Source organism: Bacillus sp. FDAARGOS_235 (genome assembly GCF_002073415.2).
GTDB lineage: Bacteria > Bacillota > Bacilli > Bacillales > Bacillaceae_G > Bacillus_A > Bacillus_A toyonensis.
This window is the reverse complement of the sequence record NZ_CP020437.2, coordinates 3951371-4009041: the sequence shown is the minus strand read 5'-3', so window position 1 is coordinate 4009041 and position 57671 is coordinate 3951371. Positions and strand designations below refer to the sequence as shown.

General features: G+C 35.9%; 66 protein-coding genes and 2 other annotated features (2 of these 68 running past the window's edge). Of the genes, 15 read left to right on the top strand and 51 right to left on the bottom strand.

Annotated features, from left to right (window positions below; all coding sequences use genetic code 11):
- The 3 genes from lepA to gpr all read right to left on the bottom strand — a co-directional run.
- Positions 1–867, bottom strand: the beginning of a protein-coding gene (gene lepA, locus A6J74_RS22880; protein ID WP_001030959.1) for an elongation factor 4. The gene continues 957 nt to the left of window position 1, outside the view; 867 of the gene's 1824 nt are visible here — the first part of the coding sequence; its start codon is at positions 865–867; the stop codon falls past the left edge of the window.
- Positions 868–1077: 210 nt separating this feature from the next.
- Entirely contained in the window at positions 1078–1443 is a 366-nt protein-coding gene (locus A6J74_RS22875; protein WP_001214892.1) for a YqxA family protein, read from the bottom strand.
- On the bottom strand, positions 1440–2543 hold the full coding sequence (gene gpr, locus A6J74_RS22870; RefSeq protein ID WP_000662628.1) for a GPR endopeptidase: 1104 nt from the start codon (positions 2541–2543) through the stop codon (positions 1440–1442). Before gpr ends, A6J74_RS22875 begins: the two co-directional genes overlap by 4 nt.
- Before the next feature lie 181 nt (positions 2544–2724).
- On the opposite strand from gpr, the gene rpsT reads away from it, so the two are divergent.
- Positions 2725–2982, top strand: coding sequence for a 30S ribosomal protein S20 (gene rpsT, locus A6J74_RS22865; protein ID WP_001274011.1), 258 nt, complete (start codon positions 2725–2727; stop codon positions 2980–2982).
- A gap of 83 nt (positions 2983–3065) precedes the next feature.
- Here the strand turns inward: rpsT and holA are convergent, their stop codons facing one another.
- The gene (gene holA / locus A6J74_RS22860; protein ID WP_001279936.1) at positions 3066–4076 is read right to left on the bottom strand and encodes a DNA polymerase III subunit delta; all 1011 of its coding nucleotides are present in this window, start codon (positions 4074–4076) and stop codon (positions 3066–3068) included.
- A 348-nt stretch (positions 4077–4424) separates the two neighbouring features.
- Between holA and A6J74_RS22855 the strand changes: the two genes are divergently transcribed.
- Positions 4425–4559: a YqzM family protein gene (locus tag A6J74_RS22855; protein ID WP_000997609.1), complete on the top strand. Its 135-nt coding sequence runs from the start codon at positions 4425–4427 to the stop codon at positions 4557–4559.
- A gap of 31 nt (positions 4560–4590) precedes the next feature.
- Here the strand turns inward: A6J74_RS22855 and A6J74_RS22850 are convergent, their stop codons facing one another.
- From A6J74_RS22850 to A6J74_RS22840, 3 genes are all read right to left on the bottom strand, one after another.
- Positions 4591–6912, bottom strand: coding sequence for a DNA internalization-related competence protein ComEC/Rec2 (locus A6J74_RS22850; protein ID WP_105299445.1), 2322 nt, complete (start codon positions 6910–6912; stop codon positions 4591–4593).
- Positions 6913–6926: 14 nt separating this feature from the next.
- Positions 6927–7484, bottom strand: a complete 558-nt coding sequence (locus tag A6J74_RS22845; protein ID WP_000439776.1) for a ComE operon protein 2 — start codon at positions 7482–7484, stop codon at positions 6927–6929.
- A gap of 63 nt (positions 7485–7547) precedes the next feature.
- Complete coding sequence (locus A6J74_RS22840; protein ID WP_000989947.1) at positions 7548–8144, bottom strand: helix-hairpin-helix domain-containing protein; 597 nt, start codon at positions 8142–8144, stop codon at positions 7548–7550.
- A 77-nt stretch (positions 8145–8221) separates the two neighbouring features.
- Here A6J74_RS22840 and comER point away from each other — a divergent pair, with 77 nt between their 5' ends.
- Complete coding sequence (comER, locus tag A6J74_RS22835; RefSeq protein WP_001020544.1) at positions 8222–9049, top strand: late competence protein ComER; 828 nt, start codon at positions 8222–8224, stop codon at positions 9047–9049.
- Positions 9050–9221: 172 nt separating this feature from the next.
- On the opposite strand, the gene A6J74_RS22830 is transcribed toward comER, so the two are convergent.
- The 8 genes from A6J74_RS22830 to A6J74_RS22795 form a co-directional block, all read right to left on the bottom strand.
- A complete protein-coding gene (locus tag A6J74_RS22830; protein WP_000873061.1) occupies positions 9222–9971 on the bottom strand; it encodes a class I SAM-dependent methyltransferase in 750 nt (249 codons plus the stop codon).
- Complete coding sequence (gene rsfS / locus A6J74_RS22825) at positions 9968–10324, bottom strand: ribosome silencing factor (RefSeq protein ID WP_000653199.1); 357 nt, start codon at positions 10322–10324, stop codon at positions 9968–9970. Before rsfS ends, A6J74_RS22830 begins: the two co-directional genes overlap by 4 nt.
- Positions 10321–10890 carry a bis(5'-nucleosyl)-tetraphosphatase (symmetrical) YqeK gene (gene yqeK / locus A6J74_RS22820; RefSeq protein WP_001078253.1) on the bottom strand — a complete coding sequence of 190 codons (570 nt, stop codon included), beginning with the start codon at positions 10888–10890 and terminating at the stop codon, positions 10321–10323. The genes rsfS and yqeK overlap by 4 nt, the downstream gene beginning before the upstream one ends.
- Entirely contained in the window at positions 10880–11449 is a 570-nt protein-coding gene (locus A6J74_RS22815; RefSeq protein ID WP_001226034.1) for a nicotinate-nucleotide adenylyltransferase, read from the bottom strand. Before A6J74_RS22815 ends, yqeK begins: the two co-directional genes overlap by 11 nt.
- Positions 11450–11587: 138 nt before the next feature.
- On the bottom strand, positions 11588–11881 hold the full coding sequence (gene yhbY / locus A6J74_RS22810; protein WP_000955228.1) for a ribosome assembly RNA-binding protein YhbY: 294 nt from the start codon (positions 11879–11881) through the stop codon (positions 11588–11590).
- 4 nt (positions 11882–11885) lie between these two features.
- On the bottom strand, positions 11886–12716 hold the full coding sequence (aroE, locus tag A6J74_RS22805) for a shikimate dehydrogenase (RefSeq protein WP_000812082.1): 831 nt from the start codon (positions 12714–12716) through the stop codon (positions 11886–11888).
- Between the two features lie 15 nt (positions 12717–12731).
- Complete coding sequence (gene yqeH / locus A6J74_RS22800) at positions 12732–13838, bottom strand: ribosome biogenesis GTPase YqeH (protein WP_000140803.1); 1107 nt, start codon at positions 13836–13838, stop codon at positions 12732–12734.
- A 3-nt stretch (positions 13839–13841) separates the two neighbouring features.
- On the bottom strand, positions 13842–14354 hold the full coding sequence (locus tag A6J74_RS22795) for a YqeG family HAD IIIA-type phosphatase (protein WP_000765312.1): 513 nt from the start codon (positions 14352–14354) through the stop codon (positions 13842–13844).
- A gap of 246 nt (positions 14355–14600) precedes the next feature.
- Here A6J74_RS22795 and sda point away from each other — a divergent pair, with 246 nt between their 5' ends.
- A complete protein-coding gene (gene sda, locus A6J74_RS22790; RefSeq protein WP_000850093.1) occupies positions 14601–14756 on the top strand; it encodes a sporulation histidine kinase inhibitor Sda in 156 nt (51 codons plus the stop codon).
- 138 nt (positions 14757–14894) lie between these two features.
- Here the strand turns inward: sda and A6J74_RS22785 are convergent, their stop codons facing one another.
- Positions 14895–15683 carry a phosphatidylserine decarboxylase gene (locus A6J74_RS22785; protein ID WP_001254986.1) on the bottom strand — a complete coding sequence of 263 codons (789 nt, stop codon included), beginning with the start codon at positions 15681–15683 and terminating at the stop codon, positions 14895–14897.
- A 294-nt stretch (positions 15684–15977) separates the two neighbouring features.
- Positions 15978–16691: an RNA polymerase sporulation sigma factor SigK gene (sigK, locus tag A6J74_RS22780; protein WP_000051382.1), complete on the bottom strand. Its 714-nt coding sequence runs from the start codon at positions 16689–16691 to the stop codon at positions 15978–15980.
- A 260-nt stretch (positions 16692–16951) separates the two neighbouring features.
- Here sigK and A6J74_RS22775 point away from each other — a divergent pair, with 260 nt between their 5' ends.
- Entirely contained in the window at positions 16952–17182 is a 231-nt protein-coding gene (locus tag A6J74_RS22775; RefSeq protein WP_000667452.1) for a hypothetical protein, read from the top strand.
- Between the two features lie 43 nt (positions 17183–17225).
- Here A6J74_RS22775 and A6J74_RS22770 read toward each other — a convergent pair whose 3' ends face one another.
- The 3 genes from A6J74_RS22770 to A6J74_RS22760 all read right to left on the bottom strand — a co-directional run bounded on the left by A6J74_RS22770 (position 17226) and on the right by A6J74_RS22760 (position 19731).
- Complete coding sequence (locus A6J74_RS22770) at positions 17226–18719, bottom strand: YcdB/YcdC domain-containing protein (protein WP_001072079.1); 1494 nt, start codon at positions 18717–18719, stop codon at positions 17226–17228.
- Positions 18720–18810: 91 nt separating this feature from the next.
- Positions 18811–18960 (bottom strand): 50S ribosomal protein L33, encoded by a 150-nt coding sequence (rpmG, locus tag A6J74_RS22765; protein ID WP_001265617.1) that lies wholly within the window; start codon positions 18958–18960, stop codon positions 18811–18813.
- A gap of 144 nt (positions 18961–19104) precedes the next feature.
- Positions 19105–19731, bottom strand: a complete 627-nt coding sequence (locus tag A6J74_RS22760; protein WP_000931468.1) for a nitroreductase family protein — start codon at positions 19729–19731, stop codon at positions 19105–19107.
- Positions 19732–20081: 350 nt separating this feature from the next.
- On the opposite strand from A6J74_RS22760, the gene A6J74_RS22755 reads away from it, so the two are divergent.
- On the top strand, positions 20082–20732 hold the full coding sequence (locus A6J74_RS22755) for a GTP pyrophosphokinase (RefSeq protein ID WP_000456209.1): 651 nt from the start codon (positions 20082–20084) through the stop codon (positions 20730–20732).
- 28 nt (positions 20733–20760) lie between these two features.
- Here the strand turns inward: A6J74_RS22755 and A6J74_RS22750 are convergent, their stop codons facing one another.
- Positions 20761–21228 carry a hypothetical protein gene (locus tag A6J74_RS22750; protein WP_001210413.1) on the bottom strand — a complete coding sequence of 156 codons (468 nt, stop codon included), beginning with the start codon at positions 21226–21228 and terminating at the stop codon, positions 20761–20763.
- 54 nt (positions 21229–21282) lie between these two features.
- Positions 21283–22668 (bottom strand): alkaline phosphatase, encoded by a 1386-nt coding sequence (locus A6J74_RS22745; protein ID WP_000714919.1) that lies wholly within the window; start codon positions 22666–22668, stop codon positions 21283–21285.
- Between the two features lie 261 nt (positions 22669–22929).
- On the opposite strand from A6J74_RS22745, the gene A6J74_RS22740 reads away from it, so the two are divergent.
- On the top strand, positions 22930–23763 hold the full coding sequence (locus A6J74_RS22740) for a GNAT family N-acetyltransferase (protein ID WP_000706708.1): 834 nt from the start codon (positions 22930–22932) through the stop codon (positions 23761–23763).
- Between the two features lie 15 nt (positions 23764–23778).
- On the top strand, positions 23779–24663 hold the full coding sequence (locus tag A6J74_RS22735) for an alpha/beta fold hydrolase (RefSeq protein WP_000808868.1): 885 nt from the start codon (positions 23779–23781) through the stop codon (positions 24661–24663).
- Between the two features lie 41 nt (positions 24664–24704).
- On the opposite strand, the gene A6J74_RS22730 is transcribed toward A6J74_RS22735, so the two are convergent.
- The 3 genes from A6J74_RS22730 to A6J74_RS22720 all read right to left on the bottom strand — a co-directional run bounded on the left by A6J74_RS22730 (position 24705) and on the right by A6J74_RS22720 (position 26627).
- Positions 24705–25205: a DoxX family protein gene (locus A6J74_RS22730; RefSeq protein ID WP_000236610.1), complete on the bottom strand. Its 501-nt coding sequence runs from the start codon at positions 25203–25205 to the stop codon at positions 24705–24707.
- A gap of 264 nt (positions 25206–25469) precedes the next feature.
- Positions 25470–26006, bottom strand: coding sequence for a hypothetical protein (locus A6J74_RS22725; protein ID WP_000935638.1), 537 nt, complete (start codon positions 26004–26006; stop codon positions 25470–25472).
- Positions 26007–26024: 18 nt separating this feature from the next.
- A complete protein-coding gene (locus A6J74_RS22720; protein WP_000779723.1) occupies positions 26025–26627 on the bottom strand; it encodes a histidine phosphatase family protein in 603 nt (200 codons plus the stop codon).
- 169 nt (positions 26628–26796) lie between these two features.
- Here A6J74_RS22720 and A6J74_RS22715 point away from each other — a divergent pair, with 169 nt between their 5' ends.
- Together A6J74_RS22715 and A6J74_RS22710 are read left to right on the top strand one after the other, a co-directional pair.
- Positions 26797–27135 carry a hypothetical protein gene (locus A6J74_RS22715; RefSeq protein ID WP_000871278.1) on the top strand — a complete coding sequence of 113 codons (339 nt, stop codon included), beginning with the start codon at positions 26797–26799 and terminating at the stop codon, positions 27133–27135.
- A gap of 70 nt (positions 27136–27205) precedes the next feature.
- On the top strand, positions 27206–27328 hold the full coding sequence (locus A6J74_RS22710) for a DUF4023 domain-containing protein (RefSeq protein ID WP_000071861.1): 123 nt from the start codon (positions 27206–27208) through the stop codon (positions 27326–27328).
- A 41-nt stretch (positions 27329–27369) separates the two neighbouring features.
- Here the strand turns inward: A6J74_RS22710 and A6J74_RS22705 are convergent, their stop codons facing one another.
- Complete coding sequence (locus A6J74_RS22705) at positions 27370–28608, bottom strand: TolB family protein (protein WP_000819444.1); 1239 nt, start codon at positions 28606–28608, stop codon at positions 27370–27372.
- A gap of 229 nt (positions 28609–28837) precedes the next feature.
- On the opposite strand from A6J74_RS22705, the gene A6J74_RS22700 reads away from it, so the two are divergent.
- The 3 genes from A6J74_RS22700 to A6J74_RS22685 all read left to right on the top strand — a co-directional run bounded on the left by A6J74_RS22700 (position 28838) and on the right by A6J74_RS22685 (position 34375).
- Positions 28838–31585 (top strand): S8 family serine peptidase, encoded by a 2748-nt coding sequence (locus tag A6J74_RS22700; protein ID WP_080609597.1) that lies wholly within the window; start codon positions 28838–28840, stop codon positions 31583–31585.
- Between the two features lie 70 nt (positions 31586–31655).
- Positions 31656–31885, top strand: a binding site (T-box leader).
- Between the two features lie 51 nt (positions 31886–31936).
- Positions 31937–32164 (top strand) — a binding site (T-box leader).
- Positions 32165–32325: 161 nt separating this feature from the next.
- Complete coding sequence (locus A6J74_RS22690) at positions 32326–34080, top strand: aromatic amino acid hydroxylase (protein ID WP_000162268.1); 1755 nt, start codon at positions 32326–32328, stop codon at positions 34078–34080.
- A complete protein-coding gene (locus tag A6J74_RS22685; protein WP_000979552.1) occupies positions 34061–34375 on the top strand; it encodes a 4a-hydroxytetrahydrobiopterin dehydratase in 315 nt (104 codons plus the stop codon). Before A6J74_RS22690 ends, A6J74_RS22685 begins: the two co-directional genes overlap by 20 nt.
- 16 nt (positions 34376–34391) lie before the next feature.
- Here the strand turns inward: A6J74_RS22685 and A6J74_RS22680 are convergent, their stop codons facing one another.
- The gene (locus tag A6J74_RS22680) at positions 34392–35249 is read right to left on the bottom strand and encodes a VOC family protein (RefSeq protein WP_000009835.1); all 858 of its coding nucleotides are present in this window, start codon (positions 35247–35249) and stop codon (positions 34392–34394) included.
- Positions 35250–35271: 22 nt separating this feature from the next.
- Positions 35272–35676: a DoxX family protein gene (locus tag A6J74_RS22675; protein WP_001071553.1), complete on the bottom strand. Its 405-nt coding sequence runs from the start codon at positions 35674–35676 to the stop codon at positions 35272–35274.
- 156 nt (positions 35677–35832) lie between these two features.
- Here A6J74_RS22675 and A6J74_RS22670 point away from each other — a divergent pair, with 156 nt between their 5' ends.
- The gene (locus A6J74_RS22670) at positions 35833–36378 is read left to right on the top strand and encodes a helix-turn-helix domain-containing protein (RefSeq protein ID WP_001020691.1); all 546 of its coding nucleotides are present in this window, start codon (positions 35833–35835) and stop codon (positions 36376–36378) included.
- A 38-nt stretch (positions 36379–36416) separates the two neighbouring features.
- Here the strand turns inward: A6J74_RS22670 and A6J74_RS22665 are convergent, their stop codons facing one another.
- From A6J74_RS22665 to A6J74_RS22600, 13 genes are all read right to left on the bottom strand, one after another.
- Positions 36417–36794: a hotdog family protein gene (locus A6J74_RS22665; protein WP_000025016.1), complete on the bottom strand. Its 378-nt coding sequence runs from the start codon at positions 36792–36794 to the stop codon at positions 36417–36419.
- A gap of 124 nt (positions 36795–36918) precedes the next feature.
- Positions 36919–37377 carry a GNAT family N-acetyltransferase gene (locus A6J74_RS22660; protein ID WP_000276121.1) on the bottom strand — a complete coding sequence of 153 codons (459 nt, stop codon included), beginning with the start codon at positions 37375–37377 and terminating at the stop codon, positions 36919–36921.
- 56 nt (positions 37378–37433) lie between these two features.
- Positions 37434–37940 (bottom strand): GNAT family N-acetyltransferase, encoded by a 507-nt coding sequence (locus A6J74_RS22655; protein WP_000469138.1) that lies wholly within the window; start codon positions 37938–37940, stop codon positions 37434–37436.
- 302 nt (positions 37941–38242) lie between these two features.
- Positions 38243–38638: an ankyrin repeat domain-containing protein gene (locus tag A6J74_RS22650; RefSeq protein WP_000556701.1), complete on the bottom strand. Its 396-nt coding sequence runs from the start codon at positions 38636–38638 to the stop codon at positions 38243–38245.
- Entirely contained in the window at positions 38605–39423 is an 819-nt protein-coding gene (locus A6J74_RS22645; RefSeq protein ID WP_000626361.1) for an ABC transporter ATP-binding protein, read from the bottom strand. Before A6J74_RS22645 ends, A6J74_RS22650 begins: the two co-directional genes overlap by 34 nt.
- A complete protein-coding gene (locus A6J74_RS22640; RefSeq protein WP_000445395.1) occupies positions 39410–40438 on the bottom strand; it encodes a FecCD family ABC transporter permease in 1029 nt (342 codons plus the stop codon). Before A6J74_RS22640 ends, A6J74_RS22645 begins: the two co-directional genes overlap by 14 nt.
- 5 nt (positions 40439–40443) lie before the next feature.
- Positions 40444–41391 (bottom strand): ABC transporter substrate-binding protein, encoded by a 948-nt coding sequence (locus A6J74_RS22635; protein ID WP_000748485.1) that lies wholly within the window; start codon positions 41389–41391, stop codon positions 40444–40446.
- A gap of 163 nt (positions 41392–41554) precedes the next feature.
- Positions 41555–41782 (bottom strand): YrhC family protein, encoded by a 228-nt coding sequence (locus tag A6J74_RS22625; protein ID WP_033657341.1) that lies wholly within the window; start codon positions 41780–41782, stop codon positions 41555–41557.
- 123 nt (positions 41783–41905) lie between these two features.
- Positions 41906–44512: a bifunctional acetaldehyde-CoA/alcohol dehydrogenase gene (adhE, locus tag A6J74_RS22620; protein ID WP_080609595.1), complete on the bottom strand. Its 2607-nt coding sequence runs from the start codon at positions 44510–44512 to the stop codon at positions 41906–41908.
- Positions 44513–44772: 260 nt separating this feature from the next.
- The gene (locus A6J74_RS22615; protein WP_001201921.1) at positions 44773–45906 is read right to left on the bottom strand and encodes a bifunctional cystathionine gamma-lyase/homocysteine desulfhydrase; all 1134 of its coding nucleotides are present in this window, start codon (positions 45904–45906) and stop codon (positions 44773–44775) included.
- A gap of 3 nt (positions 45907–45909) precedes the next feature.
- Positions 45910–46833, bottom strand: a complete 924-nt coding sequence (locus A6J74_RS22610) for an O-acetylserine dependent cystathionine beta-synthase (RefSeq protein ID WP_001103866.1) — start codon at positions 46831–46833, stop codon at positions 45910–45912.
- Positions 46834–46915: 82 nt separating this feature from the next.
- The gene (mtnN, locus tag A6J74_RS22605; protein ID WP_001217044.1) at positions 46916–47611 is read right to left on the bottom strand and encodes a 5'-methylthioadenosine/S-adenosylhomocysteine nucleosidase; all 696 of its coding nucleotides are present in this window, start codon (positions 47609–47611) and stop codon (positions 46916–46918) included.
- Positions 47612–47625: 14 nt separating this feature from the next.
- Positions 47626–48264 (bottom strand): class I SAM-dependent DNA methyltransferase, encoded by a 639-nt coding sequence (locus A6J74_RS22600; protein WP_000536326.1) that lies wholly within the window; start codon positions 48262–48264, stop codon positions 47626–47628.
- A 136-nt stretch (positions 48265–48400) separates the two neighbouring features.
- On the opposite strand from A6J74_RS22600, the gene A6J74_RS22595 reads away from it, so the two are divergent.
- A complete protein-coding gene (locus A6J74_RS22595) occupies positions 48401–48616 on the top strand; it encodes a YrzA family protein (RefSeq protein WP_000010978.1) in 216 nt (71 codons plus the stop codon).
- A 34-nt stretch (positions 48617–48650) separates the two neighbouring features.
- Here the strand turns inward: A6J74_RS22595 and A6J74_RS22590 are convergent, their stop codons facing one another.
- The 10 genes from A6J74_RS22590 to ruvX form a co-directional block, all read right to left on the bottom strand.
- Entirely contained in the window at positions 48651–49301 is a 651-nt protein-coding gene (locus A6J74_RS22590; protein WP_000897106.1) for a YrrS family protein, read from the bottom strand.
- 116 nt (positions 49302–49417) lie between these two features.
- Positions 49418–51172 (bottom strand): peptidoglycan D,D-transpeptidase FtsI family protein, encoded by a 1755-nt coding sequence (locus tag A6J74_RS22585; protein WP_000702462.1) that lies wholly within the window; start codon positions 51170–51172, stop codon positions 49418–49420.
- Between the two features lie 91 nt (positions 51173–51263).
- Entirely contained in the window at positions 51264–51740 is a 477-nt protein-coding gene (gene greA / locus A6J74_RS22580) for a transcription elongation factor GreA (RefSeq protein ID WP_000102593.1), read from the bottom strand.
- A gap of 274 nt (positions 51741–52014) precedes the next feature.
- On the bottom strand, positions 52015–52653 hold the full coding sequence (udk, locus tag A6J74_RS22575; protein WP_000537080.1) for a uridine kinase: 639 nt from the start codon (positions 52651–52653) through the stop codon (positions 52015–52017).
- 17 nt (positions 52654–52670) lie between these two features.
- Entirely contained in the window at positions 52671–53951 is a 1281-nt protein-coding gene (locus tag A6J74_RS22570; RefSeq protein ID WP_000217963.1) for a peptidase U32 family protein, read from the bottom strand.
- Between the two features lie 18 nt (positions 53952–53969).
- The gene (locus tag A6J74_RS22565; RefSeq protein WP_000742797.1) at positions 53970–54899 is read right to left on the bottom strand and encodes a peptidase U32 family protein; all 930 of its coding nucleotides are present in this window, start codon (positions 54897–54899) and stop codon (positions 53970–53972) included.
- Positions 54900–54906: 7 nt separating this feature from the next.
- Positions 54907–55548: an O-methyltransferase gene (locus tag A6J74_RS22560; protein WP_000389100.1), complete on the bottom strand. Its 642-nt coding sequence runs from the start codon at positions 55546–55548 to the stop codon at positions 54907–54909.
- A 203-nt stretch (positions 55549–55751) separates the two neighbouring features.
- Positions 55752–56822 carry an endolytic transglycosylase MltG gene (mltG, locus tag A6J74_RS22555; RefSeq protein WP_000572128.1) on the bottom strand — a complete coding sequence of 357 codons (1071 nt, stop codon included), beginning with the start codon at positions 56820–56822 and terminating at the stop codon, positions 55752–55754.
- Between the two features lie 218 nt (positions 56823–57040).
- Complete coding sequence (locus tag A6J74_RS22550; protein ID WP_000392249.1) at positions 57041–57319, bottom strand: DUF1292 domain-containing protein; 279 nt, start codon at positions 57317–57319, stop codon at positions 57041–57043.
- 12 nt (positions 57320–57331) lie between these two features.
- A protein-coding gene (gene ruvX, locus A6J74_RS22545; protein WP_001221202.1) for a Holliday junction resolvase RuvX crosses the window boundary here: on the bottom strand, positions 57332–57671 show its 3' portion. Its footprint extends 74 nt past the window's final position; 340 of the gene's 414 nt are visible here — the last part of the coding sequence; the start codon falls outside the window, past its right edge; its stop codon occupies positions 57332–57334.

Sequence of the window (57671 nt, the reverse complement as noted above, 5' to 3'; positions counted from 1 at the left end):
CAGACGTTTCGCATGTGTAATCGTATCACCAACACGTGTATCACCTACGTTTTTAATAGATGCTGCTAAGAAACCTACATCACCTACAGTTAACTCATCACGCTGCGTTGTTTTCGGTGTAAATACACCTACTTCTGTTACTTCAAACTCTTTACCAGTTGCCATCATACGTACTTTATCGCCAACTTTTACCGTTCCGTTTACAACACGGATATATGCAATTACACCACGATATGGATCATATAAGGAATCGAAAATCATACATTGTAACGGCTCTTCTGAATCACCCGTCGGAGCTGGTACTTTTTCAACGATTTGTTCTAAAATGTCCTCAATACCAATGCCTGCTTTTGCCGAAGCAAGTACAGCTTCCGATGCATCTAAACCAATTACATCTTCTACCTCTTGACGTACGCGTTCTGGATCCGCACTTGGTAAATCGATTTTATTAATAACTGGTAAGATTTCTAAATTATTATCAAGCGCTAAATATACGTTTGCTAATGTTTGCGCCTCAATCCCTTGCGCTGCATCAACAACAAGAATTGCACCTTCACAAGCCGCTAAACTACGAGATACTTCGTACGTAAAATCGACGTGTCCTGGCGTATCGATCAAGTGAAGAATATACTCTTCACCGTCTTTCGCTTTATACGTTAATTGTACTGCATTTAATTTAATTGTAATACCGCGCTCACGCTCTAAATCCATAGAGTCAAGCAACTGAGCTTTCATTTCGCGCTGTGTTAACGCGTTTGTTTTCTCCAAAATACGGTCTGCCAACGTTGATTTCCCGTGGTCAATGTGAGCAATGATGGAGAAGTTACGAATTTTGGACTGTCTTTTTGCTCTTTCTTCTTTATTCATCTATGTTCTCAACTCCTAATAGTCTCGCCAATATACACTAGCACTGATTATATCAATAGAGCAGCAAAGATTCAATGAAAACTCGTGCTGCTTACAAGACAAATCATTCTATCTATATCTTATGCGAACAAACCATAAGAGACAAACCTTTTTCAAATTAAAAAACGGCTGTCGTACAAAACGATAAGACAACCGTTCTTCCTGCTACTCTTAGCTAAAAATCTCTTTCACTTTCCCAACAACTATATCCGTTCCAAACTTTGTTATTTCATAAGCAACACTTGCTATCGCCATACCAATTCCTTCTACGACATTAAAACTTCTTAAACTTTCTAATTGTTTTTGTTTCTCAATAGTTGAAAACGAACTTCCCAAAATTTCTGATTCAGCACTCGCACCCTCTGTCCCTGTCATATGAGCTATTTGTTCATACGACAGCTGCTGATAACCTTTCATACTTTTCAAACCATGATTAGCAAGCGCAACTCCTGCTATCATCATAAGTAAACATAAAACTGCACTACATATACACAGAAGTGCAAAACGACTTAAACTATCATCGTCTCTCCCCCTCAATGTGTATATGCTCCTGTATTATCTTGGTCAATTTGATGATGCAGCGCTGCATTTAACCCACTCGCTATTACATTTGCCATATCCTCTATAAAAGCATCTACTTCTTTTGGGGTCACCATTAAATTATGACCGAGAGGAGACAGTACTTCATAGATCAATTTTCTTTTTTCTTCTTCTTCCAACGTACCAATAGCACCTAAAAACATATTCCTACTTTTTTCATCCGGCATATCTTCTTCTGTTAATTTTTTCTTTTCTCCGAATGAAAATCCCGCTGGTAATAAAGACCGTGACGGCTTATGTCCCTCTTTCATCTCTCTTCCAAAGTGCTTCAAAATAAAATCGATCGTATCACTCGTAATAGAAACTGCGTCTACTACAGTTGGAACACCAATCGCAATAACAGGGATTCCTAATGTTTCTTTACTTAGCTCCTTACGTTTATTCCCAACACCAGATCCAGGATGAATCCCTGTATCCGAAATTTGTATCGTACTATTTACACGTTCAATAGAGCGTGCAGCTAACGCATCAATTGCAATTACAAAGTCTGGCTTCGTCTTCTCAATGATTCCATAAATAACATCGCTCGTTTCAATTCCTGTAATTCCCATTACTCCCGGACGAATTGCACTAACAGGCCTAAAACCTTCTTCTATACTTTCAGGCTGCAATTGAAACAAATGTCTCGTTACCAATACGTTTTCTACAACTATCGGTCCAAGTGCATCCGGTGTTACATTCCAATTCCCAAGACCAACAATTAAACAGCTCGCTTCTTTTGTAACGCCAACCTCTTCTAAGAAATAAGAAAATTCTTTCGCAAAAATACGCTCTACCTTTTGTTGCAGTTCCGTATCTTGTTGACGTATACCTTGCACTTCAAGCGTTAAATAATTTCCAGGTTTTTTACCCATCGATTCAGATGCAACTTCATCAATTGTGACTTTTGTAATTGTAATACCCTCTTCTTCCCTCTCTTTTACAATAACTCCTTGTACCCCTTCTTGTTCTTCTTGGCGTTCTTGCAACATTTGATGCGCTTCTACAGCAAGGTCAGTTCTAACACTATATTTACTTAAATCTAATGGTTCTTTCATCGTATCTCCTCCGTAATTCATAGTAAATATCGTTAGATTTCCCAAAGTTATATAAGGTCATTCTTTCCTTTACGTGAAATTTCATTGATATACTATTGCAATTCTCTTCACCGTTTGATAGAATATCACTTGTTCTATGTTAAGAATCGAGTCATTCGATTGCACCAGGGAGGTGAAAAGTATGGCAAACATCAAATCTGCTATCAAACGCGCTAAACTTAGCGAAGAGCGTCGTGCACATAACGCTTCTATCAAGTCTGACATGCGTTCTGCTGTTAAAACTGTAGAAGCTTTAGTTACTAATAACGATCTTGAAAATGCTAAAGAAGCTTTCAAAACTGCTTCTAAAAAACTTGACAAAGCAGCTCGTAAAGGTCTTATCCACCAAAACGCTGCAGCTCGTCAAAAATCTCGCTTAGCGAAACAAGTAAACGCGTAAGGCGTTTAAAAAACGATCCATTTGGATCGTTTTTTTATATACAAAAAAGTTCACGTAACAAGTACATGAACTTTTTTGTATCACTACATATGATTTAGCCGCAGCAGGAAAAACTCAAGCACAAGTTTCTTATCCATTTTCCCCGTCTTCATACTATAATCAGCTTCCGCTAATTCTATAATAACTTTTTTTAATTCTTCAAAAGAGAAAAACTTCGTTTGATTCATCGCCAACTTTACACGATACGGATGTACACCAATATGAGACGCGATTTGATTTTGTCCGTAACCACGTTGTTGCAACTCTTTCACTTGATGCAGCAAGCGGAATTGACTCACTAATAACGCAAGCAATTTAATCGGTTCTTCCTGCTGCGTAAATAATCCATCTAAAATTTGCATTGCACCCGCAATATCCTTTTTCACTACTTTTTCTGTCAAAGCAAATACATTTTGCTCCACAGACTTCGGCACAAGCTCTGTAACAAGTTTTGGTGTAATCTCTCCGCCCATACCAACGTATAACGTTAACTTGTCCATTTCCTTCGCCAACATCGTTACATTACTTCCCACAAGCTCTAATAACAAACTAACAGCTGCATTATCAATATGCACATGTACTTCATCAGCACGAGCACCAATCCATTTCTGAACATCTTGCACTTGCATCGCATTCGCTTCTACTACATCCGCTGTTTTCTTTAATAGTTTTGTAATTTTTTTTCGTTCATCGAGTTTTTCGTAAGGCGCAACAAAAACAAGAATAGAAAATGGAGAAGGTTCACCAATATATTCTTCTAAAATTTTTATATTTTGTTCTAACTTTTCTTTTTGTGAAGTTAAAAAAAGTGGTGATTTCATTAATAGTACTTTCCGTTCCCCAAAAAAAGGAAGTGTACGCGCATCCTCAACCACATCTTCTAAATAGGATTCTTCCAAATCGTATGTCACAACATTAAATTCTCGATCTTCCTCTTCAAGTGCTTCTGTTGTAATAAGCTTTATCGTTTCATTTATAAAAAACGCTTCCGTTCCATACAGTAAATATAACGGAGCAAACTGCTTCTTATTAATTTTTTTATGTATATCACTCATACTTTTTTCCTACTCCCTAACTTGGCAATATATATTTATACTAATGCCCTAGCTTTTGTTTTACAAGTACAAAGGAACAGGCTTTACAACCCGCCCCTTTATTTATATTAAACGCCACGCAATAAGTCCCGGGTTTCTTATTGGTGTGCGGTAATCACCTTCCCTTTATTATTCACAATAAAAATCCGAGTATAAGTGCCAACTCTTAACATGCTTGGAAACGAAAAACTCATGTCACTTAACGAACTAGAAAGTAGTAAAAATACTCGGTTCCTCTTCATATGGAAATTGTAGATTTTTTTCTGACAATATTTTATACTAAAGTGGAATGTTGGGGAGGGATTCTAAATGAATGATTTTGAACAAAATGTTCAAAGTAAACGCAATGACGCTATTGATTCAGGGGTAGGATTTATCGTCTCATTTGGTTTTTTCGCAACACTTTTCATTATTGCAACTGTTATTAAATTCATCGGTTCTTAAAGGCTGCCATTTCATGGCAGTCTTCTCTTTTTCATCTATTATGTATTTCATCATATGTGATTTTACTTTTAAAGGTTCCGGTTTCCCCTTTAAAAACATAGGAAATAGCACCTTGTTTATCCGTTCGCCATACTTCAGTACCCATCTTCTCAAAACGCTCTATCACCTCCTTATCCGGATGTCCATACCTATTCCGTTCTCCCACAGAAACAATCGCTATACTAGGCTGTATAAGCCTCAAAAAAGGTGCTGTAGATGACGTTTTACTCCCATGATGCGCAACTTTTAAAACATCCGCCCGTAAATATGGATATGTCGATGCTAAAAGTTCCTCTCCCTCTTCTTCTAAATCACCTGTAAACAGCCATGTTAATCCTCCTAATTTGGCCCACATTACAATTGAAGAGTTATTTTCACTTTTTTCTTTCCCTTTCGGAGCTAGTATAAAAAATTCCGCTCCATTTATACTCCAACACTCCCCTTCTTCCACTATACTTATTTTCACTTCTTTTTCTAATGCCTTTTTCTTTAACACCTTTTCTAATACTGTCTCTTGTTTCTTTTGACCAAATACAACTTCTTTTACAGTTATATACGATAATAAATCTGATGCGGCACCTATATGATCCGCATCTCCATGCGTTATGATTAATTTATCAATTGTTTTCACACCTTCCTTTTGCAAAAAAGGAACAAGAATATCGTGACCAACAGAAAATTCATGCTTTTTCCGTTGCCATTCTTCTTTATTTATCCGAAGTGTTCCACCTGTATCAATAAGATAAACCCCTTTATCATATGGAAGTCGAATTAATATTGCATCACCTTGTCCAACATCAATAAATGTCACACTCCCACTCTCGCGAAAATACGGGTATACATAATGACACGTGCTAATAAAAAGAAATCCACTCATGACTATGAATACAATTTTTTTCGGCAGCCCTCTTTCCAAGACGATCAATATACTAACAATCATCACACAATATACAACTATAAGAAGTATAGATGTTTGCCCGAAAACAAGGCGGGGAAACGGTAAGCTTTCACAATAACTTAGTAAATTATTAGAAATAATTAAACCTACTGACAGTATATTTGCAAGTCCTTTTGCGAGAAATGGGATAATTGGTATAAATACCAGAATAATAATACTACATGGTAATACAAGTATAGATAAAAATGGAACGTATATGAGGTTGAGGAAAATACTATATGGAGAAAAATAACCAAAATGATATAACAAAATCGGGGTACTAACGAGCTGCGAGATAATAGAAATATAAATAGCATTTCGAATTATTCCATTACTATGCCTTAGTAGTATCGGAGCAGATAAAATTAAAGCGAAACTACCTACAAATGAAAATTGAAATCCTATATTAAAAACAAGATATGGGTCGTATATAAGCATACATATAGCCGTTATACTTAAGGCATCTAAACTAGATAAGCGAACAGAACAAATGAAAGCAACCAACAATAAAACACCTGTTATAGAAGCTCTTATAACAGACGGTGATGCGCCTGCTATAATCATGTACACTGGAATACAAACAATTAGAAATACTGTCGCCATCTCCTTCGTCACACCACTTCTCAGTAAAACAAAGTAAACTATCACCATTAACAGAACAATATGCGACCCTGAAATCGCCAATAAATGCACAAGACCAAATTGCTGATACTGTTCTTCAACTTCAAACGTCATTTGTTGTCGGTCACCAAATAATAATGCATTCATAAAAGCACCTGATTGCTCTGGAAACATTTCTGTAACTTTAAAGATTATGTGCTGCCTATAAAAAAGAATCCATTGCACAAATGATAATGATGTTTTTTGGCACTCAGAAATATATGTAGCATGGAATATAAAATGAATATTTTGTTTATATAAATAATCTCGGTAATCAAAACCATGAAAATCCCGAGCAGTTTGCGGTTCTTTCCTCTCACCTTTGAATACACAGGATACTCCCGCATATAATTGTTGTAATTGTTTCTTTTCCAAGGCTGATTTCATTTTGTAACTTAACTGCACTGTATTTTTATTCTGATCTTCAAATTGAAAAGATAGGCGATCCCCATTAATAAGAGGTGTATTTTGTATCACCCCTCTTGTAGCTTCATAGGGCTCCCCTAGAGGCTTATTTTGTCCTTGAACATACGAAGTGTACATAGCACCACTAAAACACGCTATCATACAAAAAATGAAGGTTTTACGCGAAGTACGATATAAACAGAAGAAAACATATAAAACGAAACAACAAGCAATCCATAAAAATGACAAGGAAAAGGCGATTGCAATCCCCATTATAAAAGAGATTGCAATATAGCCCCATTGTTCATGCAACTTATACTCACTCCTTATAGCATCATTTTTGCTTTCGTGAATACATGCTGTAATTCTTCCATTGATAAATTATCTTTTTCGAAAGACCCAAATAATTCTTTTAACTCCGTATAACGTTTTTGCTCCTCTAATGCAGCAATATCATATTCTAGTGGAACGTGCTTCACTGTTACATTCGCTTGTTCAAATAACTCTATGGCGTATGGATGATTTTTATAATCCTGCGCATAATAAACCGCTGTAATACCACTTTGAATAATTGCCTTACAACATTGTAAACAAGGGAAATGCGTAACGTAAATTTCTGCTTCCTCTGTTTTCGCACCAAACTTGGCACATTGTAATAAAGCATTCATTTCTGCATGAATTGTACGAACACAATGATTATCAATGACATAGCATCCATCATCGATACAATGCACCCCACCTTTAATTGAACCATTATAGCCGCCAGCAATAATCCGCTTGTCACGAACGATTGTTGCCCCTACTGCAAGTCTTGTACATGTACTACGTAAAGATAACAAATGACTTTGCGTCATAAAATATTGATCCCACGAAATTCGTTCCATATTTTTCACCTTCTTTTTTGTCTACTTGTAGTGTAGCGAATGAAGAAAAACTTCGTCAATCTTTTACGGAATAATAATTTGATCTTTTATTTTTTCCAAAGACTTCACACCAATCCCATCAATCTTTAATAAATCTTCTATTTTCTGAAACGGACCATGTTCCTCTCGATATTTCAAAATACTTTCCGCTTTTCGAGAGCCAATGCCTGTGATTTTTTCAAGTTGCTCTTTAGAAGCTGCATTTATTTGAACTTTCCCTTCCCCCTTTGAAGAGGTAGCCAAATCTTGCACTTGCTCATTTTTATTGGGTACATAAAGAATCATTTGGTCTTGTACAATTTGTGCTAAATTCACCTTCTTTATATCTGCCTCAGGCAAAAAACCACCCGCCTTTTCAACGGCATCCTTGAACCGGTCCCCTTCCTTCATTTCATACACCCCCTCTTTAACAACGGCCCCTTTCATATCAATTAGTATTTTTTTCTGTTCCTTTGCATCTAATATTTTCGGTTTACTTTTTTTCTCTACATCTTTCGCCTGAACATCCGTTGCAATGACCGATCGCTCTGTATGCTGGTTTGTTTTCCAGAAAAAAAGAAAAAGTACAGTTACAATAATAACTACTAACCCCAACCATTTTTTCGGAAAATCCCACATCATTTTACACCTCTAATCATAAATTTATAACATCATTCATATTGTTTAGGAGAAAGCTGTTACGAAGGAGGGATGAAACATTGAACATAGGAATTATAGGGACAGGAAACATGGGGAACATACTAATCGATGCATTTTTAGAGACCCGTGCTGTCAAACCTTCGTGCCTTACAATCATTAATCGGACACCTGCCAAAGCATATCATATAAAAGAAAAATACCCTTCTATTCATATAGCCAAAACAATCCCAGAAGTACTCGAACAATCACAACTTATTTTTATTTGCGTTAAACCAAAAGATATATACCCTATCCTACAAAAATATGCTGAACATTTTTCTGATGAAAAGTGCTTAGTTTCTATCACAAGTCCAATATCTCCATCACAATTAGAGACACTTGTACCTTGCCACGTCGCACGTATCATTCCGAGCATTACAAACCGCGCCCTATCTGGCGCATCATTATTTACATTTGGAAGTAAATGCTCTGAAGAGTGGCAACAAAAACTACTTCGGCTATTCAAAAAAATTTCTACTCCACTTGTAATAGAAGAAGATATAACGCGCGTTTCATCTGATATAGCAAGCTGCGGCCCTGCATTCTTTAGTTATTTATTACAATGTTTCATTAACGCTGCTGTAGATAAAACAAATATTACACATGAAGAAGCTACTACTTTAGTAAGTGAAATGGTCGTTGGAATGGGGAAATTACTTGAAAAAGAGATTTTCACATTACCTACCTTACAAGAAAAGGTATGTGTCAAAGGCGGCGTTACAGGAGAAGGTATTCTAGTTTTAGAAGAACATGTTGGAGATATGTTTCATAAATTAATCGAACGGACACACGAGAAGTTTGATGAAGATTTAAAATGCGTTGATCAGCAATTCAATAAACACACATAATAAATACGCCATCGCCATTCCAAATCCTTTTTATTAATACGTATCTTTTTTATGCTACATTTTCACTAAAACTAGCATTTTTGTACTTTACATGTATCATCTTTTTAATATTCTAGAAATGAAATCAAATCTTTTCTAAAAAACAAAAGCAACCTTATCGGTTGCTTTTGTTTTATCCATTCTTCTTCGCCATAAAAAAGATGCGCTCTGTTTGTTCTGTCACTTCAATTCGTTCAAAGTCTCCTGTGACGCGAAGCACTGTAAATCCAGCCTCTTCAAGCCATTTCGTTAATTCTTCAACCGAATATGCTCGTTGCACGTGACATTCATCAAAACGATGATATACATCTTCTTCTGGATCTTGTACAAAGAATGTCAAATCATGTTCCACACTATTGGATTCTTCTCCAGGGAAACAGTTCCAAATAAGTGATATTTCCTCGCCATTCACTGTATATGTTTCATTTTGAAATACGTGATGTATTTTATATAAAGAGTGTACGTCGAATAAAAACAAGCCATCTTGACGTAAATGATGGAAGACTCTTCTAAACGTTTCTTGCACTCCATCTTCTTGCAATACATAGTTTAACGAATCACAAAAGATTGTTACACAATCAAATTCACCAGGAACATCAAGTTCTCTCATATCTTGTTGGTAAAAAGGAAGAAAATAACCTTCTCCTCCTAATTTCTGCTGTGCGACAGTTAACATTTCTTCTGAAAGATCTACACCAGTTAAATCATAACCTTTTCGCATAAGCGGTAGTGTTACGTTACCAGTTCCACATGCTACATCAAGAATTTTTGCCTCTTTCATGCCCGCATGCTGCAAACTTTCCTCTGTGAACTCTACCCATTTATCATACGGGACATCATTCATCAGTTCGTCATACAGTAATGCAAATTGTTCGTATTTCATTGATCTAACTCTTCAGTAATATCTTCACGTGGTACATCGCCCCATAGACGCTCTAAATTGTAGTGATCACGCTCATCTTTATGGAATACATGAGCAACCACATCACCAAGGTCTACTAATACCCAACGAGCCTCATCAAAACCTTCCATACGTTGTACATTAATTTCGAATTCATGCGCCTTCGCTTTAATTTCACGCGCAATTGCTTGCACCTGTTTATCAGAGTTTCCGTGACAAATAATGAAATAGTCTGCAATTGGTGAAATCCCTTGCATATTTAGTACAACCATATCTTCTGCTCTCTTATCATCAGCTGCTTTTGCTGCTAATACTAATAAATCTTTATCTTTCATTTAATAATTTCCTCCTTGATAACTGCATTGTATGTTTGGAATGTTAATGGATAAATCGTTTGATTTTTTTCCATTAAAAATTGAATTGTTCGCTTTAAAGCAAACAGTAACGCTTGATTTATATCTTTATATGCGAGTTTTCTCGCTTCTTCTACACCAGGAAACTTACGCCCCGGCTCAATGTAATCTGCTACATAAATCACTTTATCTAACATCGTCATTTTCTCATGACCACTTGTATGGTATGTAATAGCTTGCAAAATTTCAGGATCCGTAATGCCTACTTCTTTTTCTACTAAGTATGCCCCAACAGGTGCATGCCATAACTCTTTGTTATAGTGAAGTAGATCCTTCGGCAAACCTTCCCTCTTAATAATCTCTTCCATTTCTGAAATCGCTCTACATTTTGCATAATCATGAAAGATAGCAGCTGTTTCTGCCTTTTTCTCATCTACATCATATAAACGAGCCAGTTCAATCGCTGTTTCCATTACACCTATTGTGTGTACATAACGCTTTTCATGCATTTGTTGTTTCACAATATGAAGTGCTTCCTCACGATTCATACAACCCATTCCTCTCGATATATACCTGTACTTTTTCCGGAAGTAAATATTTGCACGTTTTCTTCTCCATATACCTCTCACGTAACAAAGAAGAAGAAACTGCAAACTCTGGAATTTCCACTTTTACAATATTATAAGGCGTATGCAATGTATAACCTGGTCTCGTAACTCCAACGAAAGTTACAAGTGTAAGTAACTTTTCAATGTTATACCACTTTGGCAAATACTCAACCATATCTCCACCAATAATAAAGTGGAACTGCACATCCGGATACTTTTCCGTTAATTGTAACATAGTGTCATACGTATAAGATGGGCCTTCTCTGTTTAGCTCTTCTAAACAAATTGAAAAGTATGCTTCTTCCTCAGTCGCAAGCTCTAACATCTTTAAACGACTTTCTACACTTGTAATATTCCGCCCTTGTTTATGTGGCGGAATTTGATTTGGCAGGAACCATACTTCTTCCAAGTCCAAAGCGTGATATACTTCATTTGCAATTAGCAAATGCCCATAATGAGGCGGATCAAATGTACCGCCAATGATGCCAATTTTTCTCAAAAGAAACGCCCCTTCCTTTTACATACAGCAACTCTCTTCCTATCAATTCGAAGAGAGTTCACTGTTAATAAAAGTTCAATTGGTTTCGCTCTCTACATCATTAAGCACTAGCAATAAAAGTACCGCATGCTAATCTTTTTATCGAGGAAGCTTAATTTGTTTATTTTCTCTTGATTCTTTATATAAAACAATTGTGCTTCCAATTACTTGAACGATTTCAGCACGTGCACCTTGTGCAAGTTCTTCTGCAACTTCACGACGATCGAATTCACAATTTTGTAGCACGCTCACTTTAAATAATTCACGAACCTCTAATGCTTCTCCAATTTGTTTCACCATATTTTCATTTACGCCGCCTTTTCCAACCTGAAAAATTGGTGTTAAATGATGTGCCTGTGCACGTAAAAATCTTTTTTGTTTTCCTGTTAACATATAATTAGCCTCCAAGCTTTCTCATTACTAATTGTTTCATTCTATCAATATTTGGCACGCGTCCTGTCCACATTTCAAATGCAAGTGCCCCTTGATAAACAAACATATCAATACCATTTTGAATGATTGCACCTTGCTCTTTTGCCTCACATAAAATTTTCGTTTCAAATGGATTATAAATTATATCTGATACAATTGTTCCTTCTTTTAACGAACAAATTTGTAATGGCGTATGTTCGACATGCGGATGCATACCTCTTGTTGTCGTCTGAATGATAATATCATAATTCCCTTGTTCTTCTGTCGCTTTTTCTAACGATAAAGCAACAGAATGAACATCAGCCGCACATGCAGCAATAAGTTCTTTCGCCTTATCGACTGTACGATTTGCTACATCAATTTCTTTCACACCTACATCAGCAAGAGAAAAATAAATAGCTCGGCTAGCACCACCAGCGCCAAGTAATAAAATACGTTTCTCTTGAAGTGGTTCACTACTAATTGACTGTAAGGCTCGGACAAAACCGATTCCATCTGTATTGTAGCCAATTAATTTTCCATCCTTATGAACCACTGTATTTACTGCACCAATTTGCCTTGCTAGTGGGTCAATCTCATCCAAATAATCCATAATAGCAACTTTGTGCGGAGTTGTTACATTAAATCCTGAAATACCTAACGTTTTTAAACCTCTTACTGCTTCCCCTAGCCCTTCTTCTACAAGAAACGCATGATAATGGGCATCCATATTCAAGTGTTCAAATGCATCGTTATGCATAACGGGCGATAATGAATGTCCAATTGGATTTCCGATTACACCATATAATTGTTTCATAAATCCCTCTCCATATTAAATTAAAGATTTACGCAATGAAACACTTACTCCTTTTGGTACGTGAGCAACAATTTTTGCTCCTGATTCGTTTACAGTAACCCATCCTAATCCAGAGAATACAACGTCCGTTTTCGGTTCACGAATATTAAACTCGTATTTCACCAGCTCAGGCATATTTTCTAATTCTTCTGGTGTTGGCGGGCTTAGTAAATCTCCGGCATGATTTTTATACAATTCATCTGCTTTCTCAAGCTTTGTACGATGAATTGTTAAACGATTTGAGAAGTGACAAGTAAACGCACGACGACCACCACTTACATAATCAAAGCGTGCCAATCCACTAAAGAATAATGTTTGTTCCTCATTTAATTGGAATACCATCGGCTTAATTTCTTTTGTTGGTGTAATAAGCTTTAAGCTTTCCTTTCCAACATAATGAGCCATTTGATGGTGGTTAATAATACCTGGCGTATCATATAAAGAAGATTCTTCGTCTAATGGAATATCAATTAAGTCAAGTGTTGTTCCTGGGAAATGAGATGTTGTAATTACATTTTCAGTCTCATCACTAAATTCTTTAATCATACGATTAATAAATGTAGATTTTCCTACATTCGTACATCCAACAACGTAAACATCTTTGCCGTCGCGATAATACTCAATAGCATCCGCTAATTCAGCAATCCCTTGTCCCTTCGCTGCACTAATTAAAAAGACATCCTCTGGCTTTAATCCTAACTGCTTTGCACTATAGCGCATCCAATGCTTTACTTTATCATGTTTTACTGACTTAGGAATTAAATCCGCCTTATTTCCTACAAGTAATACTTTATTATTTCCTACGAAACGATGTAAGCCAGGTAACCAGCTACCATTAAAATCAAAAATATCTACAATCTTGACTACTAATGCATCTGACCTTCCAATTCCATTTAGAATGCGTAGGAAGTCATCATCTGTTAGCGATACATCTTGAATTTCATTGTAATGTTTCAAGCGAAAACAGCGTTGACAAATCACTTGCTCTTTTTCTAAAGATGAGGCAGGCGCATACCCAACTTCATTTTTATTTTCTGTTTGAATTTCTACACCGCAACCAATACATTTAATTGTTTCAGTCAAACTTTATTCCTCCCAGTTAATTAAACCTTTTTTCTTCATATTTTTCATAATTCTTCGTTCAATTTTTCGATTAAAGCGAGTCACCAATCCATCCGTTTGCGCTACTGGCACAACTAAGATTGTATGAAGTCCTACACGATTTCCACCAAGCACATCTGTAAGCAACTGATCCCCAATTACTACAACTTCATCCGGCTGCAGGTGCATCTCTTGTATCGCACGCTTAAATGCACGAACAAATGGTTTACGTGCACTATGAATAAATGGAATATTTAATGGATCAGCAAAGTCTTTCACACGTTGCTCATTATTATTCGAAACGACCGTTACTTGAATGCCTTGCTCTTTCATTTTTAAAAACCACTCTTCAAGTTGCGGCGTTGCATTTGGACGATCCCATTCAATTAACGTGTTATCTAAATCAGTAATAACTCCTTTAATTCCACGTTTTTTCAAATCTTCTGGTTGAACATGATATACATTTTTCACATATTCATTTGGTAAAAATAATTTCAATTTCTTTCACCTCTTTGAGGATTTTTCATAAAATTTTTCGACAACATTTTTCGATATACAACCTGTGGATAAAATTGTACACACTTTCCACATTAATTTTTCAGTCAATTTGGAATTTACTAACAATCTATACACAATTTATCCACTGTGGTATGTGGATAACCACTTGTTTGTGACTGTCATATTTTTTTGGTACATTAAATGCAACAACGAATCAATCCTTATATTATTAGGAGGTGACTCACCTTGAAAACAAAACATATGGAACAGTTATCTACTGAGTTACTCACTGAGTCTTATTATAAAGCAAAAGAACTAAAATTAAATCCCGACTTCATTTTACTTATAAAACAAGAAATTATTAGACGCTCATTAGAGGACAAGCTTGCCAAATCTTCTTGAGTACATATAGATTACTAATAACCTGTAAAAAGAGCCATCCTACGATGGCTCTCGAATAAACAAGTACTCCCATCTAGGGGATTTCATCATTAAGCATCTTTGTCCATAACTCTTATTTACGATTATAAAATCTTCTCTTTACTTGTGAGTTAATCGAGTAGCAATTTTTTCACCGAGACGAAGTTCTTGTCCGCTCTTCAAATTCTGCACTACTTCTATCATATCTTTTTCAAACAATAATACAACTGTTGAACCAAATGTAAAGTATGCCATTTCTTCACCTTTTTGAACAGTACTTCTTTCATGCAAAAGCTCAATACTATTAACAAACATAGCCCCTACTTTTACAAGTGCCATATGTTCGCCGTCACTATTCACTTCTGTAACAGAACGATAATTTTTTGACAGTGGTTCTTTACCGTATTCCATACCAGCTGCATTTACCGGATATGATTTTCTACCGAGTACAAATCTTTCAGTCACAGCCCCAGAAAGTGGACTATGAATGCGATGATAATGACTTGGACTCAAATAAATGACCATGTATGTACCGCCTGCATATCGCTTTGCACGTTCTTCATTACCTAGCATATCCACAATTGAATAACGCTTACCTTTAATATCAAATGTTTTTGTATCCTCAATAGGACCGTGGTCAGCAAAAACACCATCAACAGGGCTAACGATACTCGATGTATCTGTATCAATACTACGCTTTCCTTCTTTTAGCCTACGCGTAAATAAGTCATGCAATGTTCTATATTCCTTCAAACCCTTTTCCATCTCATCTTGATTAATTTGAAAAACTTTCGCATATGATGGAATTATGATGGAGCTCAAACGAGATTGTGCAAATTTACGTAATATATAAGAAGTAAAGCGACCATTTGTAAGTTCTATCATAAGTCGATATAATGTACGTCGCAAATTGCGAAACCTCCTAACCAGTCTATAACTTTAGTTTTCCCTTATTTTCTTTCTATATCATATGTAAAACTGGTTCTTATTCCCACATATCATATAGAACTGTTCATTATGCAAATCGAAAACTAAGTTAAGTATGGTATTATTCTTAAATTGTTTAGCACCCTCTAATATTACAGATAGAATCCGTCATTTTCAACAGTGAACATGTATTTCTTCTTAATACAACTCGTTTTCTTTCCTTATTTACAAAAAGAAAAGCAGCCCATTTTAAAATTTGGCTGCTTGCAATGCACATTATTCTTTCGCTTTTTTCTCTTTCTCTGCTCTTACAAATTCATGGAACATTTTCATTAACGCACGCTTTTCAATTCTTGATACGTAGCTCCTTGAAATACCAAGTGCCTTCGCAATCTCCCGCTGCGTTTTCTCCTTATCAAGCCCAAGTCCAAAGCGCTTTACGATAACTTCTTTCTCTCGTTCGTCTAAAATATCGATATACTCTTTAATCTTTTCTAACTCCATACTAAGCTGAATCATATCAATTACATCTTCAGACTCAGATTTTAATATATCAATAAGCGATATTTCATTCCCCTCTTTATCTTGCCCGATCGGATCATGAAGTGAAACGTCTTTTTTCGTTTTCTTTAGTACACGTAAATGCATCAAAATTTCGTTTTCAATACAGCGTGCTGCATACGTCGCAAGCTTTGTTCCTTTCCCTGCTGAATAACTCTCAATTGCTTTAATGAGCCCAATTGTACCAATTGAAATTAAATCTTCTGCATCTTCTCCTGTGTTTTCAAATTTTTTAACGATATGAGCTACAAGCCGTAAATTATGTTCAATTAAAAGATTTCTCGCTTGAGCATCACCTTGCTCCATTAACTCTAAGTACTTTCTCTCATCATCTGATGATAACGGCTGCGGGAACGCATTGTTCTTCACATAAGAAACAAAGACAAACACTTCTCGAACCATATATCCAATTGCGGCGAATAGACTCAAACCTTTCACCTCCGCCAAAATAGTGGTCTTTATTATGTGTATGTGGGCGTGAGGTTGTTTGTGTCTGTACGATATCATTCCAATATGTTTTTACGCATAATATTTGTCTCAAAAAGCTTTGCTACATATACTTAAACAAAAGATTGGAGAGTGGAATATGAAACATTTCATTACCCTCTTGTTCATAAGTAGCTGGTAAGAGATGAACTCCTTGTACGCTCTTGCAAGCTACTTGTACTACAAGGAGGGATTATACAAATATGAAATTTGAAAGAACACGTGCTTATACAAGGCACCAACGTCAGCGTACGATGCGCCGAAAGATGATTATCGTAAAACATGCATGGGGACATACACCTAAAACAGCTGGTATTTTTGCAAAAGGAAAAATTCACTGTTCCTGTGGAATGTGCACAACAAAGTGGAGAACAGAAGGACCACCTGCTAGTGTACAAAAGTGGTTATACAAAATCGATATATACGAAGAATAAATCGTTATTTCTAAAAAAAGGTCTTCTCTCGAAGACCTTTTCCTTATTCACTCCAAATTTTCTCCCCAGTATGCGCATCAATATAACGAATTTCTCGACTACAATCGAAGGATTCTTTATGATTTTCATCCGTTGTTTGTTTATACAGTAGTACGTAGTTCGTTTCCTCTACATCATTTTCTAAAAACCATTCTAAATTCACTCGCATGGCCCCTCTGTATATTTCTAGCGCTTTTTCTTTTGTTATTTTTATTGTTGTTTCATATGTAAGTAATTCTTTTATAAATTTGCTAGACTCTCCGGAGTAGTGCATCACAGCACCATTTTCTGCATTGATATTGACTCTAAATTGGTTATACTCTGCTGGAATACCATTCACATATACGGAAAAGGTAAACCTTTCAATCCCATCTTCTGCTTCTTCACGTTCTTCCCAAAGACGTAGATATTGTGTGACATCTGGAATAACTTGTTCCAAAAATTGAAGTGCTTTTTGTATGCATTCCTCTCTAGACAGTATTTGCTTTACTTCATTATCGTCTGTCAGTTTTATAAAACCAGTTAATTCATTGGTAGATTTATCAATCATAATGCCAACAAAATTATTATATTTTAACATCGGTAAATGCTTTTTAAAAAATTCATTCATTAAATATGGATTCTTTTCTTCTTTCTGTTTCTGTAATTCCTCTTTCGGAACAAATTTCATCCTTATTTCATAATCATTTTCCTTCTCAGCAACTTTTGTAAAATTTTCTTTATCCCAATCAAACAAATCGAATATATCATCTTGTCGAATACCTTTTTTCGGGTTTTCAACAGCTACAGTTAGAGGCAATTTATAATGATCTGTTCCAAACAAATCTTTACCTGTACTTGCATCAATAAACGCATGACTAGGTTCTGGTTCATATACGAGATGATACCCTTTTACTTCCTCACCATTTTCATATTTACATGGGGAATGTGTTAAATCTACAAATACAAGTCTCATATCTTGTCTAGCTTTCAGATTTTCTAAAACGACGTTCTCCTCAACAATTTCACTTGGCCATAACGGTTTTTTCTCAATAGCTTTTTGTCCATTATAACGAAAATGTACAACATTGCCTGAAGGATGAACTCGCACAACACACCCTGCATTCCGTAATGGGTAGCCATTCACTTCTTGCATATAATTTACTTCTTTCCACCCACGCCTGTCATCCTTAACCGTTATATATGTATAAAACTCATATCCTTCTTTTGTATATTTTTTTAAGAATGCATTTGCAATCTCTCTTGCTTTATTCTCATCTATCGCTTCCTTACCACTCGAAAAATAAATTTCATCATCTATACTAAATTCAATTAAATTACCAGTATGTCTATTCAACGTAATTTGTATCGTTCTCTCCTCATCCTCTTTATGCTCCCACCATACTAGATGATATGGGTCATCCACACCTTCTTGATCATCTACAACAAGCCTATATTCATCTGGAATGTCAATCATATGAGCCACTTGCTCTTTTCTTTCTTTATCTTTTTGATTCATCATACCTCTCCCTGCGTTACAATTTAAGGTAATTATAACAAACAAATCCAAAACTTATTAATAAAAAAAGACTAGAGAAATCTCTAGTCTTTTACTTCGTTTCACGATGTAACGTTACTCGCTTTAATCGTGGACAATATTTTTTTAGTTCGATGCGCTCGGGATTGTTTCGTTTATTTTTTTTAGAAATGTAATTACGATCACCGCACTCCGTACAAGCTAATGTAATATTTACACGCATATGTAATTCTCCTCTCTTTCAAAGATTGCAACTAAAACGTAATGATTACGATTTATATATTATATAACTTCATTCTATTTGTCAATCACACAACAAAAGGATTCTAAATAGAACCCTTTTGTTTTTAGTAATCTATCATTTTGATTAAAACGATTCGTATGTAACGAACTCGCTAATTGGCTTTCGATATCCTCTAGGACGAATTTTAGTGGTATCACTTTTCCCTATCGTAACCATTAAAACAGGTACTATATGCCCTGGCATATTCAACTCATTTTGTACTGCTTTTTCATCAAAACCAATCATTGGACACGTATCATAGCCGTAATATTTAGCAGCGTACATAAAAGTCATTGCGCTTAACGAAGCATTTCTAATCGCTTCCTCTTCCATGAAGCGCTCTCCTTTTCTTTCATATAACCCTTTCGTTTGCCTAATTGTATCTTCATATTCACATTCATCAATCATTTTTAAAACCTTCATACCAAAATAAATATTTTCAACATTTTGATACGCTCTCTTATCACCACAAACAAGCACTACAGCAGATGCACTCGCTACTTTATATTGTCCGAAAGCTAATTCTTTTAATTTTTCTTTTCGCTCTTGATCACGAATTACGACATAATGTGCATGTTGCAAATTATAACAAGAGGGGGAAAGCTTTGTTAACTCAAATATTTTTTTAAAATCCTCATCAGGGATTTCTATGCCTTGTATAAATTTCATTGCGGAACGCCTAGCAGTTGCCAATTCTTCAAAGTTCAACATATATCCTCCTTAATAACTATAAATTTAAATATACATTAATTTATACAAATGAATAAATCAAATTAAAACACTTTAAATTACAGATAATAATTATGATTTACAAAAAAAAGACAAAAAGCTGAAACAATTAGTTCATACGAAATTCACATGAATCTATTACTATAGAAGTTGTACATAGTGAATTTATTAACAATCACGTTTACTCATATAGAATCTCACTCGAAAGGAGTTGAAAGTATGAAAACTAAATATCGTTTTATGATCTCATCATTTGCTGCTTGCGCTTATATGATTTGGTATTTAGTATAAATAACAACCTCACTTGTAAATAGGAAAAGGTGTGTATATAAATGGAATATAATCAATCAACAGTTAACTACTGGAAAGCTTTTGTATTACCGTATACATTTGCTTTAGAAGAGTTAAAAACAAAATTTGAAATTATGAACCGGGAAGCTCAATTTTTAGAGGATTACAACCCGTTTGAACATATAAAAACTAGACTAAAACAACCTGAAAGTATTATAAAAAAGCTAGAGCGAAAAAACTTATTGCCAACAATTGAAAATGCTCAAACAAATTTGCAAGATATCATTGGTATTCGTATTACATGTTGCTTCGTAGAAGACATCTATCATTTAAAAGAAGTAATTCAAAAGCGTGAGGATATGGAAGTCATAGAAGTAAAAGATTATATCGCTAACCCAAAAGGAAACGGATATAAAAGTTTACACATGATTATTAAGTATCCCTTATCACTAAATTCTGGTACAAAAGATGTATTTGCAGAAATTCAGTTACGTACACTTGCAATGGACTTTTGGGCAAGTTTAGAACATAAACTTTATTATAAATATGAAGGAAATATACCTGAATATTTAAAAGATGAACTACATGATGCAGCAATGAAAGCTGAAGATCTTGATAATAAAATGGCAACCATTCGCCAAGATATTGATGACATTGAAGCATGCTCAAATCAAATTCTGTTACCACTATAAAAAAGGTTCTCTTCAAGGAGAACCTTTTTTATTTCTTCTCTATCGTGCGGACCTCTTCGATCTTCCAGGTCTCATCTTCTTTTCCAAGCGCATACTGTACTTTCTTTTGAATAGCAATTTCCCCATCTAATTCTTTTTCCTTTGTTTCAACAATGATATATCCTGCTTTACTAGCTTTCATATCTATATGTTCCAATTCAATTTTTTTATTTCCTTTTTGAAAAGCTGCTTCTTTTTGTGTTTTTAAGTCTTCGGCACTAGGTAGCTTCTTTGAAAATAACTCCATATGTTCAGCAAATTTTCGTTCATTCGTCGTCCGTACAAATGCCTCAATAACATCTTGAATAGACTGTTCTTCCTCTTTCGTTATCTGTACTTTTTCTTCAGTTTTTTTCGTAGTAGGTTTTTGTTCTATATTATTCTCTTGAGGTTGACATCCAACTAGCAATGATACAAAGAATAGAAGAAAACTTAAATTCCGTAAAAAAAATCTCATCTGTCCATCTCCTAAAAAGAAAAGTGAGGCATTTTGCCTCACTTTCGTTCATAATTAGCGTCTTCCTTTATTCGGGTCGCCACCACCAACAATATCAAAGACACGTTTCGCTATATTTGTATTCTCTTGAACACCGGAGAATAAGTATTTACCTGGTCCAAATGCATATACGTTTACATCTTCACCTGTATGTCCACCTGTTGTCCACCCTGTAACCGAACGCTTATTGAAGATATCTTCAATCGCATTATCAATCTTCGTTACATCTTTTGATGGAGCTATATCATTTACAGCTTTAATTTCTTCTGGTGTTAATTGTAAATCGATATATTTTTTCAATGTTTCTTCTACATTTGCACCTTTTGCAATCTCATTTGCCATAAAGTCTGGTGTACGTTTTGCAGCTTTAATTGGATCTACTTTAAAGTTGTACTCACCATTCGCACCTAGAGATAATCCACCTGTAGCGTGGTCTGCGGTTGCAACGACTAACGTATTTTTATCTTTTTTCGCAAACTCAATCGCTGCTTTAAATGCTTTTTCAAAGTCCTCCATTTCACTCATTGCACCGACAATATCATTATCATGCCCAGCCCAGTCGATTTGACTTCCTTCAACCATTAAGAAGAAACCATCTTTGTTTTTGTTTAAACGTTCAATTGCTGCATTCGTCATTTCTTCTAGTGAAGGTGTTTTCTCATTGCGATCAATCATTTTATCTAAACCGCCTGGTGCAAATAAACCAAGGATTTGATCATTTTTATCATTTAACAATTGATCTCGATCTGTTACGTAGCTATAACCAGATTTCTTAAACTCTTCTGTAAGATTACGATCTTTTCTAACAAAGTTCTTTACACCGCCGCCAAGCATAACATCAACTTTATGCTTCCCTTTAATTTTTTCATCAAAATAATCATTTGCAATTGCGTCCATATTTTTACGGCTAATATCATGAGCACCGAAAGCAGCTGGTGTTGCATGTGTAATTTCAGAAGTCGCAACAAGTCCCGTTGATTTCCCTTTTTCTTTCGCTTGTTCAAGAACAGTTTTCACTTCTGCTTTATCATTATCAACCGCAATTGCCGCATTATATGTTTTAATCCCTGCTGACATAGCTGTTGCCGCTGATGCAGAGTCTGTAATATTTTCATGTTCATCTTCCGGATATGTTTTTTGTGTTCCTACAAGATGCTTATCAAATTCTGTAGATTCCATCTCGAATGTTTTTGGATTATCCTTCATATAACGATGAGCCGTCATATATGAAGGACCCATGCCATCTCCAATTAACACAATAACATTTTTAATCTTTGCATTGTTTCCGCTCTCATCTGCATTAACCTCACTAGAACGTGTAAAATTCCATGTTGCTACCGAAGTAACTGCTAACGACGCCACAACTGCAAATGGCCATGCTTTTTTTACAAACTTTTTCACTGTCTTGTCCCCCTAATTAGGTTATTCATTTCCCACTATCAAATTTAATAGAAGACTGTTAAGGGAAAATTAGTTATATGTAAATTTTTTGTTAACTTATGTAAATATAAGTTATAATTTGTATAAGTTTGTCTTTTCATATCAAGCATCGTTCCCTTTACAATCTAAATATAAACAAGTTGGATTCCCTTTAACGTAAACCTCTTATTTTACATTTCGAATCTATTTTTATGAAAACAAATAGAAATGTGGTGTACTTTTATGAAAATAGTAAAGCTAAATGAATCTTTCATTGTTGAATTACTCAATCTTTGCAAATCTGTTGGATGGTTACAAGATGAAATCTTTATGAAAAAACAATTCAAAATGTACCTCTCTATTGGCACACTTGTAGGTTATATTCATGAAAATAAACTCATTGCAACTGGAGGTGTATTTCCCTTTACAAGTAGCTTTTCTTCCATTGGCATGTTAATCGTTCATCCTCATTTTCAAGGGCGAGGAATTGGACGTATGTTACTAGATAGCTGTTTGAAACACGCTCACTCAAAACAACCAATTGCACTTATTGCAACAAAAGCTGGCGAGCCCTTATACACATCATGCGGATTTCAAACAGTAACGACGATACATCGTTTTGAAAAACAAACTACTAAGACGAATACCGTTCAAACACAACAAGTGAAAGAAAAAGACCTTATCTCTATTACCTCTCTCGATGAAATTGTAACTGGTGCCAATCGCTCTCTACTCTACTCATTATTATTACCAAGAGCTGTACACTCTTTTAAAATTGAGAGAAATAACTGTATAGAAGCTTTTTCCTTCTGTATACAGAAAGGGAATATTTTATGTATCAATCCACTTATCGCAAAACAAGAGGAAGATGCTATTCGATTATTAAAAAAGATTTGTGAGTGTTGGCATGGTATCGTACGAATTGATGTCCCGCATTCACAATTTACATTTCGTAACTTTCTTCAAACAGACAATTTCCAAGAAACGCTCCTTTCACCTCTTATGATAAAAAATGGTAGCCAACTTCCTGGAAATCGTAATATGCTATTTGCTGTGATAGATACAGCATTATGTTAGAAAGGAGACAACTAATTGAAGCAGTTTAGCTATTTTATGGTAGGTTGTCTTACTCTTACACTATTAGTAGGATGTAGTGCAGCAGAAAAGCCAGTAGAACAAGTAAAACAAGTTAAAAATACAATTACAGCAAAACTAGCTACCGAGGAAAAAATGGTAGAAATAGACGGTCAAACGATTTACTTTAAAAAAATCGGTAATGAAAAACCACCTTTACTTATGATCCATGGATTTGGAGGATCATCAGATGGTTTCCAAAAGATTTATTCCGATTTAGCAAAAGATCATACGATTATTTCTGTAGATGCTTTAGGATTCGGGCGTTCATCTAAGCCGATGGATTTTTATTATTCTTTCCCAACTCATGCAAATTTGTATTATAAGTTAATGAAAAAACTAGGGTATGATTCATTCGCAATATTAGGGCATTCGATGGGTGGAGAAATTTCTCTTAATTTAACATATTTATACCCTGAAGCGGTTACCCACCTTATTTTAACTGACGCTACAGGTGGCCCTCATACATTCGTTCATAAACAAGGATCACCAAAGCCACAGTTGTCGACTGATTTAAGTGCCGTTTCTTCAATTGCAGATTATGATGAGAGCAAAGTGAAATTCAAGCGTAATGATGAAGAGCATTATAATAAAATGAAGTTATGGCCTAGACGACTTAAAATCAATGCAAATGAAATGAAACAACCAACTTTAATTATATGGGGAAGAAATGATAGTAGCGTTTCTTGGAAAGAAGGAGAAACGTATCACCAATTCTTAACAAACAGCACTTTACATATTATTGAAAAAGGTTATCACGCACCATTTCGCCAAGAACCACAAGAATTTGTAGGGTATGTAAAAGACTTCTTTAACAATAATCCGATCCAATTTGAAAAATAACATAAACGGGTATCTCATTTTGAGATACCCGTTTTCATATATTAAGCAGCTTGCTTTTGACGTTTTTGAGTTTTTGATCCCAATACTTTCGGGATAATGAAACCATCCATTCCAAATTTCCCAGCGTTCATACCGGAAACAAGAACAAACATAGATAAGATAACCATCTCAGGGTTCACACCGATTGACCCACTAAACATATAGGAAAAGTTCATTACAAGGCCAAAAAAGACCGCTGTTTTTGTTAAACAGCCTACAATTAAACCAATTCCAACTAAAATTTCTCCCCATGTTACAAGTGTATTAAACAAATCTACATTTGGAATTGCAAATTCTTGTAAAAATGATGCCCACCAAGATTGAACAGCCGGTTGTGCTCCTTTAGATTTTTCAATTGCACCTTGTAAATAACCCGTTGCATCGAATCCTTTTCCTTGTAGTTTACCAATTCCAGCCATTAACCATGTGTAACCAAGATATACTCGAATTACTGCTAATACAAAAGAAACTGCTTTGTTTTCTCTTAAAAATTGAATAACCATATCTTCCTCCTAAAGGTGTAATTAAGTCAGTTACAGATAATATAATAACATTAGTTACTTATTTTTCAAACGTTAATTATGAATAATTTGTGTCATACATATTAAACATTAAAAACTAACGTTTATATAGTAACTTTTATTACCTATAAAAACTTGAACATATCATACCACAGGTGATAATCATTTTCATTGAAAAAATTGTAAAAAAAATGTGTGCTAAATGTGAAACGTGTTTATTCTATATTTAAATAAACACGTCTCGCACTACTTATATAATCGAAAAGTATCGGTCTCTTCATCAATTAATCTCGCTTCTTGAAAGGCTTCTTCTAACGTTTTGTCATGGTTAATAACACTGTAAAATAAGCGTATTGTAAACATAAGCGCTGCATTCCCATCTACGTAATCTATCGACCCAATATACGATTTCGCGCCACTATATAAAAATGATTCTGCTAATTCCCCCCCCCCTAACGTGCACCCACTATTTACAATATGTGTATTATGCAATTTTGCATATTTATAAATTTCTTTCGCTCCAAAGTTCCCTCTCGGTTCATCTTGTTCGTAAATATCTTCACCTAACTCTTCCATGACAAACTTTCCTTCCTCACCATGAAAGCAAAAAACAACATAATTGATATCGTTATATAAGTTCTTTCCAGAAAGAATTTCCACGAAATCATTCGGCCTACCAATCCAATATGTCACAACTCTTGCCCCAAAATATTCAAGCGATGCTCGGATTGATTGTGCCTCTAAATCAGAATTAAAGCCAACTACTAGTGCAACATTCAACATACACCCTCCATCCTATAATTAGATCTCCTCAATCAAACTATTAAGGGATACATCCATTTTATATATACCCGTTTCTTTCAAAAAATCAGATCTAGTTAAAACGACTTTCTGTAAATATTGCCGATACGCTGTAATTGTCCCGTCGTGAGATACAATGCAAATTCTTTCCGCCCCCAGCTCATAACACCAAAGAAGAAATTCATCTACTATTTGCTGAAAACGATTCTCTGAAATAGTATTTATACCTTCCGTCCATAACTGCTTATTTGTACTTTTCGCAATCGAAAAATGTGGAAATAAATTTGTTATTATTCCTTGATCTACTATGTGATCACATGGTAATGTTTTCGCTCCTTCTCGATAAGGAAAAATACGTGGGGATGCATATGGATGAACGATTTTTTGACAAGCTACTTTCTCACTCCATATCGCCGCCGTTTGTAAAGTTCTAAGTGTAGGGCTAGCGATTAATATATCTGTTTTCTGTAATGGTACATTGAATTGAATGAATCCAGCCTGATTCCTTCCCTCATCCGTTAATGATGGATTCAACATTTGTAAACTTGCCGGCAAATCCTTTGTATGTTCTCCTTCACCGTGCCGAACAAAGACGAGTTTCATACCCATCCTCCTCTCTCCATGAAATCCTTCAACATAATTTCTTCCCTATCTCATTCATTATTCCTGCTATAAAAAAACAATATGTAAAAAGTATTTGACATAAATAACAGGAAAATATTACAATTGCATATGTAAAATACTTTTTACAAGGAAGAGGGGAATTATAAATATGAAATGGATAACCATCTTAATTGGAATGATTATATGGGGATATATAAACGGATTTTTTAGTAGTGATAAAACTGCTAATCCTTGGATTACAGATGATGAACGAGAAACAAAAATTAAACAGAAAGCAATTATTGCAAGCTGGTCCGGTGTTTTTATGTTTTGTACCATTAACCTCTTAAACAAATGGTTAGGTGTAGAAACAAACAATACATCACCTTACTTACCATCTTCTATCGCAACTATTTTAAAAGAAAATATAGAGTTACAAATTTTATTTATGCTATTTATTACGTATGGCATCTTTTACATATACTACCGAAGAAAATTAAGCGCTTAACTTTTTATCTCATGATTATCCTCCTAAATGGTTATAGTAATTAGGACGAAATGAAAGGAGCGATAGAAAAATGAGTAACTCGAATGATTTTTTAGATACACTGCATGAAAAACAAGCAAAAGATGAACAAAATAGAAAACGTCAGGGGAACGGAAACCCAGCGAAAAAGAAGCCAAATAAAACACATAAATAACAATAAAAAACCTGCCTAAAATTATCTTTTAGGCAGGTTTTTTATTCTTCTTTCACCGAGATAACATTTTCCCAATTCCATTTCTCATAATACCACTCTGGTACATCTATATTTTCAATCCACTTCATTTCATGCTTTCCATCTTTATGAGCAAGCCATACATCCGCTTTCTTACGGTCTGAACGTATCCATATTAATTGATTACTCTTATTCATGAAGAGCGGATGATAATCTCCTTGCCTATGAGGTGGCTTTGTGATTCGATGTTGTTCGTCGCTTGTACTATCGATTTCATATAAAGATGGTAGTGGTCTTTTTTCTGGTGGAGTTTCTATCCCCGCCTCTTTTGCTCGTGAAACGATAATTACGTTATCATTCTTCCATGTAAAATCCCAATCGACATATCCTTTCGGTGTAAATGTGTTCTGTTGAAGTGCTGGCAATTCTTTTACTTTTAAATGTTTATTCTCTAACGCAACTCTCCCGCTTCCTTCAATATAGGCCAATATATTGTTGGCTGGCGCCCATTTGAACCATTGTGTGTTTAATAACATTTGATCTACCTTTTCAAAACGACTACCATCTGCACGAACTAAGCAAAGCGTATTGCTATCAGCTGACCATGAAGCTGTCGGTACTGCTAAAAATGAAATCCACTTTTGATCTGGCGACCACCGAAAGCCACTTGCAACTAATGCTAGGAAATCATCATGTTCATTTGGTAATGCATACAAATGCTTCATTTTATGAGGATTCATATGTGCATCTTTTTGTACTTCATATAGCTGGGCTCCTGTCCACCCTGTTGGAAGTAAATGTGCTTCAGATGATACAAAAAACTTCTTTCCATCAGGATACCATGCATAATCTCCTACACCTGCCGATACATTTTCAAAATCTGTATTCTTTTTTTCTACATCAAATGTATTTAATGTACCTGTAAATATAAATGCAATTATATTTTCTGTTGGTGACCATTGATAATTCGATGCTTCTGAGTGAAACGGCGTAACTTTCTTTCCATCTTTCAGCCGATATAACTCAAGACTACCTTCTTTCTTTCCTTTTACATATGCCAGCCACTCTCCATCATGAGACCACTTTGGCCCTGTTATATACTCTCCTTTTGTAAGTTGTTTCTCTTTCCCCTCAACTTTAATCCAGAGGTCATGATGACGAATAAAAGCAATTTTCGCTTCATTATTTTCTGCGCTACTATTAATGATTGAACATAAAAATAAGACTAACATTGTACCAACGCTTACTATGAACCGTTTCATAATACCCCTCCATTTCCCTCATAGCATTCCTCAATGTCCACCTACAATATGTAAAAAATACCTATTCGACATAATCAGAAAAAATTTCCCAAGAAATTTTAAATTCATAGAGGATTGGTATGAATTATGCCGAAAATATAGTTTATCTAACATCCGATTATGTAATTCGAGATAAATTTGTAAGATTAACTTTCGGAATATTGACACTTTTTTATCGGGGGGAGTTTCTATGAAAAAAACTACATCTACACTACTGAGTATGGCGCTCGTCTTTTCCAGTTTTGGAGCTTTAAGCGCCCATGCTGAATCACTGCAAAAAGAGAAGCAATTTAGTCCACAGTTAAAAGCAAACATTACACAATGGGGAGAAAATAAAATTGCGCAAAATGTTGAAACAAAAACATCAAAAGAAATATCTGTCATTGTAGAATTGCAACATGCTCCACTCGCTTCACAAAGTAACATTCAACATGCTCCAGATTTACAAAATAATAATGCCCAGTCTTATCATGCGCAACTAAAAAAAGCACAAGAAGATACTACTAAGAAAATAAAAGAAAAAGCACCGAAAGCAACGATAAAAGAAACGTATAGTACGTTATTTTCTGGGTTTTCTATCTCTATTCCAGGGGATCAACTTACCGCTCTAGCTTCTTTACCTGAAGTAAAAACAATTTATCCAAACTTAACATACAAATTACATGAAACGTCAAAAAGTCCGGCTAATCAAGAAACACCAAATATTGGAGGGCCGACAGTTGGTGCGCCTGAAGCTTGGAATTTAAAAGATCCGACTGGCAAACCACTTGATGGAAAAGGAATGAAAGTCGCTATTATCGATTCAGGTGTAGACTATACACACCCTGATTTAAAAGCAAATTATATCGGCGGCTATGATACAGTCGATGAAGATAATGATCCGATGGACGGAAACGTACACGGTACTCATGTTGCTGGAATTATCGCTGGTAATGGAAAAATAAAAGGGATTGCTCCAAATGCCTCTATACTTGCTTACCGTGTCATGAATGATGGGGGTACTGGTACAACCGAAGATATTATTCAAGGTATTGAGCATGCTATTCAAGATGGTGCCGATGTTTTAAATCTATCTCTTGGTCAAGATTTAAATGTACCCGATCAACCTGTAACAATGACGCTAGAACGGGCGGCGAAACTTGGTGTTACTGCGGTCGTATCAAATGGAAATGATGGACCCAAACCTTGGTCTGTAGATGCACCTGGGAATGCAAGTAGTGTCATCTCTGTTGGAGCATCTACAGTTTCTATTCCATTTCCAACATTCCAAGTAGCTGGTTCCAATAAATCTTACCAAGGATTACCGTTATCAAAATCGGATTTCCAAGTAGGAAACGATGCCCAGCTTGTATATGTTGGATACGGTAATCCAAGTGATTACGCTAAACAAGATGTAAAAGGTAAGTTCGCGCTTGTCTTACAAGGGACTTCGAGCACGTTTGTAAAAGCTGAACAAGCAAAACAAGCTGGCGCTCTCGGCGTGCTACTAATTTCTAACGAAAAAGAAATTAATATTATGCCAGAATATTTTGGTCGTGAAGAAGTAGCTCTTCCTGTTATGCAGCTATCCAATACGAATGGCGAAGAGTTGAAAAGTTTAATTACAAAACGAAAGAAAAATATAAAAATTGGACAACCAAAACAAACAGAACTTATTGGTAATTTTAGTTCAAGGGGACCATCACAAGGAAGTTGGCTTATAAAGCCTGATGTTGTTGCACCTGGCGTACAAATTACAAGTACAGTACCAAGAGGTGGCTATGAATCTCACAATGGGACAAGTATGGCTGCGCCGCAAGTAGCTGGAGCCGTTGCTCTATTACGTCAAATGCATCCTGATTGGACGACAGAACAATTAAAATCATCTCTTGCCAATACAGCCGAAACATTAAAAGACGTAAATGAAAACACATATCCTGTTATGACACAAGGATCGGGCTTAATTAATATTCCAAAAGCAGTAAAAGCGGACGCATTAGTTACACCAAACAATGTAAGTTTCGGTCTAATTAAACCAAATAGCGGAAAAGTAAAATTAACACAAAATATTACACTACAAAATCTTTCTAGCAAAAAGAAAAACTTTTCAACTCGCATTGAACTATTAGATACAAAAACGAAAGTTCAAACTTCTTTCGCTTCTTCTGTGAGCGTAAAACCGAATAGTAACATAGAAAAACCTTTTACCATTACTGTGGATAGTTCTTTGCCACAAGGTGTATATACAGGGAATGTATATGTAAAAGAACAAGGTAAGACAGAAGAAATACGTATTCCATTTACATTTAGCATTGATCCAAAAGAATACAAACGTATTGATGGCCTTGAAATTGTTAATTCTACTTTCAGTCCAAATAATGACCAAATACTAGATGACAACCTTATCAATTACTATTTAGTTACACCCGTTGAGGATGTAACGTTTCACGCTAATTTAATTACGAAAGACCGAGTAACCTATCAAGGTATCGTTTATCAAGGTAAAAATGAAACACCAGGTTATAAATCTTTCAAATGGAATGGTACAAAAGTTGGTGGATCCCCTCTGCCTGACGGCTTATACCAAATTGAAGCTGTTGCTTCTAATTCTGGTGGAGAAACGAAACAAACAGGGGCTGTGTTTGTCGACCGCACTGCACCTAAATTAACACACGAAGTTGATCAAGAAAATCTCATAATTAGAGGGAAAGTAACTGATATACTGTTAGATTGGATGACAGAATCCGGATGGGTTGCTCCAGGGCATCCTGTCACGATACAGTATGAAATTAACGGGAATGGTACATGGGAAAATGCATTCCTGAACCATTGGGAGAAAAACTACGAAATTTATTTCGATCGTAGTCAATTACAGCAAGGAAAGAATACAATTCACATTGTAGCAACTGATGCCGCTGGAAATACATCTAATTTGAATGTTGATTTAGAAGTGAAATAATTAAATTATTGTTGACAATCTTTTAAAAATAGTTTTATAATACGAAACATAGTTTAGTTGAACGAATTATATATCGGCTTTGAAGGAATACTAGTAGCGACTTATATCCCTGTCTCAGAGAACTGATGGTTGGTGTAAATCAGTACATATACAAGCGTGAATTACAATTCTGGAGCTTCTTTCCCGTAGTGCACATAGTGCATGAAGAGGAAGACGGATCTTTCCGTTATCTTAAAGTGAGTGGTAAACAATTTTTATGTTTACAATTAGGGTGGTACCGCGATTTTTATCGTCCCTATCGGATTTTCCGATAGGGGCTTTTTTGCGTCCTTCCCTTTTATACAACTTCATATATACGCATTGAAAGAATCGCAGTAGTATATTATATCCCTGTTACAGAGAGCTAGTGGTCGGTGGAAATTAGCACATATATAAGTACGAATTACAATTCTGGAGCTTCTTTTTCGTAGTGCTTTTATGCATGAAGGAAAAGACGGAGTTTTTCCGTTATCATGAATTGAGATGTAAGTGTATTTTCACTTACAAATAGGGTGGTACCGCGATTCTTTCGCCCCTATCGGATGTTCCGATAGGGGCTTTTTCTATTTCTCAAAGAAACAAATGTTAAATAATTCCGAATCTTATGATAAAATTTTATAAGCGCTTACAATTTGAAAGGGGGTGATATAAGCTATACGAAACTCATATTCAATTTTATAGAAAACAAGGAGGATGTCTAAATGACAAAGAAAATAGAAATCCCATCGCATTTAAAACCATTCGTATCCACACAACATTATGATCAATACACACCGGTGAATCACGCTGTGTGGCGTTACATTATGAGACAAAATCATAGCTTCTTAAAAGACGTTGCCCATCCAGCCTATGTGAATGGACTACAATCATCTGGTATTAATATAGATGCAATTCCAAAGGTAGAAGAAATGAATGAATGCTTAGCACCAAGCGGCTGGGGAGCTGTAACAATTGATGGCCTTATTCCTGGCGTCGCATTTTTCGATTTTCAGGGGAACGGATTACTACCAATTGCAACAGATATTCGTAAAGTAGAAAATATCGAGTACACACCAGCTCCAGATATTGTACACGAAGCGGCAGGACACGCACCGATTTTACTTGATCCTACATATGCAAAATATGTGAAACGTTTTGGACAAATTGGTGCAAAAGCTTTCTCTACAAAAGAAGAACATGATGCATTTGAAGCTGTTCGTACATTAACGATTGTCAAAGAAAGCCCTACTTCTACTCCTGATGAAGTTAAGGCTGCTGAAAATGCTGTAATTGAAAAACAAAACTTAGTTTCTGGTTTATCAGAAGCTGAACAAATTTCACGTCTTTTCTGGTGGACAGTGGAGTACGGATTAATTGGAAATATTGACGATCCAAAAATTTACGGTGCTGGTCTTCTTTCCTCTGTCGGCGAAAGCAAACATTGCTTAACAGATGCTGTAGAAAAAGTTCCTTTCTCAATTGAAGCTTGCACAGGGACAACTTATGATGTGACAAAAATGCAACCACAGCTATTTGTTTGTCAATCATTTGAAGAGTTAACTGAGGCGCTTGAGACGTTCTCTGAAACGATGGCATTCAAAACAGGTGGCACAGAAGGATTAGAAAAAGCAATTCACTCCGAAAATCATGCCACAACTGAGTTAAGTAGCGGATTACAAATTACGGGCACATTTACAGAAACAATTAAAAATGATGCCGGCGAAGTCATTTACATGCGAACAAGCTCTCCAACTGCATTAGCAATTCATAATAAGCAGTTGGCAAATCATTCTACCTCTGTACACAGTGATGGATTCGGGACACCGATCGGATTACTAAATGGTAATATCGCACTAGAAGATTGTACAGAAGAAAAGTTACATTCATTAGGCATTACAATTGGAAACAGCGCAGATTTTACTTTTGCAAGTGACATTCATGTAAAAGGAACAGTAACTGATATTGTAAAGAATGATAATAAAATTGCCCTTATCTCGTTTATAGATTGTACAGTTACTTATAAAGATCGTTTACTATTTGATGCTTCATGGGGCGCATTTGATATGGCTGTTGGCTCACAAATCACTTCAGTATTCCCAGGTGCCGCAGATGCAGCAGCATTTTTCCCAATGGATGAAGAAGTTCAAGAAATTCCTGCTCCACTTGTACTGAATGAACTTGAACGTATGTATCAAACAGTTCGAGATATTCGAAGTGAGGGGATTTTACACGACGCGCATATCGATCAATTAGTAGCAATTCAAGAAGTATTAAATACATTTTATGCGAAAGAATGGCTGCTTCGCCTTGAAATATTAGAATTACTTTTAGAGCATAACAAAGGGCATGAAACATCTGCAGCATTACTACATCAACTTTCTACTTTCACAACTGACGAAGCTGTAACACGCCTTATTAACAATGGTCTTACGTTACTTCCAGTAAAGGGTGTGAGAAATGATGCTAAGATTAACTGAAGAAGAAGTTCGCGAGGAGTTATTGAAGGTAGATAAATGGATGGTAAAAGATGAGAAATGGATTGAACGAAAATATATGTTTTCCGACTACTTAAAAGGAGTCGAATTTGTCTCTGAAGCCGCCAAACTATCAGAAGAACATAATCACCATCCATTTATCCTTATCCAGTATAAAGCAGTTATTATTACTTTGTCATCTTGGAATGCAAAAGGTTTAACGAAACTAGATTTTGAGCTTGCAAAACAATTTGATGAACTATTTTTACAAAACGAAAATGCAATTATAAGAAAATAAAAAAAGAGAAGCCTTTTTAGGCTTCTCTTTTTATTTTGAAATGGATACAATGTCCAAATGGATCCTCGACTTGTAATATTCCATCTTTGTACGTAGCAATTTTGCCAATATTTTTTAAGCTTTCACATACTTGCTCTTTTTGTTTTTCATCCGCTAGTACAATTGTGAAATATTTCAAACCAACAGAACCTGGCATTTGCGGTGGTACCCCTTCACCTTGCCACGTATTTAAACCGATATGATGATGATAACCACCTGCTGATACGAACAACGCTCCATTACGAGCTGGGATCGTTATTTCAAAACCAAGACCATCAACATAGAAACGTTTCGATTCCTCTAAATCAGCTACATGGAAATGAATATGCCCCATCACAGTACCATCTGGAAATCCATTCCATGTACTTCCTTGCTGTAATAATTCTTCACCAGCTAACGGGTTACTAACAAATGGGAGTTCTCCATTCTCATCACGCCAAACTTCTTTTTGTCGATCATGATAAATTTCAATCCCGTTTCCATCTGGATCAGCTAAATAAAGAGCTTCACTAAAGTAATGATCGGCTCCACCATGTAGTGGATATACCATCTCTACAAGATGACGAAGAACATTCGCTAAATCCTGCCTACTTGGTAATAAAATTGCGTAATGATATAACCCTGTTCTTGCTCTTTGCTTCGGAAAAGCTTCTTTCTTTTCTTCAATGATAAGAAGTGGTTCATCATTTTCATTCCCAAATGTAACGACTGCTTCTTCTTCTTTTAGCACCTTCATACTTAGTACTTCCGTATAAAACTCTAGTGATTTCTTTACATTAGATACGTATAAATGAACAACATCAAGTGTTGTATCGGGATGAAGTTGAAAACTCATCTTGTTAGCCCCCCCATTTAAATTAGTTCTTCTTTGACATTTTTTCTTTTAAGAAATTATCTACAAAACCATCAGCTTTTGCAACAAATAAGTATGCACCCATTGCTAATAATGCAAGTTCTAATTCGAAACCAGGATTTTTTCCATCTCCCAATAAACCAGCTGACCATTTCACTTTTACGATTGCCCCAACCATAACAAGTGCAAATAATAATCCAATATATCTTACACCTAAACCTAGAATTAATAATAGGCCTCCAACTAATTCAAATGTTGCTACACCGTATGCCAGTCCTCCTGGTAAACCAATGCTTGTAAACCATCCTGCAATATTGTCAATTCCTGATTGGAATTTTGTTAAACCGTGCATAAAGAACGTTACCCCTAACACGATACGAATAATTAAGTTACCAATATGTTGATTCATTTCTTTCTCTCCTTTATAGTTTTCTTATACAAAACTTTTATTCACATTACAAAACATACACTAATTTTTTTTATTCGTCAATTCATTTTCATTGGGAAAAAATATATTTTTTTTGCTATGATACAAATAGTTGTTTACAAAAAGGAGCTTGATTTTATGAATATTGGTTCTGCAATACGTGAAATTCGTCAACGTAGAGGCATAACAATTGCACAAATTTGTGAAGGAACAGGTCTTTCTAAAGGCTTTATGAGTCAGGTTGAAAATAATAAAACATCACCATCTATCTCAACGTTAGAAACGATCTCAAATTTTTTAAACGTTCCCCTTCCCTATTTATTGTTAGAACAAAAAGATCGATTGAAAATTGTTAAAAAAGAAGAACGAAAATACAGTGTATACGGCAAAGATGAGCAAAGAATTGAACATGTTGCGGAGCAAGGTGGCCTTCGCCTGAATCTCGTAGAAATTCCTGCCGGGTTTCCGAAAGAAAACTCACCAAATGCCCATGAAGGTGAAGAGTGTCATCTTGTATTACGCGGAAAGCTAGAAGTTCAACATGGTGAAGATATTGCAATTGTAGAAGAAGGTGATTCTTTCTCTTGGAATGCATGCGTTCCACATATTGTTCGTAATGTAGGAAAAGAATCCGCACTATTACTTATCTCTAGTCATGCGGAGAATCGAAAACGCGTTTACTAATCAATAAAAAAGAAGCCTGCTTCAAACAGGCTTCTTTTTTATTCTCGTATAATCCCGTAACTTGTCCCAACTAGCACCGTCTTTTCATGTTGATTGCGATAAACTGATTCGATTGAAACTTTTTTATACCCTTCCATTTGCTCTATATTTGTTAAAGTTAATTCACAAGTAATCGTATCCCCTGTAAAAACTGGTCTAATAAACTCACTTACTAATTCTCTTGCTATGTAATGTAACTCTTCGCCTACTTTCGTTCCAATGCTAGCAGTCAATAAACCATGAACCATTAATCGGCCATTCTCATCATATTCCATATGATGTCTCCCTTTATCACCTGTAATATTTGCAAATTCGAAAACTTCTTCCTCAGTAAATCTTCTTTCATATTTAAATACTTCCCCAACTTTTATACTCATTTTTATCCCCCTAATAATAAACTGAATTTTCTTTCATTTTATCATGAAATGAGTCTTAATTCATTTTCTATTACAAAAAATAATTAGAAATACTTATAACTGTATTTCTTTACTTTTCACCCATTTACCGATGACCATCTCTTTTTGCGATTTGGTATCCATAATACGCACATGTACCATTTCTGGATAACTCTCTAACTTCAAATCCACAACTTCTATAAAAATCAAAATTGTTCGCAGATGTATGTGCAAACCAATCACCATGGGGAAGCTTTTGTAAACAAAGAGCTACAAGTTTCTTACCCAATCCTTTCCCCCTATACTCACACTTCACAACCAAATTTACTATGTTAGCAACCATCATTTGATCAGAAATCACTCTAACCATCGCAACCATTTCTTCTTCATCCCAAATTGTGAAAGCCCATGTTGAATTTTCAAATGCAAGCGTAAATTTTTCAATTTGCCAAGAAGGGATATTATCATTACTCCAACCGGCATCTTCAAATAAAGTTTTAATTGCATATGCTGGTACTCCATTCGTTCCTTCACGGATAATAAGCCCATTATGGTAAATATACATGTAATCCCCCCTTTATTTTTATATACCATTCTTCAAAAGATGCAATTTACCTTTTTTCATCCAACTCGCTTAATCGAATAAACAAGAACATCCATCCCCTGAAATGAAGTTGTTTTCTCATAACTAAGCCCTGTTTTTCTAGCAACAAATATTGAGGCGGGATGGTTCGGATTAATAAGAGAAATTAATTTATTCATTTGTAATGCTTGGAAACCGTAGTCTCGAAATGCCGCAGCTGCTTCTTTCGCATACCCTTTTCCCCAATACTGAGGAAGTAACCAATAACCAATTTCAATTTCCTCTTTTCCATCTATCTTCTGCTTTACTAGTCCCGCATGACCAATTCGTATTCCCGTTTCCCTTTCAATCATTACAAATAAACCGAGACCATTTTTATAATTAGGAATTACCCACTCCTCCAAGCTTTTTTTGCATTGCATATATGTTTTTAACGTCCCATTTCCAATATAGCGCATTACCTTCTCGTTTCCCCATAGTGAAGCGTAGAACTGTAAATCATCCATTGTATATTTGCGAACTTGTAAACGATCTGTATGAAACATTTCTGCACTCCTTCCCACTAATGTGTTCTTTATTTCACGACCATATTTTACATGTATAATAAGTATTACTACCTATTATAAATGAACGAAACAAAAAATGCAGAATGTTCATTCTTTTACCCGATAAAAAAAGCAGTAGACAAATATTGTCTACTGCATCCATATCATAACTAGCACAAAGAAAACTACAATTGAGGGGGGTGTAGGATTTTCAAATATACTAGATACTTATCCCGTTCTAACGGGCGGTAAACTTTTCAATTATTTGAAAAGTTTACCGCACATAAGAACTTTTGCGGTCATTAAGAGAGCACTGTTAAGTAATCAAACACACGCTGTGCTTTTTCTCCACCCATTCGCGCATGTTGAAGAAGGGAAATACCATGTGGGCCAGATGCACGTAATGCTTCTGGTTGTGCTACTAAAATAGCTTGTACAACTTCTAACTCTCCAAGCATAGCTGCAGCAAAAATATCCATGCGAGCACCCTTTTCCAGTAAATAAAGAGCAATATCTTTACGACCTACATGTGCCGATGCTCCTAAGGCACTTTCCCAATCTGATCCGCCCCAATTGTAAGAGGCATGAAGTAAGCTGGGCGATTCAACCAACAGTTCCTGTACTTTTTCTAAATTTCCGTGAGCTGCCATAACAAATTCTCTTACTAACTCAGTGGTAATACGCTCTTCTGTATGCATCGCTCTTCTCCTTTTTTAGAAATTCGTTTCGGTGTAAAAAATGGTTTGTCACTTCCTTGAAAAATATCCACTTCTATACCAAATACATATTGAAACATTTCATGACATAATACTTCTTCTGGTACACCGTCATACTGAATCTCCCCTCGCTTTAATACGAGTAAACGATCACTATATTGAGTAGCTTGGTTAATGTCATGTAAAACCATTACAATTGTCATACCAAACTCCTCATTTAATCGTTTCACAAGTTCCATTACTTCCAACTGATGAACGATATCTAAAAAAGTTGTTGGCTCATCTAATAATAAAACATTCGTGCGTTGTGCTAGCGTCATTGCAATCCAAGCACGCTGCCTTTCTCCTCCTGATAAAGATTGTAAAAGACGATATTCATACCCTTCAAGATTTGTAACAGACAATGCCCAATTAACAATTTCTTCATCTTCTTTATTTAAGCGAACACTCCATGATTTATGGGGGCCTCTTCCAAATTCAATTAATTCTTTCACTGTTAAATCTAATTGATGATCATGCATTTGTGGTAACATCGCTAATTGCTTTGCTACATCGGCACTCTTCATCGTATGAATATTTTTCCCATCTAAAATGATTTCCCCTTCGCTTTGTTTAAGTAGCCTTGCCATTAAACGAAGCAAAGTAGATTTCCCCGATCCATTCGGTCCAATTAAACTAACAACTTCTCCAGCTTTAATATGTACATTCATATTTTGCATTTGAAATCTTTCAGAATGTGCGTAAAACACTTTTTCAACGGAAATCACGTTGTTTTCCTCCTCTATGAATTAAATATAAGAAGAACGGACCACCTAAGAAGGATAATAAAATACCAACAGGCAATTCGATTGGATCGAACCAGCTTCGAGCTATCGCATCCGCAAAAACAAGTAATACCCCGCCGCCAAGACATGATAGAGGCAGCAAATATTTATAATCATTTCCAACTAATAAACGTAGCATATGCGGTACAACAAGACCGACAAACCCAATAAGTCCAGAAACACTAACTGCTATTCCAGCTAATAATGTACTTACTACGATTAAATAAAAACGACTTTTTTCCACGTTATGTCCTAATAACTTTGCCATTTCATCTCCAAGCATTAATACTCGAATATGCTTAATACCAAAGAAGGCTAATATAATAGCAAATATCGCATAATAAATAATCATATTTAAATGTGCCCAGCTTACACCACCAATGCCACCAGCTAACCACGGTAAAACAGATTGTACTTTGTCACTATGTAATAACATTAATGCTGACGTTGCTGCACCAATCAATGCATTAATCGACACACCTACTAAGACAATTCTTGAAGGTGGTGCCCCTTTTTGCCATGATAAAGCATAGATGACCATTGCTGTGATGAAAGCTCCTAAAAACGCCCCTAGCGGTAAAAAAGCCATGTGCTGAGGAAATAAAATCATAATTATAATTGCTACAAGACCCGCTCCAGATGAAACCCCGATAATACCAGGGTCTGCAAGAGGGTTTCTCATAACCCCTTGCAATAATGCACCTGATGTCGCTAAACACGTTCCTACTATAAATCCAACGAGCACCCTTGGTATACGAAGATCCCATACAATTCGATGAACTATCGAACCTTCATCTTGCATCCCTGTTAGGATGTCTCGTAAAGAAAAGGATAAACTTCCCGCGAAAAGACCGTAAAAAAGACCTAGAATCGTTAATACAACTAAAATAACTGCTATTCCCCATCTTTTTTTCGCAAAAGGATGTTCCTTTTCTCTTACTACTTCATTACTCTCCATACTTATCATTTCCTTACATCTTGTATACTTTTATACATAAAGTCCATAGCTTCTGTTACTTTTGTTCCAGGATTTGATCCAAATAAGTCTGGTGGTAAAATAACTACACGATTTTGTTTTACTGCATCTAAATTTTTCCACGCTTCATTTTTCATCATTTCGCCTTCAAATGCTTTTTTCACGCTATTCGGGTCTCCGTGTGTAATTAAATAAATTACATCTGGATTCGCCTCAATAATACGTTCTACACTTAGCTGTGCATATTGCGGATATTCTTTCATTTCTGGAAAACCAGCTGCAATATTTTTTCCGCCCGTTTTCTCTAAAATGTCACCTGACAGAGATGTTGGTAATGCTGCTAAATAAGTTCCTGGTGCTCCATACACTAGCAATGCTTTCACATCACTCTTTTTCTCATATTTCTTCATTTTATCATTCATTTTTTGATTCAGTTCTTTTGCTTTATCTTCTTTCTTCATTACTGCTCCGTATATTTCAATATTCTTTTGAATATCTTGTACAGAATTTGCAGTAGAAATGACTACTTTCGTCCCTTGACCTTCAACCGTTGGAACATTCTTTTGGAATCCATTGTTAGCAACAAGTACATCTGGCTTTAAGCTAGCAATTTGCTCAAAATTCGGCTGATGTGCATTCCCAATTACTTGCGCTTTCTTTAACTCCTCCGGAAGAGTTAATTTCGTATCTGGACGACCTATAATCTTTCCGCCTAAAGCATGAATAATATCCATATCACCCATACTTAATGTTGCAAAGCTCTCTGGTGTTTTATCGAATGTTACCTTTCTTCCCGATAGGTCGGTAATTTCGATTTTTTCTTTTCCTTTTTCTGTTTTGGTTGCAGACGCTTTGTCGTTTCCCTTTGCATTGCAACCTATTAATAAGAAAAAAACAGATAAAATCGCTGTAAATAGCGTAATAGACTTTTTCATTCTTCCACCTCTAATTGATAATGATAATCATTAACTACTATTCTACTTTAATTGATAAGGATTATCATTGTCAACAAAAACGCATACATTTTCTTCAAAAAAAAAAAAAACAAAAAGCGCTACAAAAAGATCCTTTCTTTTTGTAGCGCTCTATTTAATACTATTACTCACATTCATTTTCCTCCAACTGGTCACGCATCACTTTTACACGCTGAAAGAAAAAGAACGATAAACTTAAAAATATAACGATGCTCCCCATCATAACAAAAAATTGTATCGTTTCTTTTGCTCCATTCGGAATCAATAAGCCAACCATTAACAATGTGCTTACAGCGAGAAGGATCTGTCCGAACCGAGTATAATCTTCTATTTTCCCTTGTAATTCTTTCATCATATTCTCACTCCTCCATTTCACTGTATCATATTCTATGAAACTGAAAGACAAGTAAATGCAGCCATTCGGGGAGATGTTTTCCAAAAGAAAAAGAGCCGCTTAATTGCGACTCTTTCCTATCTATTCCACACCTTTATATGCTTCCATATAAATTTCTTTCAACTCTGAAATGAGCGGTAATTTCGGATTAGCTGTTGTACATTGGTCTTCAAAAGCCCGTTCTGCTAATACTCCAACAACCTCTTCAAATTTCTCTTTATCGACTCCTTGCCCCATAATACTCATATTAATATTCAAGCTTTTTCCAAGCTCAATAATTGCTTGGACAAGTGATTCCACCCCTTCTGCTGCCGAACTTGCTGGAAGCCCGAGCATTCTCGCTATATGTGCATATCTTTCATCTGCCACAAAGTACTCATATTTTGGGAACAATGCGTGTTTTCTTGGCTTAATAGCATTATAGCGGACTACGTGCGGCATTAGAATGGCATTTGCGCGTCCGTGCGGAATATGGAATTCTGGTCCAATCTTATGTGCTAAGCTGTGATTAATACCGAGGAAAGCATTTGCAAATGCCATCCCTGCAATTGCAGAAGCGTTATGCATTTTTTCTCTTGCTTCTTCATCATTTCCATCTTTATATGCTCTCGGTAAATATTTGAATACGAGATCAATAGCTTTTAATGCTAATCCATCTGTATAGTCATTTGCCATAACAGACACATACGCCTCAATTGCATGTGTTAAAACATCCATACCAGTATCTGCTGTTACATGTGGTGGTACTGTCATTACAAATTGCGGATCAACAATCGCTACATCTGGTGTTAATTCATAATCTGCAAGCGGATACTTTATATTATTTTTCTTATCTGTAATAACCGCAAATGGTGTCACTTCTGACCCTGTTCCTGATGTTGTTGGAATGGCAACAAACTGCGCTTTATTTCCTAATTCCGGATATTTACATGTACGTTTTCTTATATCTAAAAATTTCTGTTTAATGCCATAGAATGATGTTTCTGGATGCTCATAGAATAACCACATCCCTTTTGCCGCATCCATAGCTGAACCGCCACCAAGTGCAATAATTACATCAGGCTTAAAGCTTCTCATCATTTCCGCACCTTTAAAAACAGTTTCATCTGACGGATCTGGCTCGACCTCAAAGAACACTTCAACTTTCACATCATTTGCATGCTTACGTAAATAGTGCGTAACTGTGTCTACATAGCCGTGCTCAACCATTCCTGGATCCGTTACAATAAATGCACGTGAAATGTTAGGCATATTTGCTAAATACGCCGTAGCATGTTTTTCAAAATAAATTTTTGGTGGCAACTTGAACCACTGCATATTCTTTTTTCTATTTGCCAGCCTTTTTATATTTAATAAATGAGTCGCTGTTACGTTTTGAGAAACTGAGTTTTTCCCGTATGAACCACAACCAAGTGTAAGCGATGGAATAAACCCATTATATATGTCACCTATTCCGCCTTGTGATGAAGGTGCATTTACAATAAGACGGCAAGCTTTCATACGTAAACCAAATTGTTTTTGTACTTCTTTATTTGTAGAATGAATGACTGCTGAATGCCCTAAACCTCCAAGATTCAACATTTCTTCGCAATATGTAAATCCTTCTTCTAATGAATTCGCTTTTACACAAGCTAATACTGGGCTCAGTTTCTCACGAGATAGTGGATACACTGCCCCAATTCCTTTAATTTCAGCTACAAGTATTTTTGTATGTTCAGGCACAGTCATCCCAACTAATTCGGCAATATACTGTGCAGATTTCCCTACAATATCACTATTTACTGCACATGTATTTTCATTTATAACGAGCTTTTCTAATTTCTTTCTCTCTTCCTCTGTTACAAAGTAACAATTATTTGCAATCATTTCTGTTTTAACATCATCATAAATTTCTTTATCGATAATGATTGCCTGTTCCGATGCACAAATCATACCGTTATCAAATGTTTTCGATAAAATTAAATCATTAGCAGCTCGTTTTACATGTGCTGATTTCTCTATATAACACGGTACATTACCAGGACCTACACCTAGTGCTGGTTTACCAGTAGAATAAGCCGATTTCACCATACCAGCGCCTCCAGTTGCTAGAACGAGTGCGACACCATCATGGTTCATTAATTGTTTCGTCGCTTCGACAGATGGTCTTTCAATCCATTGAATACAATGCTTTGGCGCACCCGCCTTCACCGCTGCATCATATACTGTTTTGGCCGCTGCAACGGAACAATTTTGTGCAGAAGGATGAAATGCGAAAATAATTGGATTTCTCGTTTTTATCGCGATTAATGCTTTAAACATTGTTGTTGACGTTGGATTCGTTACTGGCGTTACTCCAGCTACTACACCGACTGGTTCCGCAATTTCTATTATTTCTTCATGAGGATCTTCATGAATAACTCCTACCGTTTTATCTTGCTTTATACTATGCCAAATATATTCAGTGGCAAAAATATTTTTTATGCATTTGTCTTCATAGACACCACGGCCTGTTTCTTCAACAGCCAATTTTGCAAGCGACATATGTTGATCAACACCTGCTAGTGCCATTTCATGAACAATGTTGTCAATCTGTTCTTGTGTAAAACTTTCTAATGCTTGTAAAGCTTCTTGACCGTTATTTACTAACGTATCAATCATCTCTTTTACCTCTTGCATTTCATTTACAACTTTCTCTTTGACTACCATGTAAATTTCCTCCTATTCTGTTATCACGGTCTTTATAAGTCCCTATAGGTCATAATAAGTCCCGATTAGCGAAAAAAAATAGAGTTACCGTCCTACATGAATCCCATTGTTTGTGAAATATTTCACAAGTTTATTCGTGAATAACATTTCATGAATTCAATATACATGAAATCATTTCATTTGTGTATGTCTAATTTGTGAAATATTTCACAAATAAACATAATAAAAATGCACTGCTCCACATTAGCAGTGCATTTTTATTATGCTAGCGCTTGTGCTAAATCTTCAATTAAATCTTCACCATCTTCAATTCCGACAGAGATACGAATTAATGTATCTGTAATTCCTAATTCTTTACGACGATCTGCTGGGATTGATGCATGTGTCATTTGAGATGGGATAGAAATTAAACTTTCGACTGCTCCTAGGCTTTCAGCAAGTGTAAAGTATTGCAGTTTCTCAAGTACTTTATTTAATGTTTCCTCACTATCTACATCAAATGAGATGATAGCACCAAATCCGTTTGCTTGTTCTGTTGCTAATTCATGGTTTTGATGTGATTCAAGGCCTGGATAATATACTTTATTTACTTTTGGATGATTATTTAAGAATTCAGCAATTGCGCGTGAATTCGTTTCATGTTCTTCCATACGAATTCCTAACGTTTTTAAACCGCGAAGTAGTAAGAAGCTATCTTGTGGTCCAAGAATACCTCCCGTTGAGTTTTGTACAAAGTGAAGGTCTTCTGCTAGTTGTGGGCTATTTACCACTACTAGACCTGCAACTACGTCACTATGACCTCCTAAATATTTCGTTGCACTATGAAGTACAATGTCTGCTCCTAAAGAAATCGGCGACTGCCAATATGGCGTCATGAATGTATTATCAATAATTGTTAATAAATCTTTCTCTTTAGCAAGAGTAGATATTTTCTTAATATCAGTAATTTTTAGTAGTGGATTCGTTGGTGTTTCCACATAGATCGCTTTCGTATTTGGACGAATTGCTTCTACAACTTCCTCTAAGTTTGTTGTATCTACAAATGTATGCTCAATACCGAAGCGGTTTAATACTTTCGTAATAACACGATACGTTCCCCCATAAACATCATCTGTTAAAATAACGTGATCACCTTTTGAGAACAACATAATTGTTGCTGTAATAGCAGCCATTCCCGAACCAAATGCAAATCCAGCATGACCGTTTTCTAATACGGCAATCATTTCTTCTAAAGCTGCTCGTGTTGGGTTGCCTGTACGTGAATATTCATATCCTTGATGCTTACCAACTGCTTCTTGTTTATACGTACTTGTTTGATAAATCGGTACGTTTACAGATCCAGTTGAAGGTTCTCCTATGCGAATACCATGAATTAACTTTGTCTTTGCTCTCATTTTTTATTCCCATCCTTTGTATATGTCTTTACTTAAATAGCGCTCACTACTATCAGGAAAAATCGTTACAATATTTGTACCTGGTGTTGCTTTCTCTGCCTCCAGTAAACTTGCATGAAATGCTGCTCCTGAAGAACTCCCAACTAAAAGTCCTTCTTTTTGCGCTAATTCTTTTACTCGTAAAAATGCATTTCGATCAGAAATCGTATGAATTTCATCAAAATAAGATGTTTTCAAAAATGGTGGAATAAATTCAAGACCAATTCCTTCTGTTTCATGTGAACCAGCTTTACCACCATTTAAAATAGATCCTTCTGGTTCTACAATAACTGTTTTAATATCTATATTTTTTTCTTTCAAATAAGATGCAGTTCCCATGAATGTACCGCCGGTTCCTGCTCCAGCAACAAATATGTTAATCTCTCCATTCAATGCATTCCAAAGTTCAGGACCTAATGTTTTGAAATAAGCACGTGGGTTTGCTTCATTCGCAAACTGACTTGGAGAGTATGAATTCGGTATTTCATTTACTAACTCTTTTGCTTTTGCAATTGCTCCGGTCATTCCTTGCTCAGTCGGTGTATGCACGACTGTTGCGCCTAGCGCTTTCATTAATTCTTGTTTCTCAATACTAAATTTCTCTGGTACACAAACAATAACGCGTAAATCATGTTCTAACGCTGCAAGTGCCAGTCCAATACCAGTATTTCCAGCAGTCGGTTCAATAATTGTTCCACCCTGCGTGACAAGCCCTTTTTCTAGCGCGTCTTCGATTAATTCTCTTCCTAAACGATCCTTAACGCTTCCGCCTGGGTTATAAAATTCAAGCTTCGCAAATAAACGGACCCCTTCTGGAAGTGAAAACCGAGTAATTTCTACAATTGGTGTATGACCAATTAACTCATGAACTCCACGATATACATTCATCGTGTTCTCCCCCTTATTTGCCAATAAAGAAAAGGCAACTGTATGTATTTTCTTTATATGAGACAGTTGCCTTTTTGTTACATTACTTTAACTCTTCTAGTACTTTTACGATAAAGTTTGTAGAATGAAGGGCTGCTTGATCTAAAAATTGATCAAATGAAACATTTGATTCTTTACCAGCAATATCAGAAAGTGCGCGGATGATAACAAATGGAACTTCGTATTGGTGGCACACTTGTGCAACAGCTGCCGCTTCCATTTCTACTGCATAAAGATTTTCAAATTTATCACGAATTGCTGCAACGCGGTTCGGATCACTCATAAATGAATCCCCTGTTGCAATCATACCTTTTACAACTTGAATATTCTCTTCAGCTTGCATACATTTCTCAGCTAATGCAACTAATGCCTCATCAGCTTTAAATCCAGGTGGCATTCCTGGTACTTGACCATATTCATAGTTAAATGCTGTTACATCTACGTCATGGTGACGAACTTCTGTTGAAATAACTACATCTCCAACATTTAGAGAATGATGGAATCCACCAGCTGAACCAGTATTAATTACTTTTTCAGGCTTATATTTTTCTAATAAAATTGTCGTTGACATCGCTGCATTTACTTTACCAATACCAGACTTTAACAAGATTACTTCATGTCCTGCTAATAGTCCTTTCGTAAATTCACAACCCGCAACCGTTTCTGTTTTTGCTTGTTCTAATTTGTCACGTAAAATACGTACTTCTTCTTCCATTGCTCCAATTACAGCAATTCTCAATCTAATCCCTCTTTCTATTGCTTAGTTGCCTCCATTACCCAAACGAAATGATTTAATCTCGTAAACGTTACATGGAAGCCATTGTTTTCAAATATAGTCTGCATGATCGGAATACGTGTATAGTATTCCGTTTGCAAATCGTTTGCTAACTGGTGAAAACCTCTTTGTTTTGCTGTTTCAACAGTTTTATCATATGCATCTTGATCTGCAAATATCGTATCAGCAAACACTATTTTACCACCTTTGTTTAGCAATTGACTATACTTCGCAACAGCTACATTTTTTTCATCATCTGTTAAATGATGAAATGCATAGGTGCTTACAATGGTATCAACTGAATTCGGAACTTCAAACGAAAGAAAATCACCTTCTGTAATAGAAAATTCCTTTGGCAATTTCTCTTTTGCAATCATGCGCATTTCACGCGACGGTTCTATACCGTAAACTGTACGACCGGCAAGTAATAATTTATTTGTTAAATTGCCAGTACCAACACCAAATTCTAATACGTTACCAAATGACTTGTTAACTACATCCTCTAAAATGTCCTCATAATGGGCGAAAACTTCTTTATATTGTATATCTTCGCCTTGTACGAATGAGTCGTACGTATGAGCCCACTCATCAAATAAACCATTAAATTCTGTGCCCATAAAAATTCCCCTTTTTCTTATCGGTTTTATCAGTATGATATTCCCTCTTTCTAAAAATGTCAATTGAAATGCACGTGGTATTTCCTTCTTTTCTTTGTTACACTGTAGTTGATTACATAGGAGAGGGGGCATCTTCATGTCATTTACCTTTGAAATGTTAGAAGATAAAATAGAATTTTTTGAAGCGGGAGACTTAGCTTCCTTAGAAAGAAAAATTAGTGAACAAATTGATAATAATAAAGCACTTATGCTTGAAGTTCATCACATCTCGCATCAAATGGTTATGGATCCCGAAAGCAAAAGACCGTATTACAGCGCGGTTGTTCATTTTAAATTAAAGAAATTATGCTAACTAAAAAAGAGAAGCTCCTAGGAGCTTCTCTTTTTTAGTTTAGAGTTTGAACAAGCACTGGTTTCCAGCCCTCATTTTCTACCCAATCAATATTTACATAATATTTTTTACCTGATTGCTTATCTTGTACGTTGCCGTAAGCTTTATTCTTACCGTTATTTCCGATTCTATGAATAACTAATTGCTCTACCGGAACGTCGATTGCAGCGGAAATCGCTTGATTCATCTCATTCCAATCTGCTGTACCTTTGTTAAACGTCATCGCAGGTGTTGCACCTTGCTCTGTACCTACTGGCTTCCAAGAAGGTTTCGTATAAGCATCTGTTGCCTTTGGCTGTGTTTTTTCAGCTACCACTTTCTCATTAGCTTTCGCTTCTTCTTCAGCTTTTTGCTTTTCTTCTTCAGCCTTTTGCTTCTCTTCTTCTTCCTTCTTCTTAGCCTCTGCCTTCTCTTGTTCGTCCTTCTTCGTCTCTTCTTTACCTTTAGCTTTCTCAGCTTTATTTTCTTTTGTTGTTTGCTGAGCTACCTTTTTATCATTAGAAGACGCTTGCTCTTTTGTGTCAGGAACGAACAATTGATATGCTACAATAGCTACTGCCACTAATACAATAGCGATTGCAATATTTAAAACACCGTTTTGACGACGTTTTTGTTGTTTCTGTTGGAATCTAGATCCTCCTGCCATTCTTCAAACCTCCATGCAGTTTTTCATACTTGCTATTGTAACATTAAATCTAGAAAGGTTGAACATTTACAATAATATTTTCATGAAATGAAAACATTTCACTATGAATTGCAAGATTACTTTTCATTCTCTAATCGATGGATTTCTTCTACGATATCTTTGAAAATGGATGTGACTTTATTTACACTGCTGTCCGTTTCTATATCAACGACAACTAAAGCATATCTTGGATTTTCATATGGAAAATAACCTGCAAACCAGCGATTGACCTTCATCCCTTTTCCTGTTTGTGCTGTCCCAGATTTTCCAGCGACACTTAGTGGCAACGACCTGAATGCTGCTCCTGTTCCTTTCTCTGTTGTTACAACGCCTCTTAATAACTCTTGTAATGTTTTTACTGTTTCATAAGAAAGCTGTTTTCCATTTAATTTATGGTTTTCAAATGTAAAAAAGTCACTTCCATTTTTATACACTATTTTTTTAACAGCTTTCACTTCCATTTTTTCTCCATTCCTAGCAATCGTCGCCATCATATTAGCGATTGCTAGAGGTGATATACGTACATCTTTCTGTCCAATTGCTGTTTGCGCTACCGCTTTTTTACTAGTCTTATTTTCCTCACTCCCCCAGATAATAGCACTCTTCTCCTCTGGCATTTGCTCGAAACGCGATGTATGAAATACCGAACCGTTCCAACCAACCTTTCCAACTGCTCCTAAAGCCGCTACGTACGTTTCTAACACCATCTTATCCTTTTGTATTAGCTCGTTACCTAACTGTGAGAATGCCCTGTTACAGCTTCTAGCAAAGCTCCCTTTAAAACTAAGTGTTCCCATCAAAACTTGTGGGTCGTTTTCACCATATAAATCTTTATTACAATTAAATGTGCGATTCAATACATTTATATTTTGATCAATCGCTGCCGTTGCAACTACTGTTTTAAAAACAGAACCAGGAAAATGCGGTGTTAACATTTGATTTTCAAGTGTAGCTTTATATAATCTTTCGTTTTTAACCTGTAAAGATGGTTTGCTAACCATCGCTAGTATTTCATTTGTTTTTACATCAAGTAATACTAATCCCCCCTTCTTTATTTCACTTTTTTCAATTGTCTCTTCAGCTTTTTGCTGCAACTCTTTATGTAAAGTAGTTTGAATTGTAACTGGATAAAATGGATTTCCTGGCGAAGTGTATTTCGCCTGTTTTCCAAAAATCGGTTCTCCTTGCCGGTCCACTTGATACAATACTTTTGCCTCTCCATCAGTTAATAAAAATTCATCAAAAGATTGCTGTAATCCAGAAATACCAATTGGCGTTTGTTTTGAAATTTTTTCTACTTCTCCATATCGCTTTTGGAATTCTCGTTCATTCTCCCCCACTTCACCCACTAAATGATTTGTCCCTCCAGTTTGTTTTAATCGAACTTCAGCCGCTACAATGCCCAATACATTTAATTGATTAATCTTCTCCATCTGCTCTCGTACTAAAGGAAATGGCTCATTTCCTCTTTGGAGTATAAATGCATTTTTTTTATCTTTCATTTGTATTTTGATCTCTTGTCTCGACACACCAATGATATGCGCAATTTTCTTTAACATGTCATTTTTTATTTGTAAAAAAGGAAAAATAATTAAAACTGGGTATTTCTCTTCACCAATTTCTTTATCATTCCGATCTGTAAAATGTCCTCTTCCATTATCTACTGTAAGTGATTGTGTTCGTTGCGTAACGCTTCTTTCGATTAAATTAATATTTCGATCAGTAAAAGATTCAGTATCTATAATCTGTATTTGGAGTAAACGACAAAGTAATAAAAACATCACACATATAAAACAAATTAAAACAACTGTAATTCTCCGTCTTATTTTCATAAAAAAACACCTCGTCTATTATAGTTTGGACGAGGTGTTTAACCTTTTATACAAATAAAAAAACCACTCGTTTTTACACGAGTGATTTTTATTATTTAACAGAGATAATCTCTACTTGCATTTCTCCGCCTGGTGTTTGAATTGCTACCTTCTCACCAATTTGCTTACCTAATAAGCTCTTTGCGATTGGAGAATCGTTAGAAATTCTTCCTTCGAATGGGTCAGCTTCCGCGCTACCTACGATTGTGTAAGCTTCTTCATCTCCATTTGGTAATTCTTTAAATGTTACTGTTTTACCTAATGTAACGACAGTAGATTCTTCGCCATTATCTTCGATGATAACTGCGTTACGAATCATGTTTTCTAATTGTGTAATACGTCCTTCTACGAACGCTTGCTCATCTTTCGCTGCATCGTACTCAGAGTTCTCAGAAAGATCGCCGAAGCTACGCGCGATTTTAATACGCTCTACTACTTCTTTACGTCTTACTGTTTTTAATTGCTCAACTTCGTTCTCTAATTTTTGCTTACCCTCTTGCGTCATAGGGTATGTTTTTTCTGTTGACATATTTTCCACTCCTTTTATATACCAATCCCCCGAAAAAAGAGGAGTTCCATATGAAAACTCCTCCGCTTCCATTGTTAGCGGAGGTTTCTAGTACCCTTGCACTAGCGGAGTTGTCACATACAACCCCGTATTTCCAATTCTTCTTTTAAAGAAGATATGTATGGAAAGTTGATATAAATATGCCCTCACCTATATATAGATGAGGTTGCATGCTTCATTGTATTCGATAGGAAGGGAAAAAATCCCTTCCTATCGTATATCTTTTACTATGCTATTACAAATTTACTTTTTGTTCAAGAATTGTTGCAATTTTTGTCACCATAATATCAATTGCAACATGGTTTTGTCCACCTTCAGGGATAATAATATCCGCAAATTTCTTAGAAGGCTCAATAAATTGATTGTGCATTGGACGCACAACAGTTACGTATTGATCAATAACTGAATCCATCGTACGACCGCGCTCTTTAATATCACGCTGCATGCGGCGCAGGATACGAAGATCTGCATCTGTATCAACGAATAACTTAATGTCCATCAACTCACAAAGACGTGGGTCTTCTAAAATAAGAATTCCTTCTAAAATGATTACATCTTTCGGCTCAACTGGAATAATTTCTTCTGAACGCGTATGCAATGTATAGTCATATACAGGCTTATCAATTTGCTCATATGCAAGCAACTGCTGCAAATGTTCAATTAACAGATCATTATCAAACGCAAGCGGATGATCATAATTTGTTTTTAAACGCTCTTCCATCGGTAAATGGCTTTGATCTTTGTAATAATAATCTTGCTCCAAGATTAAAATGGAATGACCTTTAAAATGGTCAAAAATCGCTTTCGTTACACTTGTTTTTCCTGATCCTGAACCACCAGCGATTCCAATTACAACAGGCTTATTCGTCCCCATTCGACTACCACTCTTTCTTATTGAAGTATGTTTTTGCGCATCATATTATTCACATACACTGGTTGATCCACTTTGAATTTTACGATTTGCAACGGATGTCTCGCTGCATCTAATTCGTTTCCATCCTCATCCCAAATTTTCTCCACCGTCTGCGTAAAGTTTTCTATTTCTGGTCCAAAGAACTCCACTTCATGTCCTGGTTTGAAGTGATTACGTTGCTCAAGCGTTACGATGCCCGTTTCTTCATTATAATCTAACACTAAACCAGCAAAATCATACGTTGTTTTCTTACTATGATTTCCAAACATTTGCTCTTGATGTCCTGGAACCCCTTCAAAGAATGCAGGAGCTGTATCACGATTTGCACATTTATCAAGCTCATCTAACCATTGTTGTTTAAACTCAAAGTTATCCGGATCCGCACAATACGCATCAATTACTTTGCGATATACAGTTGCTACAGTCGCTACGTAATGGATAGATTTCATACGTCCTTCAACTTTTAAGCTATCAATTCCAATTTCAATCATTTTCGGAATTGACAAGATTAAATTTAAATCTTTTGGACTCATCGCAAAGTGAGCATCTTCTTTTTGGAATAAAGGAAGCTCTTTTGCATCTTTATGTTGTGATACCGTTTGAACTAAGTCATAGTCCCAGCGACAAGATTGACAACAACCACCACGGTTAGAGTCACGCGCTGTCATATGGTTACTTAATGTACATCTTCCTGAATATGCGATACACATTGCACCATGGACGAATGCTTCAATTTCAATGTCCACTTTGTCTTTAATTTCTTTCATTTCTTCATAGCTTGCTTCACGAGCTAATACAAGACGATGTAAACCTTCTTCTTTCCAATACTGTGCTGCTTTCCAGTTGGATAGCGATTGTTGTGTACTTAAATGCACCTCAACAGAAGGCGCTACACGTTTACACGTCTCAATAATAAGCGGATCTGCAACGATAATTCCCGTTACACCAGCCTTTTCAATCCCTTTTAAATATTCCTCTAGCCCGTCCATATTTTCATTATGTGCGAAAATATTTGTTGTTACGTATATTTTCGCTCCATATTTCTTTGCAAATTCAACGCCTTCTGCCATATCTTCTAGCGTAAAGTTACCTGCATTAGAACGAAGACCAAATTCTTGTCCACCTAAATATACAGCATCTGCCCCATAATGGATAGCTACTTTTAATTTTTCTAAGTTACCCGCAGGGATTAACAGTTCAGGTTTCTTCACAATAACGCGCTTGCCATCGATCACTCGTGAAATTTCTTGTACAGTCATTTCCTACACCCTCCTCGTTTAGTAAACCGTTTCTTTAAAGAAGAATCCTGTATCTAATGGACGATTTACTGGTTGCATTTCTTCTATTTCTTTATATAGATCATCTTTCACGTCATAATACGCATCACGATCTTCCACACACAAATCAATCGCTTGACGATATTTCTTCGTTACTTCAATAATGTATTCAGAGCTTTTTAGTACACCATCGATTTTTAAGCTATCAACTTCAGCCTCAATTAGTTCCTCTAATTCATCGATGAAACAAATATCATTCGGACTCATAATGTGAGTACCATTTTCATCTTCATAAATTGGATATTTATTGTTACGCTCTGGGTCATACAAGAACATATTCTCTTCATATTTTTTCTTTTCAATGTCAAGATTACGTCCTTGATACTCAAAGTAGTTTCCTACTAACGAACGCTTCGATTGGAACATACAAGTCATACCGTGAATTTGCACTTCAAGTTCCACTTCAGCATTTTCTTTTAAATCAACAATTTCATCTAAGCTAAGCTCACGAGCTAATACAGCACGCTTCGCTCCTCTTTGCCCCCAGTAGTTACAAGTGAACCAATTTGTTGCTGTCGTTTCTGTATTCCAGTGCAGTTGCATATTTGGTGCTACTTCACGAACAGCCATTAATACCGCTGGATCTCCGAAGACAATTGCATCTACATGTACTTCGTTTAAAAATGCAACGTAATCTGTTAATTCCTCTACTTTATCATTATGGAACATAGCATTCATTGCTACGTATACTTTCACACCATTTTCATGTGCAATTTTAACAGATTTTTTTACATCTTCACGTGAAAATTCCCCTGCTAAACGTAAACCAAACTTTTGTTCACCGATCATTACTGCATCTGCTCCTGCTTTCGCAAGAGGTTCGATATCCGCCACCGCTCTTGGCGTTACTAACAATTCAGGTTTCTTCATACCTTGGTCATCCTCTCTTTTTACTAACAGCTACTCCATCTCCAATTGGGAAAATCGTTGTATCATATCCTTCATGGTTCATAAGCCATTCATTGTACGTCTTAATACGACGGATTAAACCACGTGTACGTCTATTTTCAATTTTCTCTTTTGTCGTTACAAGACCATGGTACATAACATTATCTGAAATAATTACGCCACCAGGGTTTAATAACGGTTCATATAAGTCAAAAAAGCGACGATATTGTCCTTTTGCTGCATCAATAAAAATAACGTCAAATGTTCCGTGTTCTTTTACTTGTTCACCCGTCTCTAACGCATCACCGTATATAACTGAAATACGTTCTTTTACTGGGGAACGTTCTATATATTCAAGTGCTTTTTCATATCGTTCACGATTGCGCTCAACTGTCACAATGCGTGAATTTGGAATAGCTTGCATCATACGAATACTAGAATAGCCAATTGCTGTACCAAGCTCTAAAATGCTTTTCGGTCCAATTAAACGTAAAAATTGCAGCATAAATTCCATTCCAAGTCGATCCATAATCGGCACATGATTTTCTGTTGCATATTCTTCCATTTCAAGAATTAATTTATCTTTTGGATCAATAAATGATAATAGGTACTCGTTAACTGCATCCTCCATAAATGGTCCTCCTTATTTACATGGAGAAGTGCCTCTATGACGTCTTTTCACACATAGAATGCAATAAAAATACAAGCCAGCTTTACCCTTAGCTTGTACGTCCCGTTTTGATATTAAAAACGATTCTTCTGCCAGTTTTTAACCCGATATATTTTACCACAAAAAAGAGGGATGTGCGACCTTTTTCGCTATCCCTCCCCATTTCACTGTTTTTTCGTAATATATTTTTGCTTTAATGCATTATGCTCTTCTAATGTTTTCGCATAGTACACTTCACCACTTGGTGCAGCTAAGAAATAATAATAATCTGTTTGCGCAGGTTCTAACGCAGCTTCCACTGAATGTTTACCAGAGTTCGCAATCGGTCCAACTGGTAATCCTTTTACAACATACGTATTATACGGTGAATTCACCTTTAAATCCTCGTATAATACACGTTGCTTATGCTTTCCAAGCGCGTATAATACCGTTGGATCTGTTTGAAGGGGCATACCTTTTGCTAAGCGATTATAAAAAACACTAGAAATCTTTTGGCGATCTGTAAAACCAGTCGCCTCTTCTTCAATCAGTGAAGACAATGTTAAAAGCTGATGAACATCCCAGTTCTTCGCTTTCATTTTCGCCTCGTTTTGAACAATGATTGCATTTGTTTTCTCAAGCATTGGAATTACGATTTCTTCTAACGTTGTATCTTTCTTATAGAACGAATACGTCGCAGGATATAAATACCCTTCTAATGGATATTTAATATTACTATCAAAGATTTTATCCGTTAATAACTTCGGATACTTTTGCTGCATTTTTTGAATAAATGCTTTATCGTTTAATTGACGCGTAACATCATCTTTATTCCACTTTAATTCACTCGCAACCGTTTCTGCAATTTCAGTTACTTGCGCTCCTTCTTTTATCGTCACTTTATACAGAGCTGGACGATGTACATTACCAGATGACATTTGTTCAATGACATCTGAGGCACTCATTGAAGGATTTAATAAATATGTACCAGCTTGTAAGTTTTTTGATTTAGCCTTTGTATAAAAGCTAAAAACTGTACCGTTTTTCACAGCACCCTTTTCTTCTAAAATTTCACCAATTTTACTAGTAGATGATCCTTTCGGAATTTCTACTTCAATCTCTTTTTTATTCCCGCTATCAACTGGTCCTAATGCCGATGAAATATACGCATAGACTGAACCACAAACTAAAAGCAGTGCAATAATCGAAAATAAAAAAATGCGTCTACGCTTCTTTTTCACTTGATTCTCTATCAAAACTCTTCCTCCTTATTCAATTGTAGGCCATATGTACGTCTTTCTATACAACACGATGAAAAATCACAATAAACTTACCTATCATTTTTTGACAGATATTTTATTTTTCTACAATCCGTCTCATTATACTACAAAGGATTACACAGTTTCGACAAAAAATCTTTCATTTTACATATAAAAAAAGATGGACTATATATCGTCCATCTTCTCAGTACTTATTATTCAGCTTCTTGCTCATCAGCTAGAGTGTTGAACATTTCTTGTACCATTTCCCACTCTTCTTCAGATTCGATTGGAAGTAAAGTTCCGCCCTCTTCTTCATTTTGCTCATAAGCCATTGCATCATAAATTTGGTCTCCATCTTCGTCTACTTCACCGATTGGAGAGAAGACTACATATGATTTTTTGCCAAATTTTTCAGCATCAAAAGTGAAAACAATCTCACATAAATGTTCGTTACCTTTTTCGTCTACAATTGTAATTTGATTTTCTTCCATTTTGGTCACCTCTTATTTACTATCTAAAAATCCTTGTAAGATTACGACTGCAGCCATCTTATCGATTACTTGCTTTCGCTTCTTACGACTTACATCAGCTGAAATGAGTAGACGCTCCGCCGCCATCGTCGACAAACGCTCGTCCCACATTACAACGTCTAATTGTAACAGCTCTCGTAGGTTTTCTGCAAATTGCTGGCACGCTTCACCACGTGGGCCAATTGTACCATTCATATTTTTAGGTAAACCTACTACTATTTTGTCCACATTGTACTGCTTTACTAACTCAGAAATACGGTCAAAACCAAAGTGACCTCGTTCTTCGTTAATCTTGATTGTTTCCAATCCTTGT

Bases quoted from the DNA above. Each gene is read 5' to 3' on its own strand.
- gpr (WP_000662628.1), bottom strand. From the start codon at position 2,543: ATGAAAGAACCATTAGATTTAAGTAAATATAGTGTTAGAACTGACCTT.
- rpsT (WP_001274011.1), top strand. From the start codon at position 2,725: ATGGCAAACATCAAATCTGCTATCAAACGCGCTAAACTTAGCGAAGAG.
- holA (WP_001279936.1), bottom strand. From the start codon at position 4,076: ATGAGTGATATACATAAAAAAATTAATAAGAAGCAGTTTGCTCCGTTA.
- A6J74_RS22855 (WP_000997609.1), top strand. From the start codon at position 4,425: ATGAATGATTTTGAACAAAATGTTCAAAGTAAACGCAATGACGCTATT.
- A6J74_RS22845 (WP_000439776.1), bottom strand. From the start codon at position 7,484: ATGGAACGAATTTCGTGGGATCAATATTTTATGACGCAAAGTCATTTG.
- A6J74_RS22840 (WP_000989947.1), bottom strand. From the start codon at position 8,144: ATGATGTGGGATTTTCCGAAAAAATGGTTGGGGTTAGTAGTTATTATT.
- A6J74_RS22830 (WP_000873061.1), bottom strand. From the start codon at position 9,971: ATGAAATACGAACAATTTGCATTACTGTATGACGAACTGATGAATGAT.
- rsfS (WP_000653199.1), bottom strand. From the start codon at position 10,324: ATGAAAGATAAAGATTTATTAGTATTAGCAGCAAAAGCAGCTGATGAT.
- yqeK (WP_001078253.1), bottom strand. From the start codon at position 10,890: ATGAATCGTGAGGAAGCACTTCATATTGTGAAACAACAAATGCATGAA.
- yhbY (WP_000955228.1), bottom strand. From the start codon at position 11,881: ATGTTAACAGGAAAACAAAAAAGATTTTTACGTGCACAGGCACATCAT.
- aroE (WP_000812082.1), bottom strand. From the start codon at position 12,716: ATGAAACAATTATATGGTGTAATCGGAAATCCAATTGGACATTCATTA.
- A6J74_RS22775 (WP_000667452.1), top strand. From the start codon at position 16,952: ATGAAATTTGAAAGAACACGTGCTTATACAAGGCACCAACGTCAGCGT.
- A6J74_RS22770 (WP_001072079.1), bottom strand. From the start codon at position 18,719: ATGAATCAAAAAGATAAAGAAAGAAAAGAGCAAGTGGCTCATATGATT.
- rpmG (WP_001265617.1), bottom strand. From the start codon at position 18,960: ATGCGTGTAAATATTACATTAGCTTGTACGGAGTGCGGTGATCGTAAT.
- A6J74_RS22760 (WP_000931468.1), bottom strand. From the start codon at position 19,731: ATGTTGAACTTTGAAGAATTGGCAACTGCTAGGCGTTCCGCAATGAAA.
- A6J74_RS22755 (WP_000456209.1), top strand. From the start codon at position 20,082: ATGGAATATAATCAATCAACAGTTAACTACTGGAAAGCTTTTGTATTA.
- A6J74_RS22750 (WP_001210413.1), bottom strand. From the start codon at position 21,228: ATGAGATTTTTTTTACGGAATTTAAGTTTTCTTCTATTCTTTGTATCA.
- A6J74_RS22740 (WP_000706708.1), top strand. From the start codon at position 22,930: ATGAAAATAGTAAAGCTAAATGAATCTTTCATTGTTGAATTACTCAAT.
- A6J74_RS22730 (WP_000236610.1), bottom strand. From the start codon at position 25,205: ATGGTTATTCAATTTTTAAGAGAAAACAAAGCAGTTTCTTTTGTATTA.
- A6J74_RS22725 (WP_000935638.1), bottom strand. From the start codon at position 26,006: ATGTTGAATGTTGCACTAGTAGTTGGCTTTAATTCTGATTTAGAGGCA.
- A6J74_RS22720 (WP_000779723.1), bottom strand. From the start codon at position 26,627: ATGAAACTCGTCTTTGTTCGGCACGGTGAAGGAGAACATACAAAGGAT.
- A6J74_RS22715 (WP_000871278.1), top strand. From the start codon at position 26,797: ATGAAATGGATAACCATCTTAATTGGAATGATTATATGGGGATATATA.
- A6J74_RS22710 (WP_000071861.1), top strand. From the start codon at position 27,206: ATGAGTAACTCGAATGATTTTTTAGATACACTGCATGAAAAACAAGCA.
- A6J74_RS22705 (WP_000819444.1), bottom strand. From the start codon at position 28,608: ATGAAACGGTTCATAGTAAGCGTTGGTACAATGTTAGTCTTATTTTTA.
- A6J74_RS22700 (WP_080609597.1), top strand. From the start codon at position 28,838: ATGAAAAAAACTACATCTACACTACTGAGTATGGCGCTCGTCTTTTCC.
- A6J74_RS22690 (WP_000162268.1), top strand. From the start codon at position 32,326: ATGACAAAGAAAATAGAAATCCCATCGCATTTAAAACCATTCGTATCC.
- A6J74_RS22685 (WP_000979552.1), top strand. From the start codon at position 34,061: ATGATGCTAAGATTAACTGAAGAAGAAGTTCGCGAGGAGTTATTGAAG.
- A6J74_RS22680 (WP_000009835.1), bottom strand. From the start codon at position 35,249: ATGAGTTTTCAACTTCATCCCGATACAACACTTGATGTTGTTCATTTA.
- A6J74_RS22675 (WP_001071553.1), bottom strand. From the start codon at position 35,676: ATGAATCAACATATTGGTAACTTAATTATTCGTATCGTGTTAGGGGTA.
- A6J74_RS22670 (WP_001020691.1), top strand. From the start codon at position 35,833: ATGAATATTGGTTCTGCAATACGTGAAATTCGTCAACGTAGAGGCATA.
- A6J74_RS22665 (WP_000025016.1), bottom strand. From the start codon at position 36,794: ATGAGTATAAAAGTTGGGGAAGTATTTAAATATGAAAGAAGATTTACT.
- A6J74_RS22660 (WP_000276121.1), bottom strand. From the start codon at position 37,377: ATGTATATTTACCATAATGGGCTTATTATCCGTGAAGGAACGAATGGA.
- A6J74_RS22655 (WP_000469138.1), bottom strand. From the start codon at position 37,940: ATGTTTCATACAGATCGTTTACAAGTTCGCAAATATACAATGGATGAT.
- A6J74_RS22650 (WP_000556701.1), bottom strand. From the start codon at position 38,638: ATGCATACAGAAGAGCGTATTACCACTGAGTTAGTAAGAGAATTTGTT.
- A6J74_RS22640 (WP_000445395.1), bottom strand. From the start codon at position 40,438: ATGGAGAGTAATGAAGTAGTAAGAGAAAAGGAACATCCTTTTGCGAAA.
- A6J74_RS22635 (WP_000748485.1), bottom strand. From the start codon at position 41,391: ATGAAAAAGTCTATTACGCTATTTACAGCGATTTTATCTGTTTTTTTC.
- A6J74_RS22625 (WP_033657341.1), bottom strand. From the start codon at position 41,782: ATGAAAGAATTACAAGGGAAAATAGAAGATTATACTCGGTTCGGACAG.
- adhE (WP_080609595.1), bottom strand. From the start codon at position 44,512: ATGGTAGTCAAAGAGAAAGTTGTAAATGAAATGCAAGAGGTAAAAGAG.
- A6J74_RS22615 (WP_001201921.1), bottom strand. From the start codon at position 45,906: ATGAGAGCAAAGACAAAGTTAATTCATGGTATTCGCATAGGAGAACCT.
- A6J74_RS22610 (WP_001103866.1), bottom strand. From the start codon at position 46,833: ATGAATGTATATCGTGGAGTTCATGAGTTAATTGGTCATACACCAATT.
- A6J74_RS22600 (WP_000536326.1), bottom strand. From the start codon at position 48,264: ATGGGCACAGAATTTAATGGTTTATTTGATGAGTGGGCTCATACGTAC.
- A6J74_RS22595 (WP_000010978.1), top strand. From the start codon at position 48,401: ATGTCATTTACCTTTGAAATGTTAGAAGATAAAATAGAATTTTTTGAA.
- A6J74_RS22590 (WP_000897106.1), bottom strand. From the start codon at position 49,301: ATGGCAGGAGGATCTAGATTCCAACAGAAACAACAAAAACGTCGTCAA.
- A6J74_RS22585 (WP_000702462.1), bottom strand. From the start codon at position 51,172: ATGAAAATAAGACGGAGAATTACAGTTGTTTTAATTTGTTTTATATGT.
- greA (WP_000102593.1), bottom strand. From the start codon at position 51,740: ATGTCAACAGAAAAAACATACCCTATGACGCAAGAGGGTAAGCAAAAA.
- udk (WP_000537080.1), bottom strand. From the start codon at position 52,653: ATGGGGACGAATAAGCCTGTTGTAATTGGAATCGCTGGTGGTTCAGGA.
- A6J74_RS22570 (WP_000217963.1), bottom strand. From the start codon at position 53,951: ATGACTGTACAAGAAATTTCACGAGTGATCGATGGCAAGCGCGTTATT.
- A6J74_RS22565 (WP_000742797.1), bottom strand. From the start codon at position 54,899: ATGAAGAAACCTGAATTGTTAGTAACGCCAAGAGCGGTGGCGGATATC.
- A6J74_RS22560 (WP_000389100.1), bottom strand. From the start codon at position 55,548: ATGGAGGATGCAGTTAACGAGTACCTATTATCATTTATTGATCCAAAA.
- A6J74_RS22550 (WP_000392249.1), bottom strand. From the start codon at position 57,319: ATGGAAGAAAATCAAATTACAATTGTAGACGAAAAAGGTAACGAACAT.